This is a genomic window from Rhodococcus sp. LMD, from assembly GCF_056108245.1.
The window spans coordinates 4117324-4173774 of sequence record NZ_CM148557.1 but is presented as its reverse complement, the minus strand read 5'-3'; the positions used below and the strand labels follow the sequence as shown (position 1 = coordinate 4173774).

General features: G+C 72.6%; 53 protein-coding genes and 3 riboswitches (1 of these 56 only partly in view). Of the genes, 28 read left to right on the top strand and 25 right to left on the bottom strand.

Annotated features, from left to right (window positions below):
- The first annotated feature begins 106 nt into the window (after positions 1 to 106).
- Entirely contained in the window at positions 107 to 1660 is a 1554-nt protein-coding gene (locus tag ACWPQI_RS19100) for an AMP-binding protein (protein WP_010593238.1), read from the top strand.
- Between the two features lie 32 nt (positions 1661 to 1692).
- On the opposite strand, the gene ACWPQI_RS19095 is transcribed toward ACWPQI_RS19100, so the two are convergent.
- On the bottom strand, positions 1693 to 2739 hold the full coding sequence (locus ACWPQI_RS19095) for a type IV toxin-antitoxin system AbiEi family antitoxin domain-containing protein (protein WP_017680748.1): 1047 nt from the start codon (positions 2737 to 2739) through the stop codon (positions 1693 to 1695).
- A 153-nt stretch (positions 2740 to 2892) separates the two neighbouring features.
- A complete protein-coding gene (locus ACWPQI_RS19090) occupies positions 2893 to 4053 on the bottom strand; it encodes an FAD-binding oxidoreductase (RefSeq protein WP_010593236.1) in 1161 nt (386 codons plus the stop codon).
- Positions 4054 to 4294: 241 nt separating this feature from the next.
- Between ACWPQI_RS19090 and clpB the strand changes: the two genes are divergently transcribed.
- From clpB to ACWPQI_RS19045, 9 genes are all read left to right on the top strand, one after another.
- Complete coding sequence (clpB, locus tag ACWPQI_RS19085) at positions 4295 to 6850, top strand: ATP-dependent chaperone ClpB (RefSeq protein WP_010593235.1); 2556 nt, start codon at positions 4295 to 4297, stop codon at positions 6848 to 6850.
- A gap of 75 nt (positions 6851 to 6925) precedes the next feature.
- Complete coding sequence (locus tag ACWPQI_RS19080; protein WP_203011017.1) at positions 6926 to 7840, top strand: DUF5666 domain-containing protein; 915 nt, start codon at positions 6926 to 6928, stop codon at positions 7838 to 7840.
- A 30-nt stretch (positions 7841 to 7870) separates the two neighbouring features.
- Positions 7871 to 8530, top strand: coding sequence for a type III secretion system chaperone family protein (locus tag ACWPQI_RS19075; protein ID WP_017680746.1), 660 nt, complete (start codon positions 7871 to 7873; stop codon positions 8528 to 8530).
- A gap of 46 nt (positions 8531 to 8576) precedes the next feature.
- Complete coding sequence (locus ACWPQI_RS19070; protein ID WP_010593231.1) at positions 8577 to 9365, top strand: SDR family NAD(P)-dependent oxidoreductase; 789 nt, start codon at positions 8577 to 8579, stop codon at positions 9363 to 9365.
- A gap of 107 nt (positions 9366 to 9472) precedes the next feature.
- The gene (locus tag ACWPQI_RS19065; protein ID WP_048772103.1) at positions 9473 to 10081 is read left to right on the top strand and encodes a LemA family protein; all 609 of its coding nucleotides are present in this window, start codon (positions 9473 to 9475) and stop codon (positions 10079 to 10081) included.
- 77 nt (positions 10082 to 10158) lie between these two features.
- Positions 10159 to 10698 (top strand): orotate phosphoribosyltransferase, encoded by a 540-nt coding sequence (pyrE, locus tag ACWPQI_RS19060; protein ID WP_048772104.1) that lies wholly within the window; start codon positions 10159 to 10161, stop codon positions 10696 to 10698.
- A gap of 8 nt (positions 10699 to 10706) precedes the next feature.
- The gene (gene galT / locus ACWPQI_RS19055) at positions 10707 to 11813 is read left to right on the top strand and encodes a galactose-1-phosphate uridylyltransferase (RefSeq protein ID WP_017680743.1); all 1107 of its coding nucleotides are present in this window, start codon (positions 10707 to 10709) and stop codon (positions 11811 to 11813) included.
- Entirely contained in the window at positions 11810 to 12946 is a 1137-nt protein-coding gene (gene galK, locus ACWPQI_RS19050) for a galactokinase (protein WP_203011016.1), read from the top strand. Before galT ends, galK begins: the two co-directional genes overlap by 4 nt.
- 46 nt (positions 12947 to 12992) lie before the next feature.
- On the top strand, positions 12993 to 13736 hold the full coding sequence (locus ACWPQI_RS19045) for a lysoplasmalogenase (RefSeq protein ID WP_040270637.1): 744 nt from the start codon (positions 12993 to 12995) through the stop codon (positions 13734 to 13736).
- Positions 13737 to 13756: 20 nt separating this feature from the next.
- On the opposite strand, the gene ACWPQI_RS19040 is transcribed toward ACWPQI_RS19045, so the two are convergent.
- Positions 13757 to 14203: a hypothetical protein gene (locus tag ACWPQI_RS19040; protein ID WP_017680740.1), complete on the bottom strand. Its 447-nt coding sequence runs from the start codon at positions 14201 to 14203 to the stop codon at positions 13757 to 13759.
- 63 nt (positions 14204 to 14266) lie between these two features.
- Here ACWPQI_RS19040 and ACWPQI_RS19035 point away from each other — a divergent pair, with 63 nt between their 5' ends.
- The 5 genes from ACWPQI_RS19035 (at position 14267) to ACWPQI_RS19015 (ending at position 18663) form a co-directional block, all read left to right on the top strand.
- Entirely contained in the window at positions 14267 to 15034 is a 768-nt protein-coding gene (locus tag ACWPQI_RS19035) for an SDR family oxidoreductase (protein WP_010593224.1), read from the top strand.
- Between the two features lie 48 nt (positions 15035 to 15082).
- Positions 15083 to 15694, top strand: coding sequence for a hypothetical protein (locus ACWPQI_RS19030; protein WP_082170362.1), 612 nt, complete (start codon positions 15083 to 15085; stop codon positions 15692 to 15694).
- Between the two features lie 2 nt (positions 15695 to 15696).
- Positions 15697 to 16362, top strand: coding sequence for a TrmH family RNA methyltransferase (locus ACWPQI_RS19025; protein WP_017680738.1), 666 nt, complete (start codon positions 15697 to 15699; stop codon positions 16360 to 16362).
- Positions 16363 to 16438: 76 nt separating this feature from the next.
- A complete protein-coding gene (locus tag ACWPQI_RS19020; RefSeq protein ID WP_048772109.1) occupies positions 16439 to 17599 on the top strand; it encodes a glycoside hydrolase family 76 protein in 1161 nt (386 codons plus the stop codon).
- Between the two features lie 17 nt (positions 17600 to 17616).
- Positions 17617 to 18663, top strand: a complete 1047-nt coding sequence (locus ACWPQI_RS19015) for a GTP-binding protein (protein ID WP_010593219.1) — start codon at positions 17617 to 17619, stop codon at positions 18661 to 18663.
- A gap of 129 nt (positions 18664 to 18792) precedes the next feature.
- On the opposite strand, the gene ACWPQI_RS19010 is transcribed toward ACWPQI_RS19015, so the two are convergent.
- Positions 18793 to 19458, bottom strand: coding sequence for a DedA family protein (locus ACWPQI_RS19010; RefSeq protein ID WP_010593218.1), 666 nt, complete (start codon positions 19456 to 19458; stop codon positions 18793 to 18795).
- Between the two features lie 23 nt (positions 19459 to 19481).
- On the bottom strand, positions 19482 to 20297 hold the full coding sequence (locus ACWPQI_RS19005) for a VTT domain-containing protein (protein WP_048772111.1): 816 nt from the start codon (positions 20295 to 20297) through the stop codon (positions 19482 to 19484).
- A 151-nt stretch (positions 20298 to 20448) separates the two neighbouring features.
- On the opposite strand from ACWPQI_RS19005, the gene fbaA reads away from it, so the two are divergent.
- Complete coding sequence (gene fbaA, locus ACWPQI_RS19000) at positions 20449 to 21486, top strand: class II fructose-bisphosphate aldolase (RefSeq protein ID WP_003938365.1); 1038 nt, start codon at positions 20449 to 20451, stop codon at positions 21484 to 21486.
- A gap of 110 nt (positions 21487 to 21596) precedes the next feature.
- On the opposite strand, the gene ACWPQI_RS18995 is transcribed toward fbaA, so the two are convergent.
- Positions 21597 to 22598 (bottom strand): Rv0361 family membrane protein, encoded by a 1002-nt coding sequence (locus tag ACWPQI_RS18995; protein WP_010593216.1) that lies wholly within the window; start codon positions 22596 to 22598, stop codon positions 21597 to 21599.
- Positions 22599 to 22678: 80 nt separating this feature from the next.
- On the opposite strand from ACWPQI_RS18995, the gene ACWPQI_RS18990 reads away from it, so the two are divergent.
- From ACWPQI_RS18990 to ACWPQI_RS18980, 3 genes are all read left to right on the top strand, one after another.
- Positions 22679 to 23095, top strand: a complete 417-nt coding sequence (locus tag ACWPQI_RS18990) for a DUF3151 domain-containing protein (protein ID WP_003938363.1) — start codon at positions 22679 to 22681, stop codon at positions 23093 to 23095.
- On the top strand, positions 23082 to 24227 hold the full coding sequence (locus ACWPQI_RS18985) for an FUSC family protein (protein WP_010593215.1): 1146 nt from the start codon (positions 23082 to 23084) through the stop codon (positions 24225 to 24227). The genes ACWPQI_RS18990 and ACWPQI_RS18985 overlap by 14 nt, the downstream gene beginning before the upstream one ends.
- Before the next feature lie 67 nt (positions 24228 to 24294).
- The gene (locus ACWPQI_RS18980; protein ID WP_017680732.1) at positions 24295 to 25227 is read left to right on the top strand and encodes a cation diffusion facilitator family transporter; all 933 of its coding nucleotides are present in this window, start codon (positions 24295 to 24297) and stop codon (positions 25225 to 25227) included.
- Between the two features lie 6 nt (positions 25228 to 25233).
- Here ACWPQI_RS18980 and ACWPQI_RS18975 read toward each other — a convergent pair whose 3' ends face one another.
- Positions 25234 to 25764: a histidine phosphatase family protein gene (locus tag ACWPQI_RS18975; RefSeq protein WP_029539931.1), complete on the bottom strand. Its 531-nt coding sequence runs from the start codon at positions 25762 to 25764 to the stop codon at positions 25234 to 25236.
- Positions 25765 to 25827: 63 nt separating this feature from the next.
- A riboswitch (cobalamin riboswitch) is annotated at positions 25828 to 25941 on the top strand.
- 59 nt (positions 25942 to 26000) lie between these two features.
- On the opposite strand from ACWPQI_RS18975, the gene ACWPQI_RS18970 reads away from it, so the two are divergent.
- Genes ACWPQI_RS18970 through ACWPQI_RS18955 form a run of 4 tightly spaced genes read left to right on the top strand, consistent with a single transcriptional unit; the run spans position 26001 to position 29222 of the window.
- Positions 26001 to 26165, top strand: coding sequence for a CbtB domain-containing protein (locus tag ACWPQI_RS18970; protein WP_003938359.1), 165 nt, complete (start codon positions 26001 to 26003; stop codon positions 26163 to 26165).
- Positions 26166 to 26176: 11 nt separating this feature from the next.
- Entirely contained in the window at positions 26177 to 26992 is an 816-nt protein-coding gene (locus ACWPQI_RS18965; protein WP_010593212.1) for a CbtA family protein, read from the top strand.
- A gap of 5 nt (positions 26993 to 26997) precedes the next feature.
- Complete coding sequence (locus ACWPQI_RS18960; RefSeq protein ID WP_474738434.1) at positions 26998 to 28491, top strand: cobyric acid synthase; 1494 nt, start codon at positions 26998 to 27000, stop codon at positions 28489 to 28491.
- Complete coding sequence (locus ACWPQI_RS18955; RefSeq protein WP_010593210.1) at positions 28488 to 29222, top strand: cobalt-precorrin-6A reductase; 735 nt, start codon at positions 28488 to 28490, stop codon at positions 29220 to 29222. The genes ACWPQI_RS18960 and ACWPQI_RS18955 overlap by 4 nt, the downstream gene beginning before the upstream one ends.
- 57 nt (positions 29223 to 29279) lie before the next feature.
- Here the strand turns inward: ACWPQI_RS18955 and ACWPQI_RS18950 are convergent, their stop codons facing one another.
- The 5 genes from ACWPQI_RS18950 to ACWPQI_RS18930 all read right to left on the bottom strand — a co-directional run bounded on the left by ACWPQI_RS18950 (position 29280) and on the right by ACWPQI_RS18930 (position 35816).
- Positions 29280 to 29837: a hypothetical protein gene (locus tag ACWPQI_RS18950; RefSeq protein WP_010593209.1), complete on the bottom strand. Its 558-nt coding sequence runs from the start codon at positions 29835 to 29837 to the stop codon at positions 29280 to 29282.
- 51 nt (positions 29838 to 29888) lie between these two features.
- Positions 29889 to 30833, bottom strand: coding sequence for a cobalamin biosynthesis protein (locus tag ACWPQI_RS18945; RefSeq protein WP_017680726.1), 945 nt, complete (start codon positions 30831 to 30833; stop codon positions 29889 to 29891).
- Positions 30821 to 33181, bottom strand: coding sequence for a cobyrinate a,c-diamide synthase (locus ACWPQI_RS18940; protein ID WP_048772300.1), 2361 nt, complete (start codon positions 33179 to 33181; stop codon positions 30821 to 30823). Before ACWPQI_RS18940 ends, ACWPQI_RS18945 begins: the two co-directional genes overlap by 13 nt.
- A 61-nt stretch (positions 33182 to 33242) precedes the next feature.
- The gene (gene cobO / locus ACWPQI_RS18935) at positions 33243 to 33857 is read right to left on the bottom strand and encodes a cob(I)yrinic acid a,c-diamide adenosyltransferase (protein WP_048772124.1); all 615 of its coding nucleotides are present in this window, start codon (positions 33855 to 33857) and stop codon (positions 33243 to 33245) included.
- Entirely contained in the window at positions 33858 to 35816 is a 1959-nt protein-coding gene (locus ACWPQI_RS18930) for a VWA domain-containing protein (protein ID WP_474738857.1), read from the bottom strand.
- Between the two features lie 35 nt (positions 35817 to 35851).
- Positions 35852 to 36048, bottom strand: a riboswitch (cobalamin riboswitch).
- A 34-nt stretch (positions 36049 to 36082) separates the two neighbouring features.
- On the opposite strand from ACWPQI_RS18930, the gene ACWPQI_RS18925 reads away from it, so the two are divergent.
- The gene (locus tag ACWPQI_RS18925) at positions 36083 to 37285 is read left to right on the top strand and encodes a bifunctional cobalt-precorrin-7 (C(5))-methyltransferase/cobalt-precorrin-6B (C(15))-methyltransferase (RefSeq protein ID WP_010593202.1); all 1203 of its coding nucleotides are present in this window, start codon (positions 36083 to 36085) and stop codon (positions 37283 to 37285) included.
- Positions 37282 to 38043, top strand: a complete 762-nt coding sequence (locus ACWPQI_RS18920; RefSeq protein WP_010593201.1) for a cobalt-precorrin-4/precorrin-4 C(11)-methyltransferase — start codon at positions 37282 to 37284, stop codon at positions 38041 to 38043. The genes ACWPQI_RS18925 and ACWPQI_RS18920 overlap by 4 nt, the downstream gene beginning before the upstream one ends.
- A gap of 55 nt (positions 38044 to 38098) precedes the next feature.
- On the opposite strand, the gene ACWPQI_RS18915 is transcribed toward ACWPQI_RS18920, so the two are convergent.
- From ACWPQI_RS18915 to ACWPQI_RS18905, 3 genes are read right to left on the bottom strand one after another with little or no spacing between them, the layout of a single operon-like run.
- Positions 38099 to 39622 (bottom strand): precorrin-2 C(20)-methyltransferase, encoded by a 1524-nt coding sequence (locus ACWPQI_RS18915; RefSeq protein WP_010593200.1) that lies wholly within the window; start codon positions 39620 to 39622, stop codon positions 38099 to 38101.
- The gene (locus ACWPQI_RS18910) at positions 39619 to 40269 is read right to left on the bottom strand and encodes a precorrin-8X methylmutase (protein WP_010593199.1); all 651 of its coding nucleotides are present in this window, start codon (positions 40267 to 40269) and stop codon (positions 39619 to 39621) included. The genes ACWPQI_RS18915 and ACWPQI_RS18910 overlap by 4 nt, the downstream gene beginning before the upstream one ends.
- Positions 40266 to 41366, bottom strand: coding sequence for a cobalamin biosynthesis protein CobG (locus ACWPQI_RS18905; RefSeq protein ID WP_010593198.1), 1101 nt, complete (start codon positions 41364 to 41366; stop codon positions 40266 to 40268). Before ACWPQI_RS18905 ends, ACWPQI_RS18910 begins: the two co-directional genes overlap by 4 nt.
- A gap of 25 nt (positions 41367 to 41391) precedes the next feature.
- Positions 41392 to 41585, top strand: a riboswitch (cobalamin riboswitch).
- A 67-nt stretch (positions 41586 to 41652) separates the two neighbouring features.
- Between ACWPQI_RS18905 and cobN the strand changes: the two genes are divergently transcribed.
- Both cobN and cobF read left to right on the top strand, forming a co-directional pair.
- Positions 41653 to 45261, top strand: coding sequence for a cobaltochelatase subunit CobN (gene cobN, locus ACWPQI_RS18900; RefSeq protein WP_304433911.1), 3609 nt, complete (start codon positions 41653 to 41655; stop codon positions 45259 to 45261).
- Positions 45258 to 46031, top strand: coding sequence for a precorrin-6A synthase (deacetylating) (gene cobF / locus ACWPQI_RS18895; protein WP_010593196.1), 774 nt, complete (start codon positions 45258 to 45260; stop codon positions 46029 to 46031). The genes cobN and cobF overlap by 4 nt, the downstream gene beginning before the upstream one ends.
- Here cobF and ACWPQI_RS18890 read toward each other — a convergent pair.
- The 5 genes from ACWPQI_RS18890 to ACWPQI_RS18870 all read right to left on the bottom strand — a co-directional run bounded on the left by ACWPQI_RS18890 (position 45996) and on the right by ACWPQI_RS18870 (position 49632).
- Entirely contained in the window at positions 45996 to 46517 is a 522-nt protein-coding gene (locus ACWPQI_RS18890) for a DUF6790 family protein (protein WP_010593195.1), read from the bottom strand. The genes cobF and ACWPQI_RS18890 overlap by 36 nt on opposite strands.
- A gap of 131 nt (positions 46518 to 46648) precedes the next feature.
- A complete protein-coding gene (locus tag ACWPQI_RS18885) occupies positions 46649 to 47161 on the bottom strand; it encodes an Rv2732c family membrane protein (RefSeq protein ID WP_026137753.1) in 513 nt (170 codons plus the stop codon).
- A 34-nt stretch (positions 47162 to 47195) separates the two neighbouring features.
- Positions 47196 to 48632, bottom strand: coding sequence for a PepSY-associated TM helix domain-containing protein (locus ACWPQI_RS18880; protein ID WP_342659688.1), 1437 nt, complete (start codon positions 48630 to 48632; stop codon positions 47196 to 47198).
- A gap of 93 nt (positions 48633 to 48725) precedes the next feature.
- Positions 48726 to 49250, bottom strand: a complete 525-nt coding sequence (locus ACWPQI_RS18875; protein ID WP_010593192.1) for a hypothetical protein — start codon at positions 49248 to 49250, stop codon at positions 48726 to 48728.
- 61 nt (positions 49251 to 49311) lie between these two features.
- A complete protein-coding gene (locus ACWPQI_RS18870) occupies positions 49312 to 49632 on the bottom strand; it encodes a hypothetical protein (RefSeq protein ID WP_010593191.1) in 321 nt (106 codons plus the stop codon).
- A 266-nt stretch (positions 49633 to 49898) separates the two neighbouring features.
- Between ACWPQI_RS18870 and ACWPQI_RS18865 the strand changes: the two genes are divergently transcribed.
- Positions 49899 to 50795 carry a glucose 1-dehydrogenase gene (locus ACWPQI_RS18865; RefSeq protein WP_010593190.1) on the top strand — a complete coding sequence of 299 codons (897 nt, stop codon included), beginning with the start codon at positions 49899 to 49901 and terminating at the stop codon, positions 50793 to 50795.
- A 132-nt stretch (positions 50796 to 50927) separates the two neighbouring features.
- Here the strand turns inward: ACWPQI_RS18865 and ACWPQI_RS18860 are convergent, their stop codons facing one another.
- The 5 genes in view from ACWPQI_RS18860 to ACWPQI_RS18840 are tightly spaced (at most 33 nt apart) and all read right to left on the bottom strand, a layout consistent with a single transcriptional unit that may run on beyond the window.
- Positions 50928 to 53072: a catalase gene (locus ACWPQI_RS18860; protein WP_474738433.1), complete on the bottom strand. Its 2145-nt coding sequence runs from the start codon at positions 53070 to 53072 to the stop codon at positions 50928 to 50930.
- A gap of 33 nt (positions 53073 to 53105) precedes the next feature.
- Positions 53106 to 53999, bottom strand: a complete 894-nt coding sequence (locus tag ACWPQI_RS18855) for a glycosyltransferase family 2 protein (protein ID WP_474738432.1) — start codon at positions 53997 to 53999, stop codon at positions 53106 to 53108.
- A complete protein-coding gene (locus ACWPQI_RS18850) occupies positions 53996 to 55003 on the bottom strand; it encodes a glycosyltransferase (RefSeq protein ID WP_029539929.1) in 1008 nt (335 codons plus the stop codon). The genes ACWPQI_RS18855 and ACWPQI_RS18850 overlap by 4 nt, the downstream gene beginning before the upstream one ends.
- Entirely contained in the window at positions 55000 to 56106 is a 1107-nt protein-coding gene (locus ACWPQI_RS18845) for a glycosyltransferase family 4 protein (protein WP_010593186.1), read from the bottom strand. The genes ACWPQI_RS18850 and ACWPQI_RS18845 overlap by 4 nt, the downstream gene beginning before the upstream one ends.
- Positions 56103 to 56451 carry the 3' portion of a glycosyltransferase family protein gene (locus tag ACWPQI_RS18840; RefSeq protein ID WP_040270668.1) on the bottom strand. Its footprint extends 710 nt past the window's final position, so the window shows 349 of its 1059 coding nt (coding positions 711–1059); its start codon lies off the right edge, out of view; its stop codon occupies positions 56103 to 56105. The genes ACWPQI_RS18845 and ACWPQI_RS18840 overlap by 4 nt, the downstream gene beginning before the upstream one ends.

Sequence of the window (56451 nt, the reverse complement as noted above, 5' to 3'; positions counted from 1 at the left end):
AATGAAACATGTTCCAATTTTGCCGTCGATGTGGTTATGGTGGCGGCGGGTGATCCCTGCCACGTCGCGCCGTCACCACGCCGCCCCATCGACCGGAAGGACGACCATGACCGACGAGTACGCCGACCTGCATCGCCCCGTGTTCACCGCGGACCTGCTCATCACCGCCCTCGAACGCAGCGCGGACAAGCCGGCCCTGTACCTCGGCGACGTGGTGCTCACCGGCGGGGAGATGCGTGACGAGATCAGCCGGTTCGGCCAGGCGCTCGCGTCGGTGGGGGTCGGGCAGGGCTCGTCGGTGGCGATGCTGTCGAAGAACCGTCCCGAGGTGCTCATCTCGATGGGTGCGACGATGGTCGCCGGGTGCCGCAACAGCGCGCTCAACCCCATGGGCTCGCTGCCGGACCACCTGTACATCGTCGGCGACGCCGCGAACGAGACGCTGATCTTCGATCCGAACCACTTCGAGGAACGCGCCGCCGAACTGCAGGCACAGGTGCCGACGCTGAAGAACGTCTTCTCCCTCGGCCCCTCGCAGGTCGGCACCGACATCCTCGCGCTCGCGGCGCAGTTCACGCCGCAGCGGCTCGTCGCCGCGCCTGTGGCGGCGGAGGACACCTCGTCCGTCGTCTACACCGGTGGCACCACCGGAAAACCCAAGGGCGTCATGGGGTCGTTCCGCTCGGGCGCGACCCTCACCCAGATCCAGATGGCCGAGTGGGAATGGCCCCACGAGCCGCGCTTCCTGATCTGCACGCCCCTTTCGCACGCCGGGGCCGCGTTCTTCGTCCCCACGCTGCTGCGCGGCGGATCCCTCTACGTGCTGCCGTATTTCGAACCCGGTCTGGTGCTCGAGACGATCGAGAAGCACCGCATCAACGCCACGATGCTCGTGCCGACCATGATCTACCTGCTGCTCGACCACCCCGACTTCGACACCCGCGACCTGTCGAGCCTCGAGACGCTGTTCTACGGTGCGTCGGCGATGTCGCCGGCGCGGCTGCGCGAGGGCATCGAGCGGCTCGGCCCGGTGTTCTTCCAGTTCTACGGGCAGAGCGAATGCGGCATGACGATCTCCGTGCTGCGCAAAGAGGATCACCTCGCCGACGACCCCGAGCGCCTGGCCACGTGCGGCCGGCCCGTGCCGTGGCTCGACGTGCGGCTGCTCGACGACGACCTGAACGAGGTGCCCCGCGGCGAACTGGGGGAGATCTGCGTGCGCGGACCGCTCGTGATGAAGGGATACCTGAACAAGCCCGACGAGACGGCCGAGGCACTGCGCGGCGGCTGGTTGCACACCGGTGACGTCGCGCGGGCCGACAAGAACGGCTTCCTGACGATCGTCGACCGCAAGAAGGACATGATCGTCACGGGCGGCTTCAACGTCTTTCCCCGCGAGATCGAGGACGTCCTCTCGTCGCACCCGGCCGTCGCGTCTGTCGCGGTCGTCGGCGTGCCCGACGCCAAGTGGGGCGAGGCCGTCAAGGCGTGCGTCGTGCTGCGGGAGGGCCAGTCCGTCTCCCCCGAGGAACTGATCGAGAAAGTCCGTGCCGCAAAGGGTTCGGTCCACGCTCCCAAGTCGGTGGACTTCCTCGACACGCTGCCGCTCACCCCGCTGGGCAAGCTGGACAAGAAGACCCTGCGCGCCTCCTACCGGTAGGCGGCTTCGCCGCCGGTGTGCCCTTTGGGCGGTCAGGGCAACCCAAAGGACACACCGGCAGCGCAGCTGCACCCGTTGTCGGTGGTGCGTCGCCACCCGAGACGGGTGAGGACGGCTTCGACCTCTGCGGCCACACCGCACGGGTCCCGGCTGACCTCGTCGTACCCGTACACCAGGCGGGAGCGCCCGGCGAGCTCGGCGGCATTGTCGCGGCGACGGTCCCGGAAGGCGACCTCCGCCATCGAGTGGAACCTGCGTCCGTCGAGCCGGACGGTCAGCGCGGCGCCGTGAACGTCGTAGGTGCAGTCCTCGTACAGCGTTCGCCCGTCCACGACCGTCGGGGTCTGCCGATGCGCCGGGGGAAGACCGTGCCGTTGCTCCACCTCGGTCGCGTAGCGGAGTTCGAGCATCGACTGGACGCCGTCGGCGAGCAGCCGGACCGCATCGTCGAGCGCCTTCCGGTAGCGGTACGGGGTTCGCTCCTGCATCCGGCGTCGGATCTCCGACAGGGGAATGCGACTGTCGGTGACGACCCGGATCAACCGGAGGTAGCCGTCGTGCGGGGTGGGGGCGGCTGTTGCCAGGTCGAGCGCCGTGTCGGCGCGGCCGGTGCGCGGGGGCATCGTCGGCACCCCGATGTGTGCGTGGGCCCTGCTGCGGTGGACGATCACGCCCGGATGAAGCATGTCTCCGAGATGCGGCAGCCGAATGCCGCGCGGCTTCGCCGTGGCGAAGGTCGCGGTCTGTCCTCTCGTCGACGATCCCACCGGCACGGTGACATGGACCGGTTCGAGTGGATCGTGGGACAGCATCCCCCATTCCTCGGCGGCCGTGCAGTGACTGAGGACGGCGGCCTCACCGGAGAACGCAACGGCCGCGGCCAGCACCGCGGGCCGGGACAGCGGACCGGTCGTCACCGAGTACACCCCTCGGAGTACCTGCTGCCACCGCCCGCGCTCGAGACGGTGCCGGATCCACGGCCACGTACGTCCGTGGTGTTCGAGCTGGGCGCGGGTGACGATCCCGTGCTGGAACGTGACGATGCGATCGAGTTCGGGGACGTCCGGGAGAAACCGCATGCAGACATGATTCGGCGGGGAACGCTCCTCGGGAACCGGTAGCCCGGCCGATCGCCGCAATCTGTGGAGAAACCGGGCGGCTGGGGATAACTCGGCGGTGTGCCCTTTGGGCGGTCAGGGCAGCCCAAAGGGCGCACCGGCGGCGTCAGCCGCCTACAGCGGGTCGAAGCTGATGTTCTGCCGGGGAGTGCCGCCGGCGGACAGCGCGTACAGGGTGGTGCGGATCATCGACGGGGAGCCCGCGATCTGGATCTGCCGATCGGCCCAGGAGCCGAACTGCGACACCACCTTGCCGAGCTTGCCGTGCAGGGGCCGGTGCAGGCCCGGTGGTGGATCCTCGACGGGAACCGGGTGCCACCACGGGTTCTCGGTCTCCTCGACGACCGGGACGACGGTGAGCCACGGATTGGTGGTGGCCAGCTGCCACAGGGTCTGCAGGTCGTACAGGTCGCACGGATACTTGCCGCCGAAGAACAGGTGCACGCGCGGATTGTCGCCCCGCATGCCCATTTCCATCAGTTGCGCCCGCAGCGGCGCGAGGCCCGTGCCGGAGGCGATCATCAGCACGTCCTCGCCGCTGTCCCGGTCGACGTGCAGTCCCCCGAGCGGGGGTCCGATGACCCAGCGGTCGCCGACGGCGGTCTCGCCGACGAGCGCGGGACTGACCCAGCCACCGGACACGCGACGGACGTGGAACTCGATCTGCCCGTAGGGATTCGGAGGAATCGCCGCCGACAGGTACCGCCACATGTGCGGGCGCTGCGGGATCTGCACGCTCATGTACTGCCCGGCGTGGTACGGGATCGGCGAGTCCGTCTCGAGCCGGATGATCGCCAGGTCGGGCAGGACTCGCTCGTGGCCGACGACGGTGGCGCCCCACGCGGCGGGCAGCTCGTCGTCGGCGACCGCGTCCGCCATGGTCCCGACGAGCAGGTCGATCACCCGGGCCCAGGTGCGGTCGAGGGCGTCGGTCCACAGGATCGGCGGGGTGCACTCGCGCACGGCGGTGTGCAGCGCCCGGCCCGCGGACCGGAAGTGCTCGGGCCGGACCCCGTACTTGCGGTGGTCGCGCCCGAGCTGGGTGAGGAATGCGGTGACGGCGTCGGGGTCGCCGAGGCGGTTGACGGCCCAGCCGACCGCGGTCGCGAACCGCTGGCGCATCGTCTCCATACCCGCGGGGAACAGCTCACGGATCCCGACGGTGTCGCTCCACAGGGCGGTGTAGAAGGCGGTGGCGAAGCGCTCGGCGCCGCCGGGGGTCGCGACGATCGACGCGAAGCTGAGCTGGACGCGGGCGACGGCGAAGGCCTCCACGCACCCTCCTGCTCGCCGTCTCTGCTGGTCGGCCGCCACTGTAGTCCCGTGGCGGTGTTTCGGCCACAATCGACGGCGGGCGGCCCGGCCCGCCCGGAATGTGTCGCACATCACATAACCGGATAAAGTTGAGCGGAACAAACTCAAGTTTGGGGCCGTTGAAGCTTGCGAATGCCCGCGACGGGAGGCTTGCGGGTGCAGAATTGATACCGGCTCGCTCAATGAAGGGAAGGGGTTCGCAGTGGACTCGTTCAATCCCACCACCAAGACCCAGGCGGCGATGACGGCCGCCATGCAGTCCGCGTCCGCTGCGGGCAACCCGGAGATCCGTCCGGCCCACCTGCTCGTCGCGCTGCTCGACCAGACCGACGGCATCGCCGCGCCGCTCCTCAAGGCGGTCGGCGTGGATCCGACCGTCGTGCACCGGGAGGCGCAGACGCTCGTCGAGCGGCTGCCGCGTGCCACCGGCGCCACCCAGACGCCGCAACTCGGCCGCGAAGCGGTCGCCGCCCTGACCGCCGCCCAGCACCTCGCCACCGAACTCGACGACGAGTACGTCTCGACCGAGCACGTGCTCGTCGGCCTGGCCGGCGGCGATTCCGACGTCGCCAAGCTCCTCGTCGGGCACGGCGCCACCCCGGCCGCGCTGCGCGACGCGTTCACCACCGTCCGCGGCAGCGCCCGCGTGACCAGCCCGGACCCCGAGGGCACCTACCAGGCGCTCGAGAAGTACTCGACCGACCTCACCGCCCGCGCCCGCGAGGGCAAGCTCGACCCGGTCATCGGCCGCGACAACGAGATCCGCCGCGTCGTGCAGGTGCTGAGCCGGCGCACCAAGAACAACCCCGTGCTCATCGGCGAGCCCGGCGTCGGCAAGACCGCGATCGTCGAGGGCCTCGCGCAGCGCATCGTCGCCGGCGACGTCCCCGAGTCGTTGCGCGGCAAGACCGTCATCGCGCTCGACCTGGGCTCGATGGTGGCCGGCGCGAAGTACCGCGGCGAGTTCGAGGAACGCCTCAAGGCGGTGCTCGACGAGATCAAGGAATCGGCCGGTCAGGTCATCACCTTCATCGACGAGCTGCACACCATCGTCGGTGCCGGCGCGACCGGCGAATCGGCGATGGACGCCGGCAACATGATCAAGCCGATGCTCGCCCGCGGCGAGCTGCGCCTCGTCGGCGCGACCACCCTCGACGAGTACCGCAAGTACATCGAGAAGGACGCCGCCCTCGAACGCCGTTTCCAGCAGGTGCTCGTCGGCGAGCCGAGCGTCGAGGACACCGTCGGCATCCTGCGCGGCCTCAAGGAGCGGTACGAGGTGCACCACGGCGTGCGCATCACCGACTCCGCGCTCGTCGCCGCCGCTACCCTCTCCGACCGGTACATCACGTCCCGGTTCCTGCCGGACAAGGCCATCGACCTCGTCGACGAGGCCGCGTCCCGGCTGCGCATGGAGATCGACTCGCGTCCCGAGGAGATCGACTCGGTCGAGCGCATCGTCCGTCGCCTCGAGATCGAGGAGATGGCACTGCAGAAGGAGACCGACGAGGCATCCAAGGAGCGGCTCGAGAAGCTGCGCGCCGAACTCGCCGACGAACGCGAGAAGCTGAACCAGCTCACCACCCGCTGGCAGAACGAGAAGACCGCCATCGATTCGGTGCGGGGCATCAAGGAGCAGCTCGAGGCGCTGCGCGGCGAGGAGGAACGCGCCGAGCGCGACGGAGATCTCGGCAAGGCCGCGGAGCTGCGCTACGGCCGCATCCCGCAGCTGGAGAAGGAACTGGAGAAGGCCGCCGCCGCGTCCGGAGCCGCCGCCGACGGCGACGTCATGCTCAAGGAGGAGGTCGGCCCGGACGACGTCGCCGACGTCGTCGCCGCGTGGACCGGCATCCCCGCCGGCCGCATGATGGAGGGCGAGACCGCCAAGCTGCTGCGCATGGAGTCCGAGCTCGGTAAGCGCGTCGTCGGCCAGGACGAGGCCGTGCAGGCCGTGTCGGACGCGGTGCGCCGCTCCCGGGCGGGCGTCGCCGACCCGAACCGGCCCACCGGCTCGTTCCTGTTCCTCGGTCCCACCGGCGTCGGCAAGACCGAGCTGGCGAAGGCGCTCGCGGACTTCCTGTTCGACGACGAGCGCGCGATGGTGCGGATCGACATGTCCGAGTACAGCGAGAAGCACTCCGTCGCACGGCTCGTCGGTGCCCCTCCGGGCTACGTCGGCTACGAGTCGGGTGGTCAGCTCACCGAGGCGGTGCGTCGCCGCCCCTACTCGGTGGTGCTGTTCGACGAGGTCGAGAAGGCACACCCGGACGTGTTCGACACGCTGCTGCAGGTGCTCGACGACGGCCGGCTCACCGACGGGCAGGGCCGTACCGTCGACTTCCGCAACACCATCCTCATCCTCACCTCGAACCTGGGTGCGGGTGGCGACCGGGAGCACATCATGGCGGCGGTGCGCGCGGCGTTCAAGCCGGAGTTCATCAACCGGCTCGACGACGTGGTGGTCTTCCACTCGCTCACGGAGGACCAGCTCGAGCAGATCGTCGACATCCAGCTCGAGCAGCTGGCCGGGCGCCTGGCGGCCCGCCGGCTCACGCTCGACGTGTCGAGCTCGGCCCGGTTCTGGCTCGCTGTGCGGGGCTACGACCCGCAGTACGGTGCGCGTCCGCTGCGCCGGCTCATCCAGCAGTCGATCGGCGACCAGCTCGCCAAGAAGCTGCTGGCCGGGGACATCAAGGACGGTGACACCGTCTCGGTGGGCGTCAGCGACGACGGCGACCACCTCGTGTTGGGCGCGTAGCGCCCGGTGCGTCCTTTGGGCGGCTCCAGCAGCCCAAAGGACGCACCGGCGCGTGGCGCCTACCCTGGAGGGACCATGACTGACCCGCACGATCCGCGCACCCCCCAGGAGCGCGCCTACTCGCTCGACGAGGGGCGCGACGACGACACGGGCGCCGGCCCGGACGCCGACGACACCCGGGTACTGCACACCGCCGACCCGACCGAGGCGTACGGCCGGCCCGTCGACCCCACGTTGGTCTACCCGTCGTACGACCCGCGGTTCGATCCGACGGCGGCGCCCCCGAACCCGACCCAGGCGTTCGAGCAGCCCGGCCCCTACGGTCCGCAACCCCAGTACGCCCCGACCCAGCAGTACGCCCCCACGCAGCAGTACGCTCCCACTCAGCAGTACACAGGGGCGCAGCAGTCCCCCTACGGCCAGGAGTACGGGTCGGCGCCACCGACCCCCCCGCACACCGGTGAGTACCCGCCGCTCGACGCGCAGCCGCCCCGACGTCGCCGCTGGGGTCTGATCCTGCTCGCCGCGGCGGCATTGATCGTGCTGGCCGGCCTCGGCGGCTACCTGCTCAGCGGCGGCAGCGGCGACGATCCGCAGCAGCGCAGCGCCGCGGCCCCGACCACCACGACCACGGTGCCCCGGCCCGCGCCCACGACGCCCGCGCCCACCACCGATCCGGCCGCGCCCGGCCTGCCGTTCGAGCAGCTGCCCGGCGGGCTCGGCGACGTCATCGGCTCCGCCGGCACCGTCGTCGGCACGATCACCGCCAACGACGGCACGTCCCTCACGCTCAGCGGCATGGGCGGCTCGATCGTCACGGTGCGGCTCACCCCCGAGACGCAGATCATGTCGCTCGCGGGCTCCGATCCGTCGTCGCTGCGGGTCGGCGACTCGGTCGTCGCGCAGGGCTCGCCGCTGCGGAACGGGGAGATGATCGCCGACACGGTGGTCAGCGCGTCCCTGCCGTCCTTCGGCGGTCCGGGCAACTAGAACGCGATAGGCTGGCGCTCGATGACGGTGATGTGGTTCGGACTGGCGGCGATCGCACTCGCGGGTGCGTTGGCGTTGCTCTACGTCGACCGCACGCGGCGTGAGCAGTCCGGTCGCGTGCGTGAGATCTGGGCGCGCGCCCAGGGCTACAAGTACAGCGCCGCCGACGACTCCCTGCCCGGGCACTGGCACCGGGCGGCCCTCGCCAAGCAGGAGTATCTCGGCGCGGTGGACGTCGTCCACGGCATCCGCCGCGGCGAGGAATTCATCCTCTTCGACATCGAGGAGACCGCGACGATCGTCGCGGTGCGCCGCAAGGTCGGCTCCGACGTCGACATCGACCTGCGCCTGAAGTCGACGCCGCCGCCGAAGGACCCGGACATGAACCTGCTCGGCGCCATCGGGCCGCGCATCGTGTTCGCCACCGACCTCGAGATCGCCCGCCGCATCTGTGACCAGCGCATGGTCGCGTACACGGAGTCGATCCCCCCGCACGTGCAGATGCTGTGGAGCGAGGGCGAATGGACCCTCGGCTCGATCCCGGTGGGCAGCACCGGCCGCGAATGGGACGCGGCCATCGAGACCGTCGCCCGCCTCTCCGGAATCCTGCACGTGCTGCCGCCGATCGTGGAGCCGCAGGAACTCGACCGGGTCGCGCACGATCCCGGCCGGCCCTCCGCGCGGCGCTGAGCCCGCGTCACCCGACGCGGCCGGCGCGCTGCGCTAGCTTTACCCCATGACTTCCGCTGCCACCCGGCCCGTCGCCCTGGTCACCGGACCCACTTCGGGCATCGGCGCAGGCTTCGCGCGCGCGCTCGCCGGCAAGGGGTACGACCTCGTGCTCGTCGCTCGCCGTGAGGAGAGCCTGCGGTCCCTTGCCGACGAACTGGCTTCCCGTTTCGGCACCACCTCCGCGATCCTCGCCGCCGACCTGGCCACCGAGGACGGCCGCGCGGCCGTCGCCCGCCGCCTCGCCGAGGGCGTGGAGATGCTCGTCAACAATGCCGGCTTCGGCACGTCCGGCGAGTTCTGGACGGCCGACCCGGCCGTGCTGCAGGCTCAGCTCGACGTCAACGTCACCGCCGTGATGCAGCTGACCCGGGCCGCGCTGCCGCCGATGATCGCCGCCGGCAAAGGCAGCATCGTCAACGTCGCCAGCGTCGCCGGTCTGCTCTCCGGGCGGGGGTCGACGTACTCGGCCAGCAAGGCCTACGTCGTCTCGTTCACCGAGGGACTGTCCGGCGGCCTCGCCGGCACCGGGGTGAAGGTGCAGGCACTGTGCCCCGGCTTCGTGCACACCGAGTTCCACGAGCGGGCCGGGATCGAGATGAGCTCGATTCCGGAACTGATGTGGCTCGACGTGGACACCGTGGTGCGCACCTCCCTCGCCGACCTCGAGGCGGGCAAGGTGATCAGCATCCCCGGCCTGCAGTACAAGGTGCTCACGACGGTGGGCCGGCTCGTCCCGAAGAACCTGGTGCGCCGGGCGACCAACCTGGTCGGCCGGGGCCGGGACCGGACGTAGGCCGCACCGGATAACGGTCCGGACACGGCGCCACGACACGGCGCGTCGCGCTCCGGGTGTCGCCTCGGCTGCGCGGTAGATTCCGCCCTGTGACGTCTGTGGCCCTTGTGATTGTCGTTGCGGTCGTGGTGATCGTGTTGCTGTGGACGCGTGCCGCCGTCCGCCGCCTCCGGGTGCTGAAGATGCGCCACCGCGACAGCCTGCGCTTGCTGACCAACGAACTCGACGACCGCTACGATCAGGTACCCGCACTCATCGCGGCGTCCGCCGGTGCGGGTGTGGATCGCAGCCGGCTCAGCCCCGTCGTCGGGGCGCGATCCCTGGCGATCGCCATGCGCGACCAGCGGCTGCCGCTGGGGGAGCGGGCCGCGGCCGAGAACACCCTGTCGGCGGCCCTGCACGAGCTGATCGGCGTCCTCGACGGCGTCAACCACTGGCCGTTCATCCGTGTCGCCCGCGAGTTGCGGACACGCGAGCAGCGCATCGCCGGGGCCGCCCGCGTCCACAACGATCTCGGCCGCACCATCAACACGGCCGCCACCACCTTCCCGACCTCGGTGTTCGCGCGCATCGCCGCGGTCGGACCCGTCCCGCTGTTCGAGGTCGTCGCCCCGCTCGCCCCCGCCGCCGTCGTCCCGCCGGTGCCGGTCGCGCCGGAGCCGGCCGCCCCCTCCGCAGACGCGCCGACCGGCGGATCGGACACCGTCGCCGCCTGACCGCCGGCCCCCGGCTAGGCTCGTCGTCGCCGGCGCCCACGGGCGCGGCGTGGAACGAGTAACGGTAAGGGGTTGCGATGACCGATCGCGAGGAGTTGGCTGCGCTGGTTCGAGAACTGGCGGTGGTGCACGGCAAGGTGACCTTGTCGTCCGGCAAGGAGGCCGACTACTACGTGGATCTTCGCCGCGCCACCCTGCACCACCGGGCCGGGCCCCTGATCGGCAAGCTCATCCGGGAACTGGTCGCCGACTGGGACTTCGACGCCGTCGGCGGACTCACCATGGGTGCCGACCCGGTCGCGCTCGCGGTCATGCACGCACCGGGCCGTCCGATCGACGCGTTCGTCGTCCGCAAGGCCGCCAAGGCGCACGGCATGCAGCGGCAGATCGAGGGCCCCGACGTGCTCGGCAAGCGGGTCCTGGTGGTCGAGGACACGACCACGACGGGCAACTCTCCGCTCACCGCCGTCAAGGCCCTGCGCGACGCCGGCGCGACCGTCGTGGGCGTCGCCACCGTCGTCGACCGGGCCACCGGCGCCGGCGAGGTGATCGCCGCGGAGGGCGTGGAGTACCGCTACCTGCTGGGCCTGCAGGACCTGGGACTGCAGGACGCCTAGGAGTCCGGGTGCGACGGACCGCGGCCCGCCTCGCGGACGGCCGGGAGCTGTTCTACTTCGACGACACCGAGCCGTACGCCGGAGGCGGAGCAGTGCGGGAACGGCACGACACCCGGCGGCTGCCGCCGGCCGGGGCGGTCTCCGAACTGCGCTTCGACCCGCTGACGGGGGAGTGGGTGGTCTCCGCGTCGCACCGCATGGACCGCACCTTCCTGCCGGACCCCGCCGACTGCCCGCTGTGCCCCACCCGGCCGGGCCGGGCCGCCACCGAGATCCCCGCCGACGACTACGACGTGGTGGTGTTCGAGAACCGTTTCCCGGCCCTCGGATCCGGTGGCGCCGACGCCGGTCCGGTGGACGGCGACCCGCTGTGGCCGCGACGGCCCGCGACGGGACGCTGTGAGGTGGTCGCGTTCACCGCCGACCACGACGCCCGCTTCGCCGACCTGAGCGTCGAACGGGTCCGCACGGTGTTCGACGCACTGGCCGACCGCACCGCCGAGCACTCGGCCGCCCCCGACGTGCGGCAGGTGTTCTGCTTCGAGAACCGCGGCGCGGAAATCGGTGTGACACTGCAACATCCGCACGGTCAGATCTACGCCTACCCGTTCCTGCCGCCACGCTCGCAGGTGCTGCTGCAGCGCGCCCGCGCGCACCACGCGGCGACGGGCCGGCTGCTGCAACGCGACGTGCTCGACGCGGAACGCCGGGCGGGCACCCGCGTCGTGTGGGCCGGACGACGGTGGACCGCCTATGTACCGGCGGCGGCGCGCTGGCCCGTCGAGGTGCACCTCGCCCCGCATCGCGACGTGCCGGACCTCGTCGCCCTCGACGACGCCGAGCGCGACGAACTGGCGGTGCTCTACCGGGAGTTGCTCCGTCGCGTCGACCTGTTCTTCGACGGCGTGGAGCGCGTCCCGTACATCGCGGCCTGGCACCAGGCGCCGGTCGGCGACGAGCGACCGTACGGTCGTCTGTTCTGCCAGATCTTCTCGCTGCGACGCGCTGCCGACAAGCTCAAGTACCTGGCCGGATCGGAGTCCGCGATGGGCGTATGGATCAGCGACACCTCCCCCGAACGCATCGCGGTGCGGCTGCGGGAACTCGCCGGATGAGCGTGGCCGCGGCCGCCGCAGCCGGGTTCGCCGAGGCGTTCGGGGGGGCCCCGGAGGGGGTGTGGTGCGCGCCGGGCCGGGTCAACCTGATCGGTGAGCACGTCGACTACGCGGGCGGGCTGTGCCTGCCGCTGGCGCTGCCGCAGGTCACGGCCGCCGCGGTCCGGCGACGCGACGACGGCGCGGTCCGGCTGGTGAGCGAGGGCTTCGCCGGTGTGTCCTTTGGGCGGCTGGGGCAGCCCAAAGGACACACCGGCGGCTGGGCCGCCTACGTCGTCGGGGTGATCGGCGCGCTCGACCCGCCGGGATTCGCGGGCGCCGACATCGCGATCGCCTCCGACGTGCCGGTCGGCGCGGGCCTGTCGAGTTCGGCCGCGCTCGAGGCGGCCGTGGCTCTCGCCCTGGCCGAGCTGTCCGGGCTGCCGGTCGACGATCCGGGCCGGGCCGTCCTCGCCGCCGCCTGCACGCGGGCCGAGAACGACTACGTCGGCGCCCCCACCGGCGGGATGGATCAGCAGATCGCGCTGCGCGGCCGCGCCGGGCACGCCCTCCTGCTGGACTGTGCGACGGGCGAGGTCGAGCACCTCCCGATCGACCTCGAATCGCACGGCCTGGCACTGCTCGTCGTCGACACCGACGCCCCGCACCGCCTCGTCGACGGGCAGTACGGGCAGCGGCGGCGCGACGTCGAGGAGGCCACGCGCCGGCTCGGGAGCCTGCGCGACGTCGGCACCGTCGCCGCGCTCGGCGCGCTGACCGACCCGGTGCTGCGGCGCCGGGCCGGGCACGTCGTCACGGAGATCGCCCGGGTCCGCGCCGCCGTCGCGGCCCTGCGCGACGACGCCCCGCGACGGCTCGGACCGCTGCTCGACGCCGCCCATCGGTCGCTGCGCGACGACTTCGAGGTCAGCTCCGTCGAACTCGACACCGCCGTCGACGCCGCGCGCGCCGCCGGTGCGCTGGGTGCGCGGATGGTGGGTGGCGGATTCGGCGGCTCGGCGATCGCATTGTGCCGGGCGACGGACGTCGACGCGGTGGCGGAGGCCGTCACGGTGGCCGCCCGCGAGCGGGACCTGCCGCGCCCGAAGTTCCTGCGGGCGACGGCGTCGGCGGGCGCCCGCCGCTGCGCCTGAGGAAAGCCGGCCGGGTGACGCCGCGCGGATCGGTACGCTGCCGGGCATGGGATGGTTCAGCCGGGACAGGTGGAACGCCGAGCACGCGGTGTTCGCCGCGGCCGCGACGGCGACGGTCGTGGGCGGCGTGCTCGGGAACGAGCGGCTGCAGCGGGTCGCCAAGCCGCTGATCGGGCCGTCGCTGGCGGTCCGGGTGCTGCGGCACGCCCCGCACACCGACCGGTCGGACACCGCCCTGCTGCTGCTCGCCTTGACCGGCGCGACCGTCGGCGACGTGTTCATGATCGACCCGGACGACGACGCGCGGCTGCTGCGCGGTGCGTCCTCGTTCGCCGTGATGCAGGTCTGCTACTCGGCGCTGCTGGCCCGTCGCGGGGCCCGTCCGACCCGGTCGGCGGCGGTGCCGCGGGCCGTCGCGGCGCTCGGAGCCGCCGGCCTGCTCGGCGTGAAGGCGCCCCGGGTGGCGGCCCCGTTGACGGGCTACGGTGCGCTGCTCGGGACCACCGCGACACTCGCCGCGGACCCGTCGCTCGCCCCCGGCGCCCGCCGGCTGGCCGACCTGCCGATCCCGGGCCGGGACCGGCGCAGCTGGCTGGGGCTCGGCGGCCTGGTGTTCACGCTCTCCGACGGCACCATCGTCGCGCGGCGGGTGCTGTTGCGCTCGGAGGGGGCGCGCGCCGCGGCGGAGGGGTTCGTGCTCGCGACCTACGCGCTGGCCCAGCTGCTCCTCGTCGAAGGCAAGCTCGCGCTCGGGCGGGAGGGCGCCGTCGCGCCCCGGCTGTCCGCGTAGGCGACGGACACACCGGTCGCCTACGGGCAGAGGACGATGCGGTCCCGGTCGCGCGGGTCGACGCGGATGCCCACGACCCGGCCCGGCTCGAACCGGTCGAGATCCTCGCGGGCGACCTCGTAGAGCACCCGTCCGTGGTACGGCTCGGAACCCGGCACCGTCAGATCGAGATCCAGCTCGGTGAGCTCGCCGTTGTCCACGGTGTGCCCGAGGTGCCGAGCCGAGGTGATGGTCGCCCAGCCCTCGAGGCCGCGGCGGGCGAGACGGCGGTCGGCGCGCGACGGCCGCCCGGCGAGGATCATGGCGATGCCCAGCGCCGAGCCGTACGCGGCCAGCAGGAACATGATCTGGTAGGGGACGGTGCCCTCGGGAGAGCTGCCGACGAACAGCCCCAGCCACAGGGCCAGGACGACGAGATATCCGGCGGTGACGAACGCGACGGCACGAACGACTCGAACGTGGCTCATTGCTCCTCTGATGCCAGGATAGTCCGTGACCTGCGCCACGTTCGGCGTCGCTACGCTGCACTCATGAATTCGCCCACTGCCTTCGTCACCGGTGCCGCCGCGGGGATCGGCCGCGCCACCGCCCTGCTCCTCGCCCGCCGTGGCTACCGGGTCGCCGCCGTCGACGTCGATGCCGCGGGCCTCGAGGCGCTCGCCGCGGAGCAACCCGGCATCGTCACCGCGGTCCTCGACGTCACCGACGCGGCGGGCTGGGAACGCACACTGAAGGCGTTCTGCGCCGACGGCACGCTGGACCTGCTCGTCAACAACGCGGGTGTCCTGGCCTCGGGTCCGTTCGAGACGACCCCGCTCGCGCGGCACCGGCAGATGGTCGACGTCAACGTCGCCGGGACGATCACCGGCTGCCACAGCGCGTTCGAGTACCTGCGCCGCACGCCCGGCGCCCAGGTGGTCAACCTGTGCTCGGCGTCGGCGCTGTACGGGCAGCCGGAGCTCGCCACCTACAGCGCCACCAAGTTCGCCGTGCGCGGGCTGACCGAGGCCCTCGATCTGGAATGGGCTCCGCACGACATCCGGGTGGTCGCGATGTGGCCGCTGTTCGTCGAGACGGCGATGACCCGGGACATGAACATCGGTGCGTCGCGGCGGCTGGGGATCCGGCTCGACGCCGACGATGTCGCGCGGGCGCTGTACGACCTGACCCGTCCGGGCCGGCGGGCGGCCGGTGTCCACCACACCGTGGGCTGGCAGGCGAAGGCGTTCGCCGCCTTCGCCCAGGTCACGCCCGCCCGGCTCAATCGCCTGGTCAACCGGTGGGTGACCGGCAGCTGACGCGGTCTCGCTAGAGTGGCGGACGGATCAGCGACGGAAGGGAGTCGGGTGAACGTGCGTCGGATGTCGTCGATCGGTGCGGCCGTGGTGGCGGTGCTGGCACTGGCCGGGTGCGGAGGTTCGTCGGAGGGGGTGGAGCAGCCGGCTGCCGCGTCGTCGTCGAGCGCGGCCGTCACGACCACCACCACGGTGGCACCCGCCCCGACGACCACCGAGCCCACCTCGACCACCCCGGTCCCCGAGAGCGCCCCGGCAGGGCCCGAGAGCGCTGCGGCGGCGCCGGCCGACGTGCAGTACGAGCGCAACGAGTCGTACTACTTCACCAGCCCCGACGGCGGGTTCCGGTGCGGGATCGTCAAACTCCCCTCCCGCACCGAGGCGGGCTGCGAGGGCGTCACGGATCCGGTGCCGCCTCGGCCCGAGAACTGCATGGTCAACTGGGGCAACGGTATTCGCGTGCAGGACGCGGGGCCCGCGGAGTTCATGTGTTCGGGTGGGTCGGTCTACACCTCCGGCGGCGACGACCCGGTCCTGCCGAGCGGATCGACGTTGAGCAAGCTCGGCTACACGTGCGAGACCACCGCCGCCGACGTCTCCTGCGTCAACGACGCCACCGGGCACGGCTTCACGATCGCTGCCGCCTCGAACACGACGTTCTGACCGTGCATCTCGACGACGTTGCCGGTCCCACCGAGTGGGGCGAGCACCCGCACGGGTACGGTCCGTGGGTCGAGGAGTACGGCACCGAGCCCCCGCGGGATCCGCGCTACGACCCGGAGCTGCTCGCCCACGGTGACCGGCGCAACGTCGTCGACGCGTACCGCTACTGGACGCGCGAGGCGATCGTCGCCGACATCGACACCCGCCGCCATCCGCTGCACGTGGCGATCGAGAATTTCGGGCACGACGCGAACATCGGCACCGTGGTGCGCACGGCGAACGCGTTCGCGGCGGCCGCCGTGCACATCGTCGGCCGCCGGCGCTGGAACCGTCGCGGCGCGATGGTGACCGACCGGTACCAGCATCTCGTGCACCATCCGGACGTCGACTCCCTTCTGGACTGGGCGGCCGGACAGGGACTGACGATCGTCGCGGTGGACAACACCCCCGGATCGGTGCCACTCGAGACCGCACGGCTGCCCCGCGCGTGCCTGCTGCTGTTCGGCCAGGAGGGCCCCGGTGTGACGGCGCGGGCGCGGGAGGTCGCCGCGACGACCGTGTCCATCGCCCAGTTCGGCTCGACCCGCAGCATCAACGCCGGCGTCGCCGCCGGGATCGCGATGCACGCCTGGATCCGGCAGCACGCCGACCTCGACCGCGCCTGGTGAGGAAACGTTCGACGAGGTGCGGCCGATAGGGGAAAGCTGGTAGCGGTAGCGACGGTGAGACGAGGTTGGCGACGACATGTCGGATTTGTGGGCCGAGCGGGCGGATCTCGCGGAGGCTGCAGTCACGTCGCGGCACGTGCGGCGGTTGTGGGCGTTGCCCGGCACCGCGATCGGAGTCGTCGGATGGCCGGCGGTGCGCCGCGAACGACTCTTCCTCACCTGGCACTACTGGTGGCAGGCGCACCTGATCGATCTCGCGGTCGACGCCGCCGAGCGGGAGGCGACGCCGCGGCGCCGGCGCCGGGTGGTGCGGCTGACGCGCTCGCACCGGATTCGCAACCTTCTCGGCTGGACCAACAACTACTTCGACGACATGGCCTGGCTCGGCCTCGCTCTCGAGCGCGCGCAGCGGCACCTCTACGTCGACCGCCGCGACGCCATCGCCGTCCTCGAGCGCGAACTGTTCGAGGCGTGGGCCCCCGAGCGGGGCGGGGGCATCCCCTGGCGGCGCCGCGACGACTTCTACAACACCCCGGCCAACGGCCCGGCGGGGCTGCTGCTCGCCCGCACCGGCAAGCTGCTGCGGGCCCAGGAGATGGCGGACTGGATCCACGAGACGCTGCGTGATCCGGAGACCGGCCTGATCTTCGACGGGATCCGCGGTGGCCGGGTCGAGCGCGCGGTCTACACGTACTGCCAGGGCGTCGTGCTCGGGCTGGAGACCGAGCTGGCGGTGCGGATGGGCGAGCCGCGGCACCGGGAGCGGGTGCACGCCCTCGTCGAGGCCGTGGACACCCAGTTGGCGGACCGTGGGGTGATCACCGGCGGGGGCGGTGGGGACGGGGGACTGTTCAACGGCATCCTCGTCCGGTATCTGGCGATGGTCGCGACGACGCTGCCGGTGGTCGACGTGGAGGACGAACGCGCGCGCCGGCTCGCCGCGCGGATCGTGCTCGCGTCCGCGCAGGCCGCGTGGGCGAACCGCCTGCAGATCGAGGGGCTGCCGTTGTTCGGGCGGGACTGGTCCGTGCAGGCCCGGCTGCCCGGCACGGCACCCGGGATCGCGCGTTTCTCCGGCGGCACGGTGCGCAGCTCGGGCGTGGCGGAGCGGGACCTGTCGGTGCAGCTGAGCGGGTGGATGCTGATGGAATCGGCGTACGCCGTCGCCACCGAGCGGGCGCCGGGACCGAGTTCTGCGCGACCCGACGGCACCCATTTTGAAAACGGTTATCGATAACGGTTATCGTCGACGGCATGACCGCCGCGACCCCACTGCCCGTCACCGTGCTCTCCGGCTTCCTCGGCGCGGGCAAGACCACGCTGCTCAACCACATCCTCGCCAACCGCGACGGTGCCCGCGTCGCGGTCGTCGTCAACGACATGAGCGAGATCAACATCGACGCCGCGCTCGTCGACGGCAGCCTCGACCGCACCACCGAGAAGCTCGTCGAGCTCACCAACGGCTGCATCTGCTGCACGCTCCGCGAGGACCTGATCGAGACGGTCGCGCGGCTCGCCCGGGAGAACCGGTTCGACCACCTCGTGATCGAGTCGACCGGCATCTCCGAGCCGATGCCCGTCGCCGCGACGTTCGACTGGGAGTTCGACGACGGCTTCCGCCTCGGGCAGCTCGCGCGCCTCGACACGATGGTCACCGTCGTCGACGCCACCACGTTCCTCGCCGAGCTCGCGCGCGGCGACCGACTCGACGAGCGCGATCTCGAGGCCGGCGAGGGCGACGAGCGCAGCATCTCCGACCTGCTCGTCGACCAGGTCGAATTCGCCGACGTGCTGCTGCTCAACAAGACGGACCTGGTGAGCGACGCCGTCGCCGGGGCCGTCGAGGCCACCCTGCGCCGGCTCAACCCGACGGCGCGGCTCCTGCGCACCGTCCACGGCGCCGTCCCGATCGGCGAGGTCGTCGGCACCGGACGCTACGACCCGGAGGCGGCGGCACTCGCCCCGGGCTGGGCCGAGGAACTCGCCGGCGGCCACACCCCGGAGACCGAGGAGTACGGCATCCGCAGCGTCGTCTACCGCGCCGATCGCCCCTTCGACCGCGCCCGGCTCGAGGCGGCCGTGGAGAATCTGCACGGGGTGCTGCGCAGCAAGGGCTTCTGCTGGTTCGCCGACGACCCGGACACCGCGGCGGTCTGGTCGCAGGCCGGCCCCGATCTGGTGCTCGAACCGGCCCAGCCGTGGTCCCGGACCGGCGAGACGCCGGGGCAGGAAATCGTCTTCATCGGCGTGCGCCTGGATCCGGACACTCCGCGCCGCATCCTGGACCCCGCCCTCGTCTGAACGCGCATCCCCACCCCTCCCGGACATCGACAGCGGGCTCAGTCGATGGCCTCAGTCGATGGCCTCAGGCGATGGCCTCAGGCGATGGCCGCGGGCGTGCAGGCCGTGTCGACCGGGGCAGCCGGCCGCTCAGTCGGGGTCGACGTCCGCGATCTCCACGTCCACTGCCGGCCGCGCCATCTCGATCCGGTACTGCCGAACGCCGAGCACCGTGCCCACGACGAGGACGGCGGCCATCACGGCGAGGACCGTCGGCAGCAGCCACGAGACCCGCTCGAGGTACTCGCCGAAGTAGAACCCGACGAGCAGCAGCACCGGTGCCCACAGGATCGCGCCGATCGTGGACGCGATCGTGTAGCGGGTGTGGTTCATCCGCGCGGCCCCGGCCACCAGCGGAGACAGCGTCCGCACCCACGGAATCCAGCGGGCGATCAGCACCGCCCAGAACCCGTACCGGTCGAGGAGGACATTGACCTTCCGCAGGTTGGCCGCGTTGAGGTATCGGCCGTTGCGGCGGGCGATGAGGTGGTGACCACGCCGGTGGCCGATCACGTATCCCACCTGGTTCCCGGCGATCGCGGCCACCATCGCCCCGACCGACAGGGCCCACACCTGCGCCGCACCGGAATGGTGGGCGGCCAGCACGACGCCGGCGGTCAGCAGCATGGAGTCCCCGGGCAGGAACAGGCCGAGGATGATGGCGCATTCCACGAACACGAACGTCACGACGACGAGCCACACCAGGGCGGGCCCGGCGGTTTCGAGCGGACCGAAGGTCTCCGCGGCGAGAATCATGGAGGACGCGTTCGCGCGCGTGCTCAGGGCGTGGTGTCGCGACGCGTCGTCGGCACCGGCACCGTGTCGGCAGTGGCGTCGGCCTCGTCGGCAGTGGCGTCGGCCTCGTCGGCAGTGGCGTCGGCCTCGACGACGGCGGCGGCCCTGCGCTTGGCGATCAGGTGCTTGCCGACCTCGAGGATGATCGGGACGACGGAGGCGAACACGATCAGCAGGAAGATGATGTCGATGTTGTCGCGGATGATGGTGATCTGACCGAGCAGGTAGCCCAGCAGCGTCACGCCGGCGCCCCACAGGATGCCGCCCACGATGTTGTAGGTGAGGAACACCGGGTACTTCATGCGGGACGCGCCCGCGACCACCGGCGCGAAGGTGCGCACGATGGGCACGAACCGGGCGAGGACGATCGTGATCGGACCGTGCCGCTGGAAGAAGTCCTCGGACTGGTCGATGTAGCCCTTGTTGAAGATCTTCGAGTCGTAGCTCTTGAACAGGCGCGTACCGCCCTTGGCACCGATCCAGTAGCCCACCTGGTCGCCCAGAATCGCCGCGATCGGGATCGTCACCATCAGCACCCACAGCGGTGCGAACGGCGGGATCTCCTCGGACTTCGAGGCGGCGATCAGACCGGCGGTGAAGAGCAGCGAGTCGCCCGGCAGCAACGGGAACAGCAGACCCGACTCGATGAACACCACGAGCAGCAGGCCGATGAGCACCCAGGTGCCGAAGGAGTTGAGCAGATTCACCGGGTCCAGGAATCCCGGCAGTAACGCCAGATTCGTCACGGTCTCCGGGACGACGGTCACGGACTCCAGTCCTCCGAGCACACTCACGGCCACCAGAGTACCGGTGGGAGGCCGGTGACCCGAATCATGGCGGGCACCCGACTGTGTCCCCGCGCCGACAGTTGACATACTGCAGGGACAACCCTGGAGCCCTCCCGCACCCCCGGGAAGGCACCCATCGACTCTCATCTGGAGGACAGCCGCCGTGCCAATCGCGACTCCCGAGGTCTATGCCGAGATGATCGCCCGCGCCAAGGACCACTCCTTCGCGTTCCCGGCCATCAACTGCACCTCGTCCGAAACCATCAACGCCGCGATCAAGGGCTTCGCGGACGCCGGCAGCGACGGCATCATCCAGTTCTCGACGGGTGGCGCCGAGTTCGGCTCCGGCCTCGGTGTCAAGGACATGGTGACCGGCGCCGTCGCGCTCGCCGAATTCGCACACGTCATCGCCGCGAAGTACGACGTCACCATCGCGCTGCACACCGACCACTGCCCGAAGGACAAGCTGGACGGGTTCGTGCGCCCGCTGCTCGCCATCTCACAGGAGCGGGTGAAGAACGGCGAGAACCCGCTGTTCCAGTCGCACATGTGGGACGGGTCGGCCATCCCGATCGACGAGAACCTGCAGATCGCCCAGGAACTGCTCGCGCTGTCCAAGGACGCGAACATCATCCTCGAGGTCGAGATCGGCGTCGTCGGCGGTGAAGAGGACGGCGTGGAGAACGCCATCAACGAGAAGCTGTACACCTCGATCGAGGACTTCGAGAAGACGGTCGACGCGCTCGGCGCCGGCGAGAAGGGCAAGTACCTGCTCGCCGCGACGTTCGGCAACGTCCACGGCGTCTACAAGCCGGGCAACGTCAAGCTCAAGCCGTCCGTGCTGGCCGACGGCCAGGCCGCCGCGTCGAAGAAGCTGGGCCTGGCGGCCGGCTCGAAGCCGTTCGACCTGGTCTTCCACGGCGGTTCCGGCTCGCTGAAGTCCGAGATCGACGAGGCGCTCAGCTACGGCGTGGTGAAGATGAACGTCGACACCGACACCCAGTACGCGTTCACCCGTCCGATCGCCGGGCACATGTTCGCCAACTACGACGGTGTGCTGAAGATCGACGGCGAGGTCGGCAACAAGAAGACCTACGATCCGCGCAGCTACCTGAAGAAGGCCGAGGCGTCGATGACCGCTCGGGTCGTCGAGGCCTGCAACGACCTCAAGTCCGCGGGCCGCTCGGTGTCCGCCGGCTGATCGATCCCGCGCAGTCGTCCGACGCGAGCGGTGACGCGGGCCCGGCCCGCGGCACCGCTCGCGTCGTTTCGTTCTGCCTCTACCGTTCGCCCTCTACCGTTCGTCGCGGATCATTCGCCGCAGACCTTCCAGTCCTCCCCCTCGCGGGCCAGGTCGAAGGTGCGCTGGGTGACGTCGGTCGGCGTCCCGGCGGGGTGCGCCGTGACCTGTGCGATGGCCTGGCCGTCGGTGATCTGCACCTTGTCGACGCCGGTGACGACGGGCACGGTGCCCTGGTCGACGGCGGTGCGGTGGATGTCCGCGAACTGCTCGGGCGGTACCGAGGCGTAGAACTCCTGCAGTCCGCCGCACGTCGTGGTGCGCAGCGTCGTCAGGTCGCCGGCGGCGAGCGCACCGACGAAGGTCTCGACGGTGGCGCGGATCCGGGCCTCCGGCGAGTTCGCCGCCCGGTCGTCCAGGTAGACCTTCACGGCCGCGGCCGCCACTGCGGCGACGACGAGCAGTCCCGCGACGAGCGCGGCGATCACCCAGCCTCGCCGGCCCCGCCTGCCGGGTGCGACGGGGTCGATGCGCTGCGGCCCCGGGACCGGCTGGGCGCGCTGGGGTTGGACGCGCTGTGGTTCGGTGCGCCGGGGTTCGATGCGCTGGGGCTCCACCCGCCGGGCCTCGGCACGGTGCGGTTCCGGCCCCGCCGGCGGGACCCGCTGCGGTTCGGCGCGCTGGGGAACGATCCGCTGCGGCGCCTGCTTGGGGGTGTGCGTGGTGACGGCGATGCGGGCGGTGGGCGCGTCGGCGGGGGAGGGGGCCGGTTCGGCGCGCCGCGCGGCCGGGATGGCCACGGTCTCTGCCTCGCTCGCCGAGGCCGGCTCGTTCGCGGCGCGGTCGGCGGGACCCGTGGCCGGTGTGCCGCCTTGCGGGCCTGCGTGCGGTGCCGGGCCCTCGGCGTCGCCGGGCGCTGTGGAGGAACGGGGGTTGTCCGTGGCCGGTGTGCCGCCTTGCGGGCCTGCGTGCGGTGCCGGGCCCTCGGCGTCGCCGGGCGCTGCGGAGGAATCGGGTGCGCCCGTCGCCGGATCGGGGGACGTGGTGGTGTCTTCGTTCTTCGGATCCGGCACGCGATCCCCCTTGCTGAGCGGACGGCTGTTCTCCCGGGCAGCCTAACGACCGTCGTCCCGCGGTGGGCACAATGGTGGCCATGACGTCTTTCGGTGATCTTCTCGGACCCCAACCCACCCTGCTGCCCGGCGACGACGAGGCGGAATCGGCGCTGCTGAACCGCGAGGATCCGGCGAAGGTGGCAGCCGACCACCCCACCGCGTCGATCGCGTGGGCCTACCTGGCCGAAGCCGCCCTCGAGCGCGGCGAGACGATCGCGGCCTACGCCTACGCCCGCACCGGCTACCACCGCGGTCTCGACCAGCTGCGCCGCAACGGCTGGAAGGGCTTCGGTCCCGTGCCGTACGAGCACGAACCCAACCGGGGTTTCCTGCGGTGCGTCGCCACGCTGGCCCGCGCCGCGAAGGAGATCGGCGAGGCCGACGAGCACGCCCGCTGCCTCGACCTGCTCGAGGACTGCGATCCCCGCGCCGCCGAAGCGCTTGGCGTCGATTAGTCCCCGGCTGCCCACCAGGGACGGCGTCCGCCGGCGGCTGCGTGCGTCGGGGCGCCGGCTGCGGTCCTCGGCGCTGCCCATCCTGCAGTGCGCGCTCGCGGCGGGCATCGCCTGGTGGGTGGCGACGGGACCGGTCGGACACGAGCAGCCGTTCTTCGCGCCCATTGCGGCGGTCGTGTCGCTGGGGCTGTCGCTGGGGGCGCGGATGCGCCGGTCGGTCGAACTCGTCTGCGGGGTCACCGTGGGCATCGGCATCGGCGACCTGATCATCTCGTTCATCGGCAGCGGTCCGTGGCAGATCGCACTCGTCGTCGCGATGGCGATGGGCACGGCGGTGGCCCTGAACAGCGGTCCGATCTTCTCCATGCAGGCCGGGAACTCGGCGGTGCTCGTGGCGACCCTGATCCCGCCCGGCGGGTCCGGGGGCGTCGACCGCATGGTCGACGCCCTCGTCGGCGGCCTGGTCGGCATCGCCGTCGTCGCCGTGATTCCCACGCATCCGGTTCGCCGGGCGCGCCGGGAGGCGGCGAACGTGCTGGCCACGGCGGCGGACGTGCTGCGCAAGGTCGAGACCGGCCTGGTCGAGAACAACCCGAAGCCGATCGAGGCGGCCCTGCGCGAGGCCCGGGCCACGCAGTCGGCGATCGACGCGATGCGCACCAACATCTCCGGCGGCAAGGAGATCAGCCGCATCTCGCCGCTGTACTGGAACAGCCGGCCGCGGCTCGAACGGCTCACGGCCGCGGCGGACCCGATCGACAACGCCATGCGCAACACGCGCGTGCTGGCGCGCCGGTCGCTCTCGCTCGTGCGCGACGACGAGATCCTCGATCCGCGGCTGGTGCGGCGCATCGACGAACTGGCCGACGCGGTGGACGTGCTGAGGGCGATGGTCCTCGCCGAGCCGGGGGAGAAGCCGGACCAGGCGGAGGCGGCCCGGGTGCTGCGGAGTGTGGCCCGGGAGATGAAGCCGGACCAGGTGCAGGGTGCGGGTCTGTCGGCCACGGTGGTGTTCGCGCAGATCCGCTCGCTGATCGTGGACCTGCTCCAGGTGGCGGGGCTGAAACGGATCTCGGCGATCGCGACCCTGCCCCCGACCGTGGAGCATCCGGCGTATCCGCCCGAGTCCTGACCCCCACCCCTCCGTTGAACATATGCGTATGTCTGCATATGATGGCCGAAACTTCGGAGGGAGGATCATGGGGGTCGGACACGGTCATTCGCACGGTCACGCCGGAGCCGGTGCGCCCGGCGAGGCGGGGCCGTCGCGGGGGCGGCTGCGGCGGATGGCGATCGCCCTCGCGATCCTGGTGGCGTTCCTGCTCCTCGAAGCCGGCGTCGCCCTGTGGATCGACTCGCTCGCCCTGCTCGCCGACGCCGGCCACATGCTCACCGACGTGGTGGGCATGTCCATGGGGATGGCCGCCCTGATCCTCGCGCGGCGCGGGAGCACCGCCGCCGCCCGCACCTTCGGCTGGCACCGTGCCGAGGTGCTCGCCGCGATGGCGAACGCCGCACTCCTGCTCGCCGTGGCGGTCTGGGTGTTCTACGAAGCGATCCACCGCATCGGCGACGCCCCCGACATCCCCGGCACGGCCCTCGTGCTCACCGCGACGGCCGGTCTGGCCGCCAACCTCGTCGTGATGCTGCTCCTGCGCGCCGATGCCAAGGACAGTCTCGCGGTCCGCGGTGCCTACCTCGAGGTCCTCGCCGACGCGGTCGGAAGCGTCGGCGTCCTCGTCGCCGGCGCCCTGGTCCTGCTGTTCGACTGGACCCTCGCCGACATCGTCGTCGGCGTCCTCATCTCGCTGTGGGTGGTGCCGCGGGCGGTGCGGCTGGCCGCGGCGTCGCTGCGCATCCTCACCCAGGCGTCGCCCGCACACCTCGACGTCGACGGGGTCCGCGCCGACCTGTCCGCCCTGCCCGGCGTCACCGGCGTCCACGACCTGCACGTGTGGACCCTGACGACCGGGATGGACGTCGCCACGGTGCACCTGATCAGCGACCACGACCCGCAGTGGGTGCTCGAATCGGCCCGCGCCGTCCTCACCTCGCACGGGCTCGAGCACGCCACCGTGCAGGTCGAGACGACCGTCAACGGGCGGCGCTGCGAGGAGAACGTCACCTGGTAACGCGGCTCAGTCCAGCCGCAGCGACCACCGGCCCGACCGTCCGTGCAGCCGGACCCGGGCGAGCGGACGCACGTCGATCCGCCAGAACGACCGCGGTCCCGCGCCCAGTGCGTACCCGGTCGCGGCGCGGATCACCGCGGGGTGGGTCACCGCGACGACCCGTCCCGGCGCCAGCTCGTCGAGCCATCCCGCCACCCGGTCACCCAGCGCCGCGACGGATTCGCCGCCGTGCGGTGCCGCGTGCGGATCGGTCAGCCACTCGTGCAGACCCGCGGCCGGCACCTCGTCCATGGCCAGCCCCGCCCAGTCGCCGTAGTCCAGGTCCCGCAGCGCGGGATCGACACCGGCCGTCGCGCCCAGCGTGGCCGCGGTCTCGGTGGTGCGGCGCTCCGGCGCCACGACGACGCGGTCGGCCACCGGCGCCACCACGCGCCCGAGTTCGCGCCTGCCGCGCTGCGACAGCGGCTCGTCGGCGGGGAACCGGACGGCGCGTTGCGCCTCCGTCGAGGCGTGGGCCAGGAGGGTGAGACGAACCACGGCGTCATCGAACCACACCCCGCGCGTTCGCCTTGACAGGGGAAGGCGGGGGTGCGAATGTTCCTTCGTTACCCGTGCCGAGGTGCAGGCAATCCGGTGCAAGTCCGGAGCGGTCGCGCCACTGTGACCGGACGTGACGTCCGGGAGTCAGAAAACTCCCTCGGTGCAAGAACTTTCGACGGGACGCGTTATCCCAGGAGGATGCTTTGGCTACTGTCCACACCCCCGAGTCCACGATGGGTTCGGCAGCGCTGGCTGCCGCGATCACCGCCGTCGTGCTGCTCGCCTTCGTCACCCTCTACCTGGTCGGGTTCGACCAGGGTGCCGTGTCGCGCACCGGCATGTTCATGCACGAACTGATGCACGACGGCCGGCACCTGCTCGGCCTGCCGTGTCACTGAGCGCGGGGGCCGTGTCACCGCACCCGGATGCCGCCGTCTCGGACAGCGTCCCACTGGCCGGTCCCTACACCCGGATCCTGCTGCGCGGCCTGCTCGCCGGTCTCCTCGCGGGCCTGCTCGCCGGCGCCGTCGCGTTCGTGATCGGCGAGCCGCACATCGAGGCCGCGATCGCGCTCGAGGAATCCGCCGCCGAACACGCCGCCACCGGCGCGCACACCCACACGCACGAGGCCGGATCCGCCGGTCACAGCCACGGCGAGGACGCCCTCGTCGGCCGCACCGGGCAGAAGGCGGGCCTGATCCTCGCCACCACCCTCGGCGGGCTGGCGCTCGGTGCGCTGTACGCCTCGGTGCTGCACTTCGCGCGCCGCCACACCACGCTGTCGGGTCCGGTGCTCGGACTGCTCGGCGCCGGAGCCGGCTGGCTCGCGGTCGCGGCGGTGCCGTTCCTGAAGTACCCGGCCAATCCGCCCGCGGTGGGCGACCCGGACACCATCGACCAGCGCACGCTCCTGTGGGTCGCGACGGTCGTGCTCGGCCTCGTCGCGCTCGCGGTGGCGGTCGCCGTCGCGAAGGCCCTCGCCCGCCAGGAGATGCGCACCGTCCGGCTCGCAGGCCCGGTCCTGGCCTTCCTCGTCGTGGTGGGCCTCGGATATGCGGTGCTGCCGACGATCGACGAGGTCGGTGCCGGATTCCCGGCGACGCTGCTGTGGGACTTCCGCGTTGCGTCCGTGGTCATCCAGACCACATTGTGGTTCGCCCTGGGGGTGGCGTTCGCGTTCCTCACCGAACGCGCCGATCGGCGCGCACCCGTCCGCGTGGCGTAGCCGGCGTGGGACAGGGCCTGCTCGTCGCCGGAACCACCTCCGACGCCGGGAAAACCGTGGTGACCACCGGGATCTGCCGGGCGCTGGCCCGACGCGGGTTGTCGGTCGCGCCGTTCAAGGCGCAGAACATGTCCAACAACTCGATGGTGGCCCTCGACCCGGACACCGGTGAGGGCGTGGAAATCGGCCGCGCGCAGTGGATCCAGGCGGTGGCCGCCCGCGCGACGCCCGAGGCCGCGATGAATCCGGTGCTGCTCAAGCCCGGCAGCGATCGTCGCAGCCACGTCGTCGTGCTCGGCCGCCCCGCGGGGCAGCTCGAGGCCGGCGAGTTCGCGGGCGGGCGACGACATCTCGCCGACGCCGCGTTCACTGCATTCGACGACCTGCGCGCCCGCTTCGACGTCGTGGTCTGCGAGGGCGCCGGCAGCGCCGCCGAGATCAACCTGCGGGCCCACGACTACGTCAACATGGGTCTGGCCCGGCACGGCGACCTGCCGACGGTGCTCGTCGGCGACATCGACCGCGGCGGGGTGTTCGCCGCCATGTACGGCACCCTCGCCCTGCTCGACGCGCCCGACCAGGCCCTCGTCCGCGGATTCGTGATCAACAAGTTCCGCGGCGACGTCGGGCTGTTGCGGCCCGGCCTCGACACGCTCGAAGAGATCACCGGCAGGCCGGTTCTCGGTGTCCTGCCGTGGCAGCGCGACCTGTGGCTGGACTCGGAGGACTCGCTGGCCCTGTCGTCGCGACCCGCCCACGACGGCGCCGGCGCGCTCACCGTCGCGGTGGTGATGCTGCCCCGGATCAGCAACTTCACCGACGTCGACGCCCTGTGCCTCGAGCCGGACGTGCGGGTGCGGTTCGTCGACGACCCCCGCGCCGTCGCCGGTGCCGACGTGGTGATCCTGCCCGGTACGCGCGCCACCCTCGCCGACCTCGCGTGGCTGCGCGGTCGCGGCCTCGACACCGCCGTCGCCGACCACGCCCGTCGTGGGGGCGTGGTGCTCGGCATCTGCGGCGGATTCCAGATGCTCGGCCGGCGGATCGCCGATCCGCACGGCGTCGAAGGCACGCGCGATTCGTGCGTGGACGGGCTCGGATTGCTGGACGTGCACACCCGTTTCGAACCGGAGAAGGTGCTGCGGCTGCCGACCGGGACGGCGCTCGGGGTCCCCGCCTCGGGTTACGAGATCCACCACGGCCGCATCTCCCGCGGCGGCGACGAGGAGTTCCTCGGCGGCGCCCGGGCGGGAACGGTGTTCGGCACCATGTGGCACGGCAGCCTCGAGGCCGACGCCCTGCGCACCGCCTGGCTCCGCGAGGTCGCCGCACTCACCGGCCGCGACGTCGCCACCGGCACCGTCGGCTTCCACGACGCACGCGAGGCCCGCCTCGAGGTGCTCGCCGACATGATCGAGGAGCACCTCGACGTCGACACCCTGCTCGGGATGCTGGGGGACCGGCCCGCGCTGCCCACCCTGACCGGCGGCCTGGCATGACGGTGCTCGTTCTCGGTGGCACCGGAGAGGCCCGGGCGCTCGCCGCTCGTCTGGAGACCGCGGGGGTGGCGTACCTGTCGTCGCTCGCGGGACGGGTACGCAACCCGCGGCTGCCGGTGGGCGAGGTTCGGATCGGCGGTTTCGGGGGCGTCGAGGGACTGCAACAGTACCTGCGCGGCAACGGGATCGACCGGGTCGTCGATGCGACGCACCCGTTCGCCGCGCGGATCAGCGGCAACGCCGCGACCGCGTGCGCGGCGGCCGGGGTGCCGCTGCTGCGCCTCGCGCGGCCGGGCTGGACCGGCACCGCCGACTGGACGTGGGTCGACGACCACGACGCCGCGGCCGTGGCAGCGGCCGGGGGCACGAGCGTGTTCCTGAGCACGGGACGTCAGACCCTCGACCGCTTCCTCGGCCCCCTCGCGCGGCACCGTGTCCTCGTGCGGGTGGTCGAACCGTTGGACCTCGACGTGCCGGACTCGTGGACGGTGCTGCTCGCCCGGGGCCCCTACACGCTCGACGGCGAGCGGGCGCTGCTCGCCGGCCACGGCGTCGACGTGCTCGTCACGAAGGACTCCGGCGGGGACCTGACCCGCGCCAAGCTCGACGCCGCGGCCGAACTCGGCGTGCGGGTCGTCGTCGTGCGCCGACCGCCGTCGCCGCCGGGGGTGCCGACGGTGACGACGGTCGCCGACGCCGTCGCCTGGGCCGCCGAGCCGCTCGCGAAATAGACACCCGCGCATCTAATTTCGCGCGCGTACGTCCGCGGGCCGCGCCGATCTGCGGCGTCAGACCTGTGGGCCCTCGGCGCGCAGGTCGTCGACCTTGCGCATCGCCTCGCGGAGCTCGGCGAGCCACTGCTCGCTGTGCGTGCCGACGAGCTTGATGCACCAGGCGAGCGCGTCGGAACGCGACCGGGCGACGCCGGCGTCGACGAGGGTGTCGAGGACCTTGCGCTCGGGCTGGCGCAGCCGGGTCATCACCGGAACGGCCAAGTGGGTGAACAACACCCGGCGATCGCCGAGGGTGACGCCCCAGGCGACCTTCCGGCCGTAGCGGGCCTCGGCCTCGTCGGCGATGCGCATGCGGTCCGGGCGGGTGCTCTCCCGGAAGCGGGCGATGCGCCCGTCGACGGCCGCGGCGCCGGCGTCCTCGGGCGGGGGGAGTTCCCCGACGACGACGATCTCCTCGCGGTCGACCTCGATGGTGGCGGGGCCGGTGAACCAGTCGTCGGGCAGTCGTCCGGAGAACCACTCGGTGGCGTCGCTCGCATCGGGGACGTCGGCCTGCTGCCAGCCGCCGGGGCGTCCGAAGCGGGGTCCGTGCATGTGGGGGGTGTGTCGCATGTCGTCCTCCTCGGGACGAAGGGTGTTTCACTGATTACAGTGTTACACCTCTTACGTGATGCGCGCCACATCCCTGGTCGCGACCGTGAGGACAGTGCACACCGCCAGCGCTCCCACGCCGACCCGCGCGGCGAGCCGCACCGCACGCCCCAGGTCCGCCGGCTGCGGCGGCGGACCGTCACCGAGAGTGCCGCGGTCCTCGACGACACCGTGATAGACGTTCACCCCGCCCAGCGTGACCCCCAGCGCCCCGGCGAACGCGGCCTCCACCGGACCCGCATTCGGGCTCGGGTGCCGGTGGGCGTCCCGGCGCCAGGCCCGCAGCGCCGCACCCGGCCGGCCGCCCAGGCCGACCGCGAGCAGCGCCGACAGCCGCGCCGGAGCCAGATTGAGCACGTCGTCGAACCGGGCCGACGCCCAGCCGAACCGCTCGTGACGGGGCGTGCGGTGGCCCACGCGGGCGTCGAGGGTGTTCGCGGCCCGGTAGCCGAGCAGACCCGCCGGCCCGGCCACCGCACCCCAGAGCAGCGGCGCGACCACCGCATCGGACGTGTTCTCCGCGAGCGACTCGAGCGTGGCGCGGGCGACGCCGGCGGCGTCGAGCTGCGACGGGTCGCGGCCGACGAGGTGGGTGACCTGCCGTCGCGCGGCGGGCAGATCCCCACGGCGCAGCTGGCCGTCGATCGTCGTGGCCTCCCGCGCCAGCGAGCGGCCGCCGAGCACGGTCCACGTCGCGGCCGCCGTCACCGCCGTCCGCAGCAGCGGGCGCCGCCGGGTGAGGCGGTCCGCGCCGTAGCCGAGCCCCGTGGCGCCGCCGACCAGCACCACGGTGAACAGTGCCCCGGCCGCCCGGTGATCCGCGTACAGCGCCCGTTCGGTCGCGCGCGCGATCCGGCCGAAGCCGCTCACCGGATGGAACCGGCGGGGATCGCCGAACGCCCGGTCGGCGGCATAGCCCAGGACGAGGCCGGCGGCGCGGGCATTCACGTCGGCCACGCCTCGAGCAGCGCCGCGGTCGTCTGCGGGTCGCGCACCGCGATGCGCACCCAGTCCGCGCCGAGGCCGGGGAACGTGTCGCCGCGGCGCACCGCGAACCCCCGGCCCCGCAGGCGCTCCCGCGTGCCGGCCGGGACGTGTGCCAGCACGAACGGCGCCGCGGACGGTCCGGCCACCGCGACGCCGAGGGCGGTCAGGCCGTCCACGAGGACGGCGCGGTCGGCCGCGATCTGCACGGCGGCCCGCTCGGCCTCGACCGTGGCCGCCGCCGACGCGCACGCGATCATCGCCGCCGCCGCCGGTGTGGACACAGACCACGGTGGCTGGTGCGCGGCCAGTTCGGCGACGATCGACTCGTCACCGAGCACGTATCCGGCGCGGATCCCGGGAATCGCCCACGTCTTGGTGAGCGAGCGGATCACCACGACACCCGGAATCGACTCCCCGGCAAGCGATTCGGTCTCTCCCGGTACCGCATCCATGAACGCCTCGTCCACCACGAGCACCCGCCCGGGGCGCGCCAGGGCCCGCAGCGCGGCAGCCGGGTGCAGCACCCCGGTCGGGTTCGTCGGGTTGCCGACGACCACGAGGTCGGCGTCGTCGGGCACCGGCGCCGCGTCGAGGACGAACCCGTCCTCGGCCCGCAACAGCACCCGGGTCACCTCGTGCCCGGCGACGCGCAGCGCCGCCTCCGGCTCGGTGAACTGCGGGTGGATCACCACCGGTCGCGCCCAGCGGCGGGCGCGGGCGACGAGGGTGAACGCCTCCGCGCCGCCGGCGGTGGGAAGCACCTCGTGCGGATCGCGGCCGTGCCGCGCGGCCAGGGCCGCGCGCGCCGCCCGCGGATCCGGATACCGGTCCAGTTCGGCCAGCGAGCCCGTCAGTGCCGCCTCCAGCCAGTCCGGACGCGGCCGGCGCGCGACGTTGACGGCCAGATCCACCAGGCCGGGGGTCGCCTCCCGGTCACCGTGGTGCTGCAGGTCCGGTGCGGCGGTACGGGTCGTGCGTGGCGGCGGGGGGACCGGCGTCGCGGCCCGCACCGCCTCGGCGAACCGCCGGGCAAGGACCGGATGCCCGGCCCAGTGGGTGTGCAGATAGGACGCGTGCACGGTGGCGGAGGCGAACCCGTCGGGCCTACCGCCCAGCAGCCACGCCGGGTCGCCGGTGGAATCCACGGCGGTACGGTGGAATTCGTGTCCGGTCACCCGCGCGCCCGCCGGGGCGAGCAGCGTGTCGCGGGGCGCGACGGCGGTGCGGTAGCCGAGGGTGAGCCGCGGGGTCATCCGCGCGGACGCGTCGACCGCGCCGATCATCGGAGCGCCGTCCACGTCGCGGCACAGGTACAGCAGGCCCGCGCACTCGGCGACGGTGGGCGTGCCGGCCGCGATCGCGGCCCGCAGATGCTCGCGCAGAGGCGTGTTCGCGGCCAGGTCCGCGGCGTGCACCTCGGGGAACCCGCCGCCGAGGTAGATCCCGGCGGTGCCGTCCGGCAGGCGTTCGTCGCGCAGCGGATCGAAGACGACGGTGCGGCACCCGGCGGCGCGCAGCATCTCCTCGGTCTCGGCGTAGCGGAACGTGAAGGCGCGACCGCCGGCGACCGCGACGACCGGTCCGTCCTCGGCGGACTCGCCCGGCTCCCACGGCTCGGTGGCGAGGACCGGTGCGCTGCGGGCGATCCGCATCACTTCGGCGAGATCGACGCGGGCGGCGATCTGCGCGGCCAGCCGGTCGAGCTGGGCGGTCGCCCCGGCCCGCTCCTGCGCCGGCACCAGCCCCAGGTGCCGCGACGGCGCCGAGATCCCGTCGTCGCGCTGCAGCACCCCGAGCACCGGAACGCCCGTCGCGGCCAGGGCCTCGACCACCTCGTCGGAATGCCGCACCGAACCGGCCTTGTTCAGGATCACCCCGGCGATGCGGACACCGCGGTCGAACGTGGCCATGCCGTGCACCACCGCCGCGATGGAGCGGGAGGCGTGCGAGACGTCGACGACGAGGACCACCGGGGCGCCGAGCACCGTGGCGGTGTGGGCGGTGGACGCGAAACCGTCGGTGCCGAGCATCCCGTCGTACAGGCCCATCACGCCCTCGACGATCGCGACGTCCGCGCCGCGGGCGCCGTGCGTGAGCAGCGGTGCGAGCAGGTCGGTGCCGACGAGGTGTGCGTCGAGGTTACGTCCCGGCCGGCCCGTCGCGAGGGCGTGGTAGCCGGGGTCGATGTAGTCCGGGCCGACCTTGTGCCCCGACACGGTGTGCCCGGCCGACCGCAGTGCGGCCATGAGACCCGTTGCGACCGTGGTCTTCCCGTGCCCGGACGCCGGCGCGGCGATCACCAGCCGCGGCAGCGTCACCACGCTGCCACCCCGAGTGTCACCACGCTGCCGAGTGTCACCACGCGGCCACACCCGAGTGTCACCACTCGATGCCCTTCTGGCCCTTCTGGCCCGCGTCCATCGGGTGCTTGATCTTCGTCATCTCGGTCACGAGATCCGCGGCCTCGATCAACGCCGGATGCGCCCGGCGGCCGGTGATCACGACGTGCTGGTGGCCGGGACGCGCGGCGAGCGTCCGCACCACCTCGTCGGCGTCGATCCAGCCCCAGCCGATCGGGTAGGTGAATTCGTCGAGCACGTACAGCCCGTGCTGCTCGGCGGCGAGCCGGCGCTGGATCTCCCGCCACCCGGCGAGCGCCGCGGCGGCGTGGTCCTCCTCGGTGCCGTCCTTGCGGGACCACGACCACCCCGAGCCCATCTTGTGCCACTCGATCGGGCCGCCCGTCCCGCGCTCGGTGTGCAGGTCGCCGAGGGTCTCGAAGGCGGTCTGCTCACCGAGACGCCACTTGGCGGACTTGACGAATTGGAACACCGCGACCGACCAGCCCTGGTTCCATCCGCGCAGTGCCAGACCGAACGCGGCGGTCGACTTGCCCTTGCCGTCGCCGGTGTGGACCATCAGCAGCGGCCGGTTGCGGCGCTGGCGGGTGGTGAGACCGTCGTCCGGCACGGCGACCGGTTGTCCCTTCGGCATCTACGCGGCCCTTCCTCGGACGACGGTGGTGAGCGCGTCGGCGTGAACCTCGCCGACGGGAACGTGTTCGGCGTGGAGCCGTTCGGCGAGCCGGGCCGCGAGACCCATGCGGAACCGGCCGGTCTCGGAATCCACGACGACCGCGTCGATCCCGGCGGTGGCGATGCGGTCGGCGGCCGCGAGGGACCGGGCCACCGCGTCCGAGCCTGCGGTGGCGCGGCCGTCGGTGACCACGACGAGCAGCGCCCGCCGGTCGGGTTCGCGCAGCCGGTGCCGCCGGATCGTCTCGGCCGCCTCGAGCAGTCCCTCGGCGAGCGGGGTACGCCCGCCCGCCGGCAGCTCTCGCAGCCGAGCCGCGGCCACGTCCACCGAATTGGTCGGCGGTAGGGCGAGCACGGCGCGATCGCCGCGGAAGGTCACCAGACCGACGGTGTCGCGGCGCCGGTAGGCGTCGAGCAGCAGCGACAGGATCGCCGTCTTGACCTGCGTCATCCGCTGCCGCGCCGCCATGGAGCCGGAGGCGTCGACGCACAGCAGCACCAGGTTGGCCTCCCGCCCCTCGACGACCTTCCGCCGCACCTGCCACCCGTGCGCGTTTCCGGTAGTTCCCGCTACCGGAAACGCGCACGGGTGGGCGGCGGTGGCGCGGATGGTGGCGGGCAGGTGGACGGGGCCGGTGTCGGCGCGACGCTCGCCGACCGTGCGGCCGACCGTCGTGCGCGCCCGGGAGCGCCGGCCCGCGGTGCCGCGGCCCGTGCGGTCGGCGGTGAACAGGCGGGTCCGGTAGGGCTCGGCGGGGGCCGCGACGGACGTCGCCGCGCCGGCGCCCGCCGCACGGTCGTCCCGGTCCGGCGTCGCTTCGCCGCCTCCGGGACCGTCGGGACCGGCACCGCCGGGGCCGGGGCCGGGGCCGGGATCGTCCGGGTCGGGATCGTCCGGGTCCGGCTCGGGGGCCCGGTCGCCCAGGAGTTCGTCGAGCAGCGTCTCGTCCATGCCGGGCTCGTCGAAGGGGTTGCGGCGACGACGGTGCGGCAACGCGAGCCGCGCCGCGACCGCGATGTCCTCCCGCGTGACCTCGTCGCGACCCGCCCAGGCCGCGTGCGCGACGGCGGTCTTCGCGGTGACCAGGTCGGCGCGCATCCCGTCGACGTCGAACGCCGCGCACACCTCCGCGATGGCGACGAGCGCGTCGTCGCCGAGCCGCACGTGCGGCAGCCGCTCGCGGGCCGCGGCGAGCCGCCGCGCCAGCTCGGCCTCGGCGTCGGCCCAGCCCGCGACGAACGAGACCGGGTCGGCGTCGAACGCCAGGCGCCGCCGCACGATCTCCGCCCGCACCTGCGGATCGCGCGGCGCGGCCACCTCCACGGTCAGCCCGAAGCGGTCGAGCAGCTGCGGACGCAGCTCCCCCTCCTCCGGGTTCATCGTTCCGACCAGTACGAACCGGGCGGCATGCGAGACCGACACCCCGTCGCGCTCGACGGAGCACCGGCCCATCGCCGCGGCGTCGAGCAGCAGGTCCACGAGATGGTCGTGCAGCAGGTTGACCTCGTCGACGTAGAGCACCCCGCGGTGCGCCCGGGCGAGCAGGCCCGGCTCGTACTCAGCGGTGCCCCCCGACAGTGCCTTCTGCAGGTGCAGGGAGCCGGTGACCCGGTCCTCGGTGGCGCCGACGGGCAGTTCCACCAGCCGCGCCGGCCGGGTCTGCGCCGCCGCGCCGTGCGGATGCGGGCCGTCGGGACAGGACGGGTCGGGGGCGGCGGGGTCGCACGCGAACCGGCAGCCGGCGACCTCCGTGACCTGCGGCAACAGCGCGGCCTGGGCGCGCACCGTGGTCGACTTGGCGGTGCCCTTCTCCCCGCGCACGAGCACCCCGCCGATCGACGGCGACACCGCGCACAGGGACAGGGCCAGCGCGAGGTCGTCGGAGCCGACGACGGCACTGAACGGATACACGTGCACTTTCAACCTCCACAGGCTCCCGCTGGGATGTCTTCTCGGCAAACGGAATCGAGGCCGGTATTCGGACTTCCCGGTCGGACGCCGTGCGATCGCCTTCCCGGACCGGGCGGTCCAGTGGCTGCGCGTGATGCGCATGATCGACGACTCCCGGGTCACCGCAGCGGGCCTGTGCCGGATTCACACCGGCTTCCCGATTATCCCCGTGAGGGGCACCTCGATTGTCTTGCCGGCGCCGAGTCTAACCGCACCGGCTAGGGTTCGACGCCATGGGCTCACACATCACCGTCGTCGGCATGGGTGCCGACGGCTGGGACGGCCTGCCGCCCCCCGCCCGCGACGCGGTGCTCGGCGCGCAGGTCCTGCTCGGTGGGCGGCGCCATCTGGCGCTGCTGCCCGAGACCGGCGCCGTCCGCGAGCCGTGGCCGTCCCCGCTGCGCGACGGACTCGACGCGCTGCTCGCGCGGCACCGCGGCCGCACGATCGTGGCGGTCGCGTCGGGCGATCCGCTCGTCTCCGGCATCGGGACCACCCTGATCGACCGGCTCGGCGCCGACGCGGTGACGGTGCTGCCCGCCGTGTCGTCGGTGGCGCTGGCCCGCGCCCGCATGGGGTGGAGCGCCGAGTCGGTGGACGTGGTGACGCTGGTGGGCCGGGACGTGCACGCCGTCCGCCGCGCATTCGGGTGGGGGCGGCGGCTGATCGTGCTCTCCTCCGACGGCTCCACCCCGGCGCGGGTCGCCGACCTGCTGCGCCGAGACGGGTTCGGCGCGAGCACCCTGACCGTGCTGTCGGACCTCGGCGCGCCCGAGGAGGCGCGGCGCACCGCCGCCGCCGACGACTGGTCCGGCGACGCGCCCGCGCTCAACGTCGTCTGCATCGAATGCTCCGGAGCCGAGGGGTATCCCGCGACGCCCGGCCTGGCCGACGACGCGTTCGAGCACGACGGTCAGATTTCCAAACGCCCGATCCGGCTCGCCGCGGTGTGCGCGCTCGCGCCGCGGCCGGGGCAACTGCTGTGGGACGTCGGGGCCGGCGCCGGGTCGGTGGGCATCGAGTGGGCCCGCACCGATCCGCGCTGCCGCACGGTGGCGATCGAACGCGACGAGACGCGCGCCGACCGGATCGGCCGCAACGCCGCGCGGCTCGGCGTCCCGTCGGTCGTGGTGGTGCGCGGCGCCGCCCCCGACGCGCTCGCCGGTCTCGACACCCCCGATGCCGTCTTCGTCGGCGGCGGCGGGTCGATTCCCGGAGTGCTCGAAGCCTGCTGGGCGGCACTGCGTCCGGGTGGCCGTCTGGTCGCGCACGCGGTGACCCTCGAAACCGAGTCGACGTTGGTGCAGTGGTGGAAGACCCACGGCGGGGAGCTGACCCGGACGACCGTGGAACAGGCCGCACCACTCGGCGGGTTCAGCGGCTGGCAGGCGCTGCGCCCGGTGGTGCAGTGGCAGGTGACGAAAGGCGAGAGATGACAGTTCACTTCGTGGGATCCGGGCCCGGTGCGGCCGACCTGCTGACGCTGCGGGCCGCGCGCCTGCTGAGCGAGGCGCCGGTGGTGCTCTACGCCGGCACCTATCTCGACGACGAGGTGCTCGCGCACTGCCGGGACGACGCGGAGCTCGTCGACACCCAGCGCCTGGACCTGGACGAGATCACCGCGCACCTCGTCGACGCCCACCGCCGCGGCCTCGACGTCGTCCGCTTGTGTTCCGGTGACCCGTCGCTGTATTCGGCCCTGACCGAGCAGACGCGCCGGCTCGATGCCGCGGCAGTGCCGTGGGACGTCACGCCCGGTGTGCCGGCCTACGCGGCCGCCGCGGCGACCCTCGGGGCGGAGCTGACCGTGCCCGAGCTGGTGCAGACCGTCGTGCTGACCCGCACGCAGGCCCGCTCGACGACCATGCCCGACACCGAGGCCCTCGCCCGCGTCGCGGGCCTGCGCGCGAGCCTCGTGCTGCACCTGGCGATCACCCGCATCCGCGTCCTCGCCGAGGAGCTGAGCGTCGAGTACGGCGCCGACTGTCCGGCCGCGGTGGTGGCGTTCGCGTCCCGCCCGAACGAGCTGGTGCTGCGCGGCACGCTCGCCGACCTCGCCGACAAGGTCGAGGCGGCGGGACTGAAGCACACCGCGGTGATCGTCGTCGGCCGTGCCCTGGGCGTGCGGTCGGCGGACGTCGCGTGCTCGCACCTCTACGACCCGGCGCGGGACCGCAGCGGCTTCACACGGTGAACCGGAATCCGCGCGCGCCGTGACGGGCGCGGATCCCGGTGTTCCGGGCGAATGTTCAGGGACGCACCGAGCGCGACGTCCACACCGCGCCGGTCGCGGTGACCGCGGTGCCGGACGAGCCCACGAGGATCAGGCACTTCATGTCGATCGCGTCCGGGTCGAGCTTCTCGAGGGTGGTCACCTCGAGCGACTCGCCGGGGCGGCCGACGTCGCGACCGACCACCACGACGGTGTCGGCGGGGCGGTGCCGCAGCAGCACGGCCCGCGCCTGCGCGACCTGCGTGGTCCGCGACCGCGACGCCGGGTTGTAGATGCCCAGCACCAGGTCGGCCTGTGCGACGGCGGTGAGCCGCTGCTCGATCACCTCCCACGGCTTGAGCCGGTCCGACAGGCTCATCACCGCGAAGTCGCCGCCGATCGGGGCGCCCGCCCGCGCGGCGACGGCCTGGACCGCCGACACGCCGGGCAGCACCCGCACCGGGATCTCCGCGAACCGCGGATCCTGCGCGGCCTCGAACACCGCCGAGGCCATCCCGAACACTCCGGCGTCGCCACCCGAGACGACCGCCACCCGTTCGCCGGACAGGGCCAGCTCGAGCGCGACGCGGGCGCGGTCCACCTCGACGGTGTTGCCGGACGCGTGCCGTCGCTGCCCCGGCCGGACCGGCACCCGGTCGACGTAGGGCCCGTACCCGACGACGTGGTCGGCGGCCGCCAGCGCGGCGGCGGCCTCGGGGGTGAGCCACTTCTCGTCGGCGGGGCCGAGACCGACGACGAGCAGCTCACGGGCAGCGACCGCGTCGGGAACCTCGGCGACGACGGGCCGGGACCGGTCGGTGATGTCCCGGTTGCGCGGCGCGCGGTCGCCGGGGGTGAGGATCACCGAGAAGTACGGCACCGCATCGGCGTCGACGTCGGCGACGGGGACGATGCGCTGCCCGCCCATCGACGCGCGCTCGACGTACACCGCGTCGTCGAGCCGGCCCGCCTGGGCGAGCGCGGCGCGGACCGCGGGGAAGGTGCGGCCCAGCTTCATGATCGCGGCGCCGTCGGTGTCGGCGAGACGGCGCGCCAGTTCCGGCTCGGGCAGCGTGCCGGGCAGCACGGTGAGCACGTCGGTGCGCCGCACCAGCGGTTCCGCCGCGGCGGCCGCGGCCGCGGACACCGACGTCACGCCCGGAACCACCTCGGTCGCATAGCGGTTCGCGAGCCGGTCGTGCAGGTACATGTAGGAGCCGTAGAACAGCGGGTCGCCCTCGCACAGCACGACGACGGTGCGGCCGGCGTCGAGGTGCGCGGCCAGGCGCGCCGCGCACTCGTCGTAGAAGTCGGCGATGGCCCCGTCGTAGCCGCCGGGATGGTCGGTGGTGCCGGTGGTGACCGGGTAGACCAGCGCCTCCTCGAGCACCCCCTCCCGGATCAGCCCGGCCGCGATGCCCCTCGCGATGGACCGGCCGTGGGTGCCCGAGTGGTAGGCGATCACGTCGGCCTGCTCGATCAGCCGGGCCGCCTTGCGGGTGATCAGCTCGGGATCACCGGGGCCGAGGCCCACGCCGTAGAACCGTCCGGTGTCGTTCACTCCGCCTCCTGGGCCAGGGCATTGATCGCGGACGACGCCATCGCCGAGCCGCCGCGACGTCCCCGTACCACCAGGTAGGGCAGCTGCAGCGGATGCGCGGCGAGCGCCTCCTTGGATTCGGCGGCGCCGATGAACCCGACCGGCACCCCCACGATCGCGGCCGGCCGGGGGCCGCCGGCGTCGATGAGCTCGAGCAGGTGGAACAGCGCGGTGGGTGCGTTGCCGATCGCGACGACGGCGCCGTCGAGGCGGTCCTCCCACAGCGACACCGCCGCGGCCGAGCGGGTGGTGCCCCACGCCGACGCGAGCTCGGGTACCCGCGGGTCCCGCAGGAAGCACAGCACCTCGTTGTCCGCCGGCAGCCGGGTGCGGGTCACCCCGGACGCGACCATGTGCGCGTCGGTGAGGATCGGCGCGCCGGAACGCAGCGCCGTGCGCGCCGCGGACACCAGGCCCGGGTGGATCGCGAGGTCGCGGGTCAGGTCGGTCTGCCCGCAGGCGTGCACCATGCGCACCGCGACCTTCTCGGCGTCGGCCGGAATCGCGGACAGGTCGGTTTCGGCGCGGATCGTCGCGAACGACCGGACGTAGATGTCGGCGCCGTCGGTGACGTAGTCGTAGCGCCGGGGTGGGGGGGACAGGGTCATGCCGGGTTCCTCGCGAGCAGGAGCGTGTGGGGGAAATTCGGTGCGCCGCAGGATCGTTCGCATCCCACGACGTGCAGGTGGCCGGGTGGCGGCGCATCGGCGACGACGCGCCGGGCCGTGGCACGGGTGTCGCCCCCGGCGAGGCTACACCGCGGCGCGCCGGTGCATGCGGTGGTGCGGGTCCACGGCGACGCGCCGTCGAGGACGAACCCGGCGTCGCGCAGCGGCTGCGGATCGTGCTCGCCGGGCAGGACCAGGCCGCGCCACGGGGTGACGATCACGTCCGGCACGGGCAGCGCCGCCACCATCGCGGGCGAGAGGATGCCCAGCGGGACCAGGACCGAGACGGCTCCGGGCAGGGGGCCGTACGGCGCGGTGTACCGGGTGGGCGGCGGCAGCGGCGCACCACCGCCGAGTTCGGCGCCGGCCTCGGGCAGTCGGTGCACGTGCCAGCTGGTGCCGCGGATCGCCGCGAACCGTTGCGCCAGGTCGACCAGGGTCCCGACGGCCCGCTCGGCCGGCACCACCGGGCCGGAGCGCCGGCCGATCGTGACGCGGAACAGTCCGGGTTCGACGGCCACCGCGGCGAGGTCGCAGCGCAGGGTGGTGACGTCGCCGCGGCCGTCGTCGAGCCCGAAGAGGAAACGCCCCGGCAGCTGCGCCAGGGCGGGCTCGGCGCACAGGGCGGCGTCGAGCGCGCCGATCAGCGGGCGGATGTCGGCGCGGCCGCCGGTGATCCCGGACAGCGGCGAGGCGACGACGTTGCGGACCCGTTCGTGCGCCGGCGCCGGCAGGAACCCGGCCGCCGTCACCGCCTCGACCAGGCCGGCGGGCACCCCGCCGCACTCGTCCAACGCGACGCCCCTGATCTGCAGGTTTCCGCGTGAGGTGAGGTGCACGTCGCCGTCCGCGAAGGCGACCGACGCCTCCGACAGCGCCTGCAGGCCGCCGTCCGGGAGCCGGCCGCCGGGCGCGCGCAGCCGCACCAGCGCGCCGTCGGCGGCGAGGTGGGGGCGCAGCAGACCGGGGCACCGATCCTGGGTGAGCGCAGCGACGGGGGATGCCGCCTGGGCCGGCGCCGGGGGAAGGTCGACCATGGGGGCACATGGTTGCACACGTGCGCTAAGCTCCACCTGCCGTGGTGCTCGGGAAGCCGGTGTGAGACCGGCGCGGCCCTCGCCACTGTGAGCGGGTAGTTGCTCGCCCTCGTCCGAACCGGTCCGCCGGTCCGGAGACCACTGGACGCACGTCCGGGAAGGTCGGCGCAGCAGCGACGATCCGTCAGCCAGGAGACCGGCCACGGCACGGGAAGTCCACGAGGGTTTGGAGACTGAACATGACCGAATTCGTGCTGCGCGGAATCGAACTGCGCAGGACCCGGCCGTGACGCGGCTCGCGCTGCTGTCCACGTCCGACACCGACCTGCTGTCGGCGCTGAGCTCCGACGCCGAATACGCGCTGGGCAATCCGTCGCGCCTCGACGTCGGCACCGAGCTGCCGCGCCTGCTCGACGGCGCCGACCTGGTGATCGTCCGCATCCTCGGGTCGGTGCGGTCCTGGCAGAACGGCATCGACGCGGTCCTGGCGCACGGCGCACCCGTCGTCGTGCTCGGCGGCGAGCAGCTGCCCGACGCCGAGCTGATGAGCCACTCCACCGTCCCCGTCGGCATCGCCACCGAGGCGCACGCCTACCTCGCGCAGGGCGGGCCCGCGAACCTCGCCCAGCTGCACGCCTTCCTGTCCGACACCGTCCTGCTCACCGGCGAGGGCTTCGATCCGCCGGCCGCGCTGCCCGAGTGGGGCAGCCACGCGCCCGCCGCGGCCGATCCCGACCTGCCGAGGGTGGGCATCCTGTACTACCGCGCCCACGAGACCAGCGGAAACACCCGCTTCGTCCGTGATCTCGCGCGGGCGGTCGACGCCACCGGCCGCGCCGTGGCCGTGCCGATCTTCTGCTCCACCCTGCGCGGGGCCCCCGCGGACCTGCTCGCCGAACTCGGCACCCTCGACGCCCTGATCGTCACGGTCCTGGCCGCCGGTGGTACCCGCCCGGCCACCGTCTCCGCCGGCGGCGACGACGATGCCTGGGACGTCGCAGCGCTTGCCGCGCTCGACGTTCCGATCCTGCAGGCGTTGTGCCTGACCTGGGGACGCGACGCGTGGGCCGAATCCGACGAGGGAGTTTCCCCGCTCGATTCCGCGACGCAGATCGCCGTCCCCGAATTCGACGGCCGCATCATCACGGTGCCGTTCTCGTTCAAGGAATTCGGCGCCGACGGCCTGCCGCGCTACGTCACCGACCCCGAACGGTGCCGTCGCGTCGCCGGTATCGCCGTCGCGCACGCCCGTCTGCGGCGCATCCCACCCGCACGGCGGCGCCTGGCGATCATGCTCTCGGCGTATCCGACGAAACACTCCCGCGTCGGCAACGCCGTCGGCCTGGACACGCCCGTCTCCGCGATCCGGCTGCTGCGCGCGCTGCGCGAGCACGGCTACGACCTCGGCGACGGCTTTCCCGGCCTCGACACCGACGACGACGCCGAGGCAGGCAACGCGCTGATCCACGCCCTGATCGCCGCGGGTGGCCAGGACGAGGAGTGGCTCAGCGCCGAGCAGATGGCGGGCAATCCGGTGCGGGTGAGCGCGGCGCGCTACCGCGAGTGGACGGCGGACCTGCCGTCCGAGCTGACCGGCGCGATGACCGAGGCGTGGGGCGAGGCCCCGGGCGAACTGTTCGTCGACCGCAGCGCCGACCCGGACGGCGAGATCGTGCTCGCCACCCTGCAGGCCGGCAACGTGGTGCTGATGATCCAGCCGCCCCGCGGGTTCGGCGAGAACCCGGTGGCGATCTACCACGATCCGGACATGGCGCCGTCGCACCACTACCTCGCGGCGTACCGGTGGGTGGAGAACGGCTTCGGCGCCGACGCCGTCGTCCACCTGGGCAAGCACGGCTCGATGGAATGGCTGCCCGGCAAGAACGCCGGGCTGTCGGCGGCCTGCGCGACCGACGCCGCCGTCGGCAACCTCCCGCTGATCTACCCGTTCCTGGTCAACGATCCGGGGGAGGGCGCCCAGGCGAAACGCCGCGCCCACGCGACCATCGTCGACCACCTGATCCCGCCGATGGCGCGGGCCGAGTCGTACGGCGACATCGCCCGGCTCGAGCAGCTGCTCGACGAGTACTCCAACATCGCCTCGATGGACCCGGCCAAGCTGCCCGCGATCCGCGCCCAGATCTGGACGCTGATCCAGGCCGCGAAGCTCGACCACGACCTCGGTCTCCACGACCGCCCGCACGACGCCGAATTCGACGACTTCCTGCTGCACGTCGACGGCTGGCTGTGCGAGGTCAAGGACGCGCAGATCCGCGACGGTCTGCATGTGCTCGGCACCGCGCCCGTCGGGGAGGCTCGCGTGAACCTGGTGCTGTCGGTGCTGCGGGCCGCGCAGGTGTGGGGCGGCAGGGCGCACGCGGTGCCCGGGCTGCGCACCGCGCTCGGGCTGAAGCCGGATGCGCCGCTCGCCGAGACCGACGCGGTCGAGTCCCAGGCCCGGACCCTGGTGCAGGGCATGGAGGACGCCGGCTGGCGGGTCGAGCGCGCCGGCACCGTCGTCGAACAGGTGCTGGGACAGCAGGATCCGGAGGTCGAGCGGGTGCTCGCCTTCGCCGCCGAGCAGGTCGTGCCGCGCCTGGCCCGCACCACCGACGAACTCGACGCGGTGCTGCACGCCCTCGACGGCGGCTACGTCCCTGCCGGTCCGTCCGGGTCGCCGCTGCGCGGCCTGGTCAACGTGCTGCCCACCGGCCGCAACTTCTACACCGTCGACCCGAAGGCGGTGCCGAGCCGGCTCGCCTACGCCACCGGCGTGGCCCTGGCGAACAACCTGCTCGACCGGTACCGCGCGGACACCGGCGACTACCCGCCGTCGGTGGGCCTGTCGGTGTGGGGCACCTCCGCGATGCGCACCTCCGGCGACGACATCGCCGAGGTGCTCGCCCTGATCGGCGTGCGCCCCGAATGGGACGCCGAGTCCCGGCGGGTGCGCGAACTGACCGTGATCCCCCTCGACGAACTCGGCCGGCCCCGCATCGACGTCACCGTCCGCATCTCCGGGTTCTTCCGCGACGCCTTCCCGCACGTCGTCGCGATGCTCGACGACGCGATCCGCACCGTCGCCGCCCTCGACGAGCCCGACGACCTGAACTTCGTGCGCGCGCACGCCCGCCGCGACGAGGCCGAGCACGGCGACCCCGAGCGCGCGGTCCGGCGCATCTTCGGTTCCCGGCCCGGCTCCTACGGCGCCGGCATCCTGCCGCTCATCGACTCCGGGAACTGGCGCAGCGACGCCGATCTCGCCGAGGTGTACACCGCGTGGGGCGGCTTCGCGTACGGGCGGCACCTGCACGGTGTCGCGGCCGCGGACGACATGCGCGCCAACTACCGGCGGATCGCGGTGGCGGCGAAGAACACCGACACCCGCGAGCACGACATCGCCGACTCGGACGACTACTTCCAGTACCACGGCGGCATGGTCGCCACCGTCCGCGCGCTCACCGGCGCGGACCCGAAGGCGTACATCGGCGACTCGACCACCCCCGACCAGGTCCGCACCCGTTCGCTGGCGGAGGAGACCGCCCGCGTGTTCCGGGCCCGGGTGGTCAATCCGCGCTGGCTCGCCGCGATGCGCCGGCACGGCTACAAGGGGGCGTTCGAGCTCGCCGCGACCGTCGACTACCTGTTCGGCTACGACGCCACCGCCGGCGTCGTCGCCGACTGGATGTACGAAACCCTCGCCCGCACCTACGCGCTCGACCCGGAGAACCAGCAGTTCCTGCGCGAGGCCAACCCGTGGGCGCTGCGCGGCATCGTCGAACGGCTCTCCGAGGCCGCCGACCGCGGGCTGTGGGCCGAGCCGGATCCGGCGACGCTCGCGGAACTGCAGCAGGCCTACCTCGACGTGGAGGGCGACCTCGAGGACCGCGGATGAGAAGGCGGCTGCGGCTGATCGGGATCGGGCCGGGTGGTCCCGACGACCTCACCGTGGCCGCGGTCCGGGCGCTGAACGAGGTGGACGTGTTCCTCGTCGCCGACAAGCAGCGCGGCGTCGACGATCTCGTCGCCGTGCGGGAGGAGATCTGCCGCCGGCACGTCACCGGCGACTACCGGGTGATCACGGTGCCGGACCCGCCGCGCGACCGGGCCCCGTCCGCCTACGGCGCCGAGGTGCGGGACTGGCACGCGGCCCGCGCCGCCGTCTACGAGTCGGTGCTGCGCGAGCAGGTCGCGCCGGACGAGACCGCCGGATTCCTGGTGTGGGGCGATCCGAGCCTGTACGACAGCACCATTCGCGTCGTCGAACGCATCCGCGACCGGGGCGTGCTCGACGTCGACTACGACGTGGTCCCGGGGGTGAGCGCCGTGTCGCTGCTCGCGGCGCGGCACCGGTTGGTGCTCAACCGGATCGGCGGCCCGATCACGATCACGACGGGCCGGTGCCTCGCGCACGAGGTCGCCGCCGGGGGCGACAACCTCGTGGTGATGCTCGACGGCGCGCTCGAATGCGCCCGGCTCGACGGCGACTGGCACATCTGGTGGGGCGCCGACCTCGGCACGTCCGACGAGGAACTCGTCGCCGGCCCGCTGCACCGGGTGCTGCCGGAGATCGAGCGGGCCCGCGCCCGCGCGAAGGCGGCGCGCGGCTGGGTGATGGACACCTACCTGCTACGTCGCGCGGACGGCGTCGGCGCCGGCTCCTGACCGGGTGAGGGGAACGGCGTCGCCGCCCCGCCGGTACGACGCCGCGTACAGGACCCACGCCACGATCGGCAGGACGATGTCGAACCACAGCGGGAATCCGACGTTGCCCGGCTCGGTGTTGTCCTTCGCGAGCCAGAAGTACAGGTGACCGGCGGCGTCGCCGAAGTACTGGACGGTGGTCACGACGATCGTCGCGAGCCAGAACCCGCCGCGGAAGCGGTAGCACAGGATTCCCGCCACGCCGATCGCGAGATCGCCCATGGCGTTCTCGAATTGGAAACCTCCGTCGCCGCGGGTGAATCCGATCATCTCGGCGGTCGCGGGACCGTCGAAGACGTGGAACGCCGCCCCGATCACCGAGGCGACGCCGACCACCGCCACGAGCCACCACACGAGGTAGGTGTCGATACGGGCGGCGCCGTGGCGGTGGCGGGACTGCAGGAAGGCGCCGACGAGGGCGACGACGGCGAGTACGGCGGTCGGCACGGCAACTCCCTTCGCGGGGCAGCCGCATCCGGCCGCTTCACCGGCGAAATGTACGCCGCGCCCGGCCCGTCGCGCAGTGGAACGCCGGGACATCCGCGCGGTGCGCGGATGTCCCGGGTCGGGCATCGGCGTCAGAGCACCGGCGTGGTCACCGGCTGCGGCCGCCGGTCGGTGGGGGAGCGGCTGAGCACGACGGGCAGCCACTGCGAGGTCAGCGCCACCATGCCGAGCCAGGCGAGCACCATTCCCGCGCCGGGGGCGTGCGGAGTCTGCACCGGCATGCCGTTCTGCGACCAGTAGCCGAGCAGCCCGAACAGGGACGCCAGGCCGGAACCGAGCATCGACGCCGACGCGAGCCGCCAGCGGTGCGTGCACAGCGCCGCGGTCGACGACACCACACCGAACACCACAGCGAGGCTCACGAAGACCCGCATCGGCACGGTCGTCGTGGCCTCGTGCCCGAACCACGTGCCGAGCACCGTCCACGACCATTCGGTATCCGATTGCGGCAGAAGCAGACCCAGCACCACCGCGACGACACAGGCGACGAGGACGCGGTGTCGCCGGCCGGCGTCGAACTCCCCGGCGATCTTCCGCTCGATGCGGGCGAACTCCTTACGGTATGCGGACAGGTCGTCGCTCACCGGCACTCCTCGTCGATAGGCACACGAGGGTTCATTATGCGCGTCCCCGGCTACGCCACCCGACGGCGGTGTCGACGACGAGGAACGCCAGCAGGCTGAGCCCGAGCACCGGGGCGAACCACCCCACCACCGCGGCCGCGACGCCGATCGCGACCGCCGGACCTGCGCCGACGCGACGGAGCGCGCCCCGGGACGGAGCGCGGCCGACGGCCCACGCCGACCCACGGGTGGGCCGTCGCCGCCACCACAGCACGTACCCGCGCACCACGACCGTGATCAACGCCACCGCCAGCAGCGCCAGGGCGACCTGCGTGATCAGCCCGAACATGATGCCCATGTGCAGGGTGATCGACCACCACGTCAGCTGCGCGGCGAGCGGCCAATCCGCGAACCGCAGCACGTCGACGACCTCGCCGGTCGCGCCGTCGACGGCGACCGAGTCGATGCCGTACACCCACGGCTGGCGGGTCTCGGCGACGGTGAAGGCGGTGCCGGTCTTCGCGGGGATCGAGGCCTCGACGACCCCGGTCAGTCCCGCCGCGGCCGCCGCGTCCAGCACCGAGTCGATGCGGGCGATGTTCGTGTCGAGCAGCGCCGGGTCGGCGGCGTGCCCGCCGTGGCCGCCGTGCCCCTCGTGGCCCGTCGCGGGTGCGGCGCTGCTCCCCGTCAGGGTCGCGTCGACGGCGGGCGTCTTCCAGTCCAGTGCCGCCCGCAGCTCGGCGATGTTGTCGCCGGCGAACCGGGACCAGGTCAGACCGGTCGCGGACAGGAACACCAGGCCGACCGCGATCCATACACCCACCACACCGTGCCAGCCGAGGGTGCGGGACCGGCCGGTGGCGGTGCGGTCGACGGTGAGCAGGCGCGCCTCGGCGTCGCGGGCCCGCAACGTCCGGTACCGGCGCACCCACAGATACACGCCGCCGAGCGCGATCACCCACATCCAGGACGCGGCCAGCTCGCTGTAGAGGCGGCCCGGCTCGCCGAGATGCAGGTGCCGGTGCAGCTGCGAGATCCAGGTCCGCACCGGCAGGGCGCTGCTGCTGCCGTAGACGGCCAGCTCACCGAGCGGCCGCGCGGTGACCGGGTCGACGAAGACCGCGAGCCGCTGCGACTCGCCGAGGCTCGGGTCGGCGAACAGGACCCGGGTGGTCTCGCCGGGCGCCGCGGCCGGCCGCACCGCGGTGACGGTGAGATCGGGCCGCTGGCCGGTGGCCACCCGGATCTGCTCGGCCACCGGCACGGCGGGACCGGTGGCATCGGTGTGCAGCTGATCGCGGTAGACGAGTTGCTCGATCGTCGGCGCGAGCGCGTAGAGGCCGCCGCTGACCGCGGCGATCAGGATGAACGGGGCGACGAGGAGGCCGGCGTAGAAGTGCAGCCGCAGCACGAGTGGTCGCAGGGAGGAGGTGCCGGATCGGCGGGTCGGGGGCGGGACGGAACGATCCGTCCCGAGGTCGGTCGTGGACATGCGAATGCTCGTTTCGATCGTCGGTGACGACGGCAGCGTCGTCACACGTGGGAAAGCCGCCGCGGGGTACGGACGCGGCGGAACAGGATCGGGTCAGGCGGTGCGGGGCGGACCCCGGGTGCCGGCCTGTGCGGAAACGAGCACTCGCAGCACGAGACGTGCCCGGTGCGAGGGTGTGGCCACCCACAGCGGCGCATGCGCCGGGGGCAGGGTCAGTATCGCGGCGACGATGTGCCGCAACACGCCGAGTGCCGCGACGCAACCCTGCTCGGCCGCCCGGATCAGGGCGGCGGAGACGACGAGGGCCGCGGCGTGGGCGCCGAGCATCGCGGGCGAGAGCCCGAGGCCGTGGGCGTGCTCGGCGGTGAGGGTCAGGACGGTGTGACCGATCGTCTGGCCCGCGGCCAGGACGAGCACCAGTGCGGTCAGCGGCCGGTGCGACCGGAGCGCGGACACCGCGGCACCGAACGCGGCGCAGGCGGCGACCATCAGCACCACCGACGCCTGAGACGGAATCTCGCCGCCCGCGAGGCCGTGGGCTGCGACGGAGACCGCGGCGGAGGTCGAGCCCACGAACGCGCCACGCAGCTGCGTGGACGTCGGCGGGCGTGGATTCACGCGAAGGAGCCTACAGCGGTGTGCCCTTTGGGCTGCCCTGACCGCCCAAGGGGCGCACCGCTCAGTGACCGCGCGGTTCGCGCAGGCTCGTTCCTTCGACGTTGCGGACCCGCTTGCGCTCGAGCAGGACCAGCAGGGCACCGATCCCGAAGGACACGATGCAGGCGGGACCGGCGATCCAGGCCCAGCCCTCGAAGCCGTAGCCGGCAGCCACCAGAGTCAGACCGAGCAGCAGCAGCCCGAGGCCCAGGAAGAAGTAGCCCGGCCAGCCCCGGGAATCGGTCAGGGCCTCACCGGCGTGGCTGCGCATCGTGCGGGCGTCGTCGGCCGGGAAGTCGCTGTCGTTCGTCAGGTCCCGGTCGTGGGCCTGCCTGCTGTGCACCGGATCGGCACCCGCGCGGGTCTCCTCGCTTCGCCGAAACTCACTGCTTCGCCGAAATTCACCGCTTCTCCGAAATTCACTGCTTCCCCGAAACTCACTCTCGTGTTCCGTCACAGCCCCATCCTTTCCAGAGGTCGGGTCGGGAGAGCGCTGCAGCGCTCGGATTCACCGACCGGTGCCGCTCGTGTACCCGCTCCCGGCGCCGGGTATGCACCGTGCGGACACGGCGGCTCCGTAACCGCCCGCACACCGCTGAGGGAGGACCCATGACCGACCAGCACCGGCCCCGGAATCCGGTCGAGCAGTACCCGGCCCCGGATCGTGAGCAGCAACCCGAACTCGAGTACCCGGGCCTGACGTCCGACATGGTGTCGGCACCCGACCACGGCGAGCAGACCTATCGCGGCAGCGGCAGGCTCGAGGGCCGACGGGCGCTGATCACCGGTGCCGACTCGGGGATCGGACGGGCCGTGGCGATCGCGTTCGCCCGTGAGGGCGCCGACGTCGTCCTCAGCTATCTCGAGTCCGAGGAGGACGACGCCCGCGAAACCGTGCGGTGGATCGAGGAGGCGGGTCGGCGCGCCGTCGCGGTGCCGGGCGACATCCGCTCCGAGGAACACTGCCGGCACCTGATCGACACGGCCGTGCGTGACCTCGGCGGCCTGGACATCCTGGTGAACAACGCGGCGTTCCAGATGGTGCAGATGAACGGGATCGCCGACATCACCACCGAGCAGTTCGACCGCGTGCTGAAGACGAACCTGTACGCGTTGTTCTGGCTGTGCAAGTTCGCGATCGACGTGATGGAACCGGGCTCGACGATCATCAACACGTCGTCGATCCAGGGGACGAGCCCGTCGCCGGAACTGCTCGACTACGCCACGACCAAGGCCGGCATCGTCGACTTCACCAAGGGTCTGGCGTCGGACGTCGCGAAGCGGGGGATCCGGGTCAATGCCGTCGCCCCGGGACCGATCTGGACGCCGCTCATCCCGGCCACGATGCCCCGGGAGAAGTTCGAATCCTTCGGTGACGACGTCCCGCTCGGCCGGCCCGGGCAGCCGGCCGAACTGGCTCCGGCCTACGTCTTCCTCGCCTCGCAGGAGTCGAGCTACATCACCGGCGAGGTCATCGCCGTCACCGGCGGCAAGCCCTTCTCCTGACAGACCCGCGGGGGGGTGGGGCCGGTGGCCGAATGTCACATTCGGTCGATTCGATCGACGCGATGTGACATTCGGCCACCACCACCGCCGCACCACCGCCGCACCGCCGTAGCAGCAGCAGCAGGGGGCGGGTCAGGCCTGGGACCGCTCCCACACACGGTGGGCGCCGAGCAGTTCGACGATTCCGGTCACCACCGCTTCCGGATCGTCGGCGGTGACCACTCCGGGGGCCTCGGTATGGACGGCTGCGTGCTCGAGCGCTTCGGTGCCCGTGCCCCACGTGCCGATCGCCTTGCAGTGCCGGAACGTCTCGTCGACCAGAATGCGTACCCGCGGATCGGCCGGGGCGCTCGCGAGCAGCAGGGCGTCGTACTCGACGGACCGCGCCGTGTCGAAGGTGCGCGAGATCGGCACCTCCTTGCGGCCGCCGTCGAGCTTGCCGCCGTGCGGACCGATCACCAGCGGCACGGCCTTCGCCGCGGCCACCGCCGCCACGGCCTTGGCGACCTCGGCGACGTCGGCGCTGTCGTCCGCGACGATGCCGATCATCCGCCCCTCGACCGGCCACGTCGCACCGACCTGGGACAGGGCCTCGCTGCGCAGCGGCTCACCGTCCGTCGACACCGTCGGCTCCGGTGCCGGCAGGCCGAGACCCGCCGCGACGGTGGCGCACAGCTCCGCGTCGATGTTCGCGAGCACCTGCAGCTGCCGTTCCTTGATCGCCTGCTCGAAGCACTTCCCGAGCTCGAACGTGTACGCGTTCGCCACGTGCTTCTTCTCGATCTCCGACAGGCTCCGGTAGAACAGCCGGGCCTGCGAGAAGTGATCGTCGAACGTGCTCGGCGCCTCGCGTTCCTTGACACCCGCGGCGATCGGCGCCGGCACGTCGATGAACGCGGCGTCCTCGACGCCCGCGAGGAACGGGCATCCCGCTCCGAGCGAGTTGGGCCGGTAGGGAGCCGCGCCCGGATGGATGCCGGTCTGGTGCATGCCGTCGCGCAGCATGTCGTTGACGGGGGCGTGCGGCCGGTTGATCGGCAACTGGCCGAAGTTCGGTCCGCCGAGCCGGCTGAGCTGGGTGTCGAGGTAGGAGAACAGCCGACCCTGGAGCAGCGGATCGTCGGTGACGTCGATGCCGGGGACGAGGTGGCCGGGATGGAAGGCGACCTGCTCGGTCTCGGCGAAGAAGTTCGTCGGGTTGGCGTTGAGCTGCATCGTCCCGATCACCTGCACCGGGGCGAGCTCCTCGGGGACGATCTTGGTGGGGTCGAGAAGGTCGATGCCCTCGAAGGTCTGCTCCGGGGTGTCGGGGAAGACCTGCACGCCCAGATCCCATTCGGGGTAGGCGCCGGATTCGATGGCGTCGGCGAGGTCGCGGCGGTGGAAGTCCGGGTCGATGCCGCCGAGCAGCTGCGCCTCCTCCCACACCAGCGAGTGCACACCCAGGCGCGGCTTCCAGTGGAACTTCACCAGCGACGTCTCGCCATCGGCGTTGACGAGACGGAAGGTGTGGACGCCGAAGCCCTCCATCATCCGGTAGGAGCGCGGAATGCCCCGGTCCGACATGTTCCACAGGGTGTGCGCGGTGGCCTCGGTGTGCAGCGAGACGAAGTCCCAGAACGTGTCGTGTGCGCTCTGGGCCTGCGGGATCTCGCGGTCCGGGTGCGGCTTGGCGGCATGGACGATGTCCGGGAACTTGATCGCGTCCTGGATGAAGAACACCGGAATGTTGTTCCCCACCAAGTCGAACGTTCCCTCGTCGGTGTAGAACTTCGTCGCGAAACCACGGGTGTCGCGGACGGTGTCGGCGGAACCACGCGAACCGAGCACCGTCGAGAAGCGGACGAAGACGCGCGTCTCGCTGCCCTTCTGCAGGAATCCGGCGCGGGTGATCTTCGAGGCGGCGCCGTTGGCCCGGAAGACGCCGTGCGCCGCGGCGCCCCGGGCGTGCACCGCCCGCTCGGGAATGCGCTCGTGATCGAAATGGGTGATCTTCTCGCGGAAGTGGTGGTCCTGCAAGAGCGTCGGACCGCGGCGACCCGCCTTGAGGGAATGGTCGGTGTCGGTCAGCCGTGCACCCTGGGCGGTGGTGAGGAAGCGGCCCTGGGGACCGCGCGCACCGTCGGGCAGGGCCTCGGGTGTGCCGGTGGCAGTGACCGGGACGGGCTCACGCTGGTCGGGTTTGGCCGGAGGCGGGTCCGTCGGGGCCGTGGGTTCCTCGACCGGAACCTCGAAACCGGCGGGCGAGCCGGGAACCGGCGGATTCTTGTCGAACACTGCGATGCTCCGTTCGGTCGAGACAGGGGACGTTCACGTCCCGACCGAGTTGCCCCGCGCGTCCCGGTCCAAACATCGGCCACGTCCGCGCCCCGCATGCGCCGCGGTGGCGACCCACCGGTCCGCGGCCGCGTCGTACCGGGCCAGACCCGCCTCGGCGAATCGGGTCAGCCACCCGGTCATCGGCCAGCGCCCCCAGCGCCGGTGGAAGACAGCGGCGTTGTGGAGGATCTCGTGCAGATGCTCGACCGGCGGGTCGGAGACCGGGTGGTGCTGATGGAAGGCATGCGCGCCGCCGACCCAGCGCAACCCCACCCCGGCGTGCGCGGCGCGCTGGGCGAAGTCGGTGTCCTCGCCGCCGTACCCGACGTAGTCCGTGCAGAAGCCCCCGACGGCCGTCCACGTCTCGCGGGTCGCCGCGAACGACAGCGACCAGAACAGGTCGTACTCGTCGCCGGTGCGGATCGTGCCGGCCGGGGGGTTCGGCCGTGCCGGATGCGGGTTCACGCTCCGCTCGAGGCGGCCCAGGTCGTATCCGCGCGGCCCCGGCGGCGGCAGATACGTCACCGGACCGCACAGCAGGGCGCTGCCGTGCCGCGGATCGCTCGCGGCCCGCTCGTACAACCCGAGGAGGCCCGCGGAGGGAATGCAGTCGACATCGAGGAACACCAGCAGCTCGGCGCCGCGCGCCAAGGCACACTCGGCGCCCACATTGCGCGCGGTGGACAGTGACAACGGTCCGCCCGCCGGCAGGGTCACCGTATGAGCCGGGTAGCCCTCCGCTTCGATCAGCGGTGCGACGGCCGGGTCGCCCATCGACACCACCACGTGATCGTCCGGAGTCCGTGCGCTGCGCGTCAGGCCGCGCAGCTGCAGCCGCAGGTGCGCGTGCCGGCCGGCGACGAGAGTGATCACGGTCGTTCTCATCGTGGTGCCACCTTCGCGGCGACCTCGTCGAGCACCGCGGCGGCGCGCCCGGCAGCCCCCTCGGTGCGCCACCGGGACCACTGTGCGGGATCGAGCCGCAGGGCCCGGCGCAGCAGTTTCGGCCAGTCGTCCGGATGCGGCCAGGCCGGCAGGGTCACCGCCAGGCCGGCTCGGCCCAGCGCGTCGGCGGTGGCGCACTGCTCGTCGTACGGCCGGGGTTCGGCGACGACGATCGCCGGCCGCCGTGCCGCGGCGATGTCGGCGATGGAGTTCTGCCCGGCGTGACCGACGACGACGTCGGCCCGGCTCAGGTCGGACCACGGATCATCCACCCACGGACCGCCCGGCACGCCGACACCGTCCCACGCGTAGCCGGGATGACGCTCGGCCAGCTCGTGCAGGCGCTCGGCCGACAGGGACGAGCCGCCGCTGCCGCTCAGGACCAGGACCCGGGGCCGGCCGCCGGGGGCGGGGCCGGCGACGGGCCGGCCGTCGAACCGGCTGATGCCGCCGACATAGGTGGTCTTGTCCGCGTACGGACGTAGATACGCCGGCTCGTACACCTCCCGCGGCCACGGCGCGACGATGTGCTCGGCCGCGCGGTAACCCAGCCCGTGCGGGGTGTCGGTGCGCTCGCCCGGCATGGCCACGACCACGACGGGGACGCCCAGCAACCGGGCGAACACCGCGACCTCGACCGACACGTCGACCACCAGCAGCCGGGGCCGGGCCGTGGCGACCCAGGACGCCAGCGCCGCCATCCGCTCGCGTAGGCCGCGGTCGTGCCGGGGGACCCAGTGCAGCAACCCGCCGGCGGTGGGATCCTCCGCGGTGTCGACGGACTCGTCGTCGCGGGGCAGTTCGACGACATCGGCGAAGACGTCGGCGAAGCGCCCCAACGGCGCCGAGCACAGGGCCGTCACGGGTTCGCTCGTGCGGGCGCAGATCGAGGCCGCCCGGGTGCGGTGCCCGTGTCCGTGGTGATGGATGTAGTAGCCGATCATGCCGGGCGCTGCCGGACGACGGAGCCGGCCGCACACAGGCGGCGGTACAGGGCGAGGTAGGAGTCCACCATGGTGCGTTCGGAACAGAACGTCTCGGCGCGGCGGCGGGCGTCGAGCCGGGACAATCGGACGGCCCGAGGCACGGTGGCCGCCAGCGCCTCCACGTCGTCGGGGGCGACGAGGCAGCCGCTGCCCCGGTCGAGTACCTCGGGGATGCCGCCGCGCGCGAACGCGACCACGGGCGTGCCGCATGCCAGGGACTCGGCCACGACGAGGCCGTACGGCTCGTTCCACTGCGGCGTCACCAGGGTCGCGGCCGACCGGCCGACCGCGGCCGCGAGTTCCCGCTGCGGCAGATGACCGAGATACGTGACGCCGTCGCCCAGACGCGGGGCGATGTGCCGGGTGAAGTAGTCCTCGTCGCTGACCGGACCGGCCAGCCGCAGGGACGTTCCCGCCCGCCGGGCCGCCTCGATCGCCAGGTGGGCACCCTTCTCGGGGACCAGTCGTCCGAACCAGATCAGCGACGGCCCGCCCGGGCCGAGCGGCCACGCCCCGAGGTCGACGCCGTTCGGGACGACGGTGATCTGCGAGGCGACCGCATGCGCCCAGGTCGCCGCGGTGTATCTGCTGACGGCCGCGTAGTGCGCCGAGCCGCCGCCGGGGACGGCGAGCGCCGACTCGAGCCACGGCGTCGGCGGGGTGTGCAGGGTGGTCAGCATCGGGGTCCGCAGCGTCGCGGCCATCGCCGGCGGCAGGTAGTGGACGCTGTGGTTGTGGATCACGTCGAACGAGTCGGCGAGCGGGCCGGCCAGTTCCAGCAGCAGGGACAGGTAGGCGTGGTGGGCGTCGAGGAACGCTTCCGGCGGCATCGACACGTCGCTGCGGGCGGCGGGGCTGGGCGTGAAGGTGCGCACCTCGAGGAACGAGGCGGGCAGCGTGACGTCGGAACCCGCGGCGGCGAACAGCGTCACCCGGTGTCCGTCGGCGCCGAGCGCGCGGGTCAGGTGCCACACGTGTGCCTCGAGTCCCCCGGCGAAGGGCTGCGCGACGGGAAATCGGTGGGACGCGATGAGGGCGATACGCAGTGGGCGACCCGTCACGACAGTGCCCGTTCGTAGATCGCGTGGTGCGCATGGGACAGGAAGCGGCGTTCGAACATGCGCTGCGCCCAGTCGCTGTGGGGCCGCCGACCGCTGTGGTACAGCGCGCGCACCGAATCGGCCAGGGAATCCGGGTCGAAGGTCTGCTCGTCGTATGTGAACACCTGGCAGGGCCGTTGCTGGTGGTAGAACCCGCAACTCGGGGCGATCACCGCCGTACCGAGGTCGTGGCAGGCCTCGAGCCAGCCGGAATGGGTGCCGAACCGGTAGGGCAGGACGGACACAGACAGCGAGGACAGGTACTCCCACAGCTCGTCGTCGGAGAAGTACTTGTGCACACGCACG

Bases quoted from the DNA above. Each gene is read 5' to 3' on its own strand.
- ACWPQI_RS18970 (WP_003938359.1), top strand. From the start codon at position 26,001: ATGGGTTCGGCAGCGCTGGCTGCCGCGATCACCGCCGTCGTGCTGCTC.
- ACWPQI_RS19045 (WP_040270637.1), top strand. From the start codon at position 12,993: ATGGGATGGTTCAGCCGGGACAGGTGGAACGCCGAGCACGCGGTGTTC.
- ACWPQI_RS18955 (WP_010593210.1), top strand. From the start codon at position 28,488: ATGACGGTGCTCGTTCTCGGTGGCACCGGAGAGGCCCGGGCGCTCGCC.
- ACWPQI_RS19010 (WP_010593218.1), bottom strand. From the start codon at position 19,458: ATGATTCTCGCCGCGGAGACCTTCGGTCCGCTCGAAACCGCCGGGCCC.
- ACWPQI_RS19075 (WP_017680746.1), top strand. From the start codon at position 7,871: ATGTGGTTCGGACTGGCGGCGATCGCACTCGCGGGTGCGTTGGCGTTG.
- cobO (WP_048772124.1), bottom strand. From the start codon at position 33,857: ATGCCGAAGGGACAACCGGTCGCCGTGCCGGACGACGGTCTCACCACC.
- ACWPQI_RS18910 (WP_010593199.1), bottom strand. From the start codon at position 40,269: ATGACCCTGTCCCCCCCACCCCGGCGCTACGACTACGTCACCGACGGC.
- cobF (WP_010593196.1), top strand. From the start codon at position 45,258: ATGAGAAGGCGGCTGCGGCTGATCGGGATCGGGCCGGGTGGTCCCGAC.
- ACWPQI_RS19020 (WP_048772109.1), top strand. From the start codon at position 16,439: ATGTCGGATTTGTGGGCCGAGCGGGCGGATCTCGCGGAGGCTGCAGTC.
- ACWPQI_RS19100 (WP_010593238.1), top strand. From the start codon at position 107: ATGACCGACGAGTACGCCGACCTGCATCGCCCCGTGTTCACCGCGGAC.
- ACWPQI_RS18980 (WP_017680732.1), top strand. From the start codon at position 24,295: ATGGGGGTCGGACACGGTCATTCGCACGGTCACGCCGGAGCCGGTGCG.
- ACWPQI_RS18880 (WP_342659688.1), bottom strand. From the start codon at position 48,632: ATGTCCACGACCGACCTCGGGACGGATCGTTCCGTCCCGCCCCCGACC.
- ACWPQI_RS19035 (WP_010593224.1), top strand. From the start codon at position 14,267: ATGAATTCGCCCACTGCCTTCGTCACCGGTGCCGCCGCGGGGATCGGC.
- ACWPQI_RS19015 (WP_010593219.1), top strand. From the start codon at position 17,617: ATGACCGCCGCGACCCCACTGCCCGTCACCGTGCTCTCCGGCTTCCTC.
- ACWPQI_RS19080 (WP_203011017.1), top strand. From the start codon at position 6,926: ATGACTGACCCGCACGATCCGCGCACCCCCCAGGAGCGCGCCTACTCG.
- ACWPQI_RS19040 (WP_017680740.1), bottom strand. From the start codon at position 14,203: ATGAGCCACGTTCGAGTCGTTCGTGCCGTCGCGTTCGTCACCGCCGGA.
- ACWPQI_RS18905 (WP_010593198.1), bottom strand. From the start codon at position 41,366: ATGGTCGACCTTCCCCCGGCGCCGGCCCAGGCGGCATCCCCCGTCGCT.
- galK (WP_203011016.1), top strand. From the start codon at position 11,810: ATGAGCGTGGCCGCGGCCGCCGCAGCCGGGTTCGCCGAGGCGTTCGGG.
- pyrE (WP_048772104.1), top strand. From the start codon at position 10,159: ATGACCGATCGCGAGGAGTTGGCTGCGCTGGTTCGAGAACTGGCGGTG.
- ACWPQI_RS19070 (WP_010593231.1), top strand. From the start codon at position 8,577: ATGACTTCCGCTGCCACCCGGCCCGTCGCCCTGGTCACCGGACCCACT.
- ACWPQI_RS18950 (WP_010593209.1), bottom strand. From the start codon at position 29,837: ATGCGACACACCCCCCACATGCACGGACCCCGCTTCGGACGCCCCGGC.
- ACWPQI_RS18850 (WP_029539929.1), bottom strand. From the start codon at position 55,003: ATGATCGGCTACTACATCCATCACCACGGACACGGGCACCGCACCCGG.
- ACWPQI_RS19095 (WP_017680748.1), bottom strand. From the start codon at position 2,739: ATGCGGTTTCTCCCGGACGTCCCCGAACTCGATCGCATCGTCACGTTC.
- ACWPQI_RS18990 (WP_003938363.1), top strand. From the start codon at position 22,679: ATGACGTCTTTCGGTGATCTTCTCGGACCCCAACCCACCCTGCTGCCC.
- ACWPQI_RS18855 (WP_474738432.1), bottom strand. From the start codon at position 53,999: ATGAGAACGACCGTGATCACTCTCGTCGCCGGCCGGCACGCGCACCTG.
- ACWPQI_RS18865 (WP_010593190.1), top strand. From the start codon at position 49,899: ATGACCGACCAGCACCGGCCCCGGAATCCGGTCGAGCAGTACCCGGCC.
- ACWPQI_RS18925 (WP_010593202.1), top strand. From the start codon at position 36,083: ATGGGCTCACACATCACCGTCGTCGGCATGGGTGCCGACGGCTGGGAC.
- ACWPQI_RS18920 (WP_010593201.1), top strand. From the start codon at position 37,282: ATGACAGTTCACTTCGTGGGATCCGGGCCCGGTGCGGCCGACCTGCTG.